Genomic DNA, 53299 nt, shown 5'->3' on the forward strand with positions numbered 1-53299 from the left:
ACGGCCTACCGCCCAGGTGTCTACTGGCTGGCCGTCGCCCTGATCAGCGTCGTCGGCACGCTGATCAGCGACAACCTCACCGACAACATGGGCGTGCCGCTGACCACCAGCACCACGGTGTTCGCGATCGTCCTCGCGGTCGTGTTCGTCGTCTGGTACCGCCGGGAGCGGACCCTGTCCATCCACAGCATCGACAGCCTCGGCCGTGAGTCCTTCTACTGGCTCGCGGTGCTGTTCACCTTCGCGCTCGGTACGGCGGCCGGTGACCTGGTCGCCGAGCGCATGGCCCTCGGGTACTGGGTGTCGGCGCTCCTGTTCGCCCTCGCGATCGCCGCGGTGGGCGTCGTGCACTTCGCGCTGGGCTTCGACGCCGTGTGGAGCTTCTGGATCGCGTACGTCCTCACCCGGCCGCTGGGCGCCTCGGTGGGCGACTACCTGTCCCAGCCGACTGCGGACGGCGGTCTCGGCCTGGGCACGGTGGTCACCAGTGTGCTGTTCCTGGCCGTCATCCTCGGCCTCGTCGTGTTCCTGTCGGTGACGCGGAAGGACGTCGCCGAGCGGGACCGGGTCACCCTGCCGGCAGGCTGACCACGAACCGCGCCCCGGGCGCATGACCGGGGCCGTAGGACACCTCACCACCGACGGAGCGGGCCAGGCGTCGCGCGAGCGGCAGCCCCAGGCCCGCTCCGCCGTGCCCGTCGGCGGGATCGGCGCGCCGGCCCGGCTGGAACAGCTGCTCGGCGAACTGTGGCGGTACGCCGGGACCGTCGTCGGTGACGTCGATGCGTATGCCGTCCGGCTGCCGGGCCGCTATCACGCTGACGCGTGAGCGTGCGTACCGCAGGGCGTTGTCGAGGAGGGGGCTGACGATGCGTTCGAGGAGTGCGGGCGCGACGCCGGCTTCCAGGCCCGGGTCCGTGGCCTCGACGACGACCTCCAGGCTGCCGGATACGTCGAGGCGTTCGGTGAGGCGGCGCAGCGTGGGCAGCACACTCGCGGTGCCGGGTGCGGCGGAGGCACTTCCCCGGGCGTCGTCGAGCAGGGTGTCACAGATGGTGCGCATGGACTGGGCCGCGTCGGCGAGGGCCGCGTGGGTGGTCCGGGTGTCGGCTGCTGAGCGGGGTCGGGCCTGCAGCCAGTCGAGTTCGGCGATGATCCGGCTGAGGGGGGTGCGCAGTTCGTGGGACAGCTCCTGGGTGAGCTGCTGCTCGTGGCGTAGCACCGCGCGGATGCGGTCCAGGAGCGCGTCCAACGACGCACCCAGGCGGGCGAGTTCGGTGGGCTGGTGGTCGGCGCCGAAGCGCTCGGTGGAGGTGACGGCGCTCCACTGGGTGGCCTGCTCCGTCATGGTGCTCACGGGACGCAGCGCCCGGCCGACCGCCAGCCGCGTCAGCACGTAGGTGCAGGTGAGAACGGCGGCGTCGAGGGCGAGGGACGCGAGGAGCAGGGTGTCGGCCGAACTGCGGTAGGGCGACAGGTCGAGGGCGGTGACGACGGCCGCGGTGCCGCCCGTGGCCTGTGCGCACAGCCGGACCGGGCCACCGGCGTGTTGGACGGTGGTGCAGTGCTGCCCGCCGCGCGCGGCGAGTCGGCCGGCGGCGCGGGTGAGGGGGCTGGTGGCGGTGGCGGAGGGCGGCCGTTCGAGCAGGTGTGTGCCGGCGTAGATCCACACGTTCGTGTCGAGGAGTTCGTCGTTCGACGTCTCCCGGACCCGCACTCCCGCCCGGCCGGTGTCGATGGTGGTGGCGACGGCGGCGGCCCGGGTGCGCAGTTCGTCGTCCGCCTGGCGCTGAAGGTGCTGCCGGACGACGGTGTTGAACACAACGGTGAGGATCACCAGCACGAACGCGGCGGTGGTGAGGGCCACCAAGGAGAGTCGGCCACGCAGCGTGCGGGGCGCCAGACGTGACACCGGCCGGGAGATCAGCCCGGAGACCAGCCGGGAGAGGCGCCCGGTCATGACAGGCGGTGGCCGATTCCGCGGGCGGTCGTGACGGTCAGCGCGCTGCCGCTGTCCCGGAGCTTGCGGCGCAGCCGGGTCAGGTACTGGTCGAGGGTGTTGTCACTGACGTGTGCCCCCTCGGGCCAGCCCGCTCTGATCAGCTCACGGCGGCTCACGATGTCGCCGGACGCCGCCATGAGCGCGGCCAGCAGACGGAACTCCGTGGGGGTCAGGCCGACGCGGGCGCCGCGCACGGTGAGGCGGTGCCGGACGGCGTCCAGGACCAGGTCTCCGGTCGCAGCGGCCGGACGGGGCCCGCCGCGTTTGACGGCGGCCCGCAGCCGCGCGGCGAGTTCGGCCAGGTGGAAGGGTTTGGGCAGGTAGTCGTCGCCGCCTGCGGAGAACCCGCTGAGCCGGTCGGTGAGCCGGTGATGGGCAGTCAGGAAGATGACAGGCGAGAGGAATCCGTTCGCCCTCATCGCCTGGCAGACGTCCCGCCCGTCCGCGTCCGGCAGCCCCACATCGAGGACGGCGCCGGCGAAGCCGTCACCGGCCAGGCGCAGAGCGGTCGCGCCGTCCTGCGCGGGCACGGCGTCGAAGTCCTCGTCGCGCAGGCCCCGCAGCAGCACGTCACGCAGGGCGTGATCGTCCTCGACGACCAGGATCTTGGGGCGCATGGTGCTTCACCTGTTCTCGTGGCTGTTCCTGGGGCGGACCGGCAGCGGCGGCGTCCTCCGCTGCCGGTTGTCTCGTACCGGCGAGGACCTGCTCGGGCAGCCACCTGGCCGTGGCGGCGAGGCACAGTCCCAGCCAGCCGAGGCCGAACAGCCAGCCACCGAGGACGTCGGTGAACCAGTGCACGCCGAGGTAGACGCGGGTCAGGCCGACCAGCGTGCCCCAGCAGCAGGCGGTGAGGGCGAGCGGGGTTCTGCCGCGGGAGCCGCGTGCGAACACCGCGATGACGAGCAGACCGGCGGTGAGGGTGGCGGTCGTGGCGTGGCCGGAGGGGAACGACCAGCCGGAGGCGTGCGTCGCCCAGTCCACCCGGGGCGGGCGGGGCCGGGCTGTCAGCTCCATCACTCCGTACCGGACGGCCTGCCCGGCCCCGAGACAGGCCACGCAGAGGGCGACGGTGACCAGACGGCCGCGTAGCGTCCGTGCGGCGACGAGGCCCGCCAGGACGGCCAGTACATACGGAACCGCACCCGTTCCCGTGGCCGTGACACCCCGGGCCACTGCCACCGCGACAGCCGGGCGGTGCGCCAGAGGCCAGGAGTGGAAGTCCTCGTCGCCGAACTGCACGGCGCCGTCGCCGACCACGACCATGAGCAGGACACCGAACGCCGTCAGAGCGCCCAGTCCCGTGCAGCCGGCCAGGTCGGCGACGTCCCTGCGGTTCACGGCGCCACCAGCAGCGGCCGCAGCCGTGTCGCGGTGAGCCGCCGCGCCAGCGCGTCGGGACGCCTGCGCACCGCCGAGGTCAGCAGCAAGCCGACGACAGCCCCGACCGCCAGACCGGCCACCACGTCGTGCGGGTAATGCGCGCCGACCCAGACCCGGGATGCGGCCATCACCACGGCGGCCACCGCCGCGACCGCACCGAGCCGACGGGAGACGAAGAGGAGCGCGACGGCGGCCGCTGCGGCTATCGCCGCGTGGTTGCTGGGGAACGACCAGTCACCCGGCGCCGGACACGCCTCCAGCGTCACCACCCGCAGGCTCTGACACGGACGGTCCTCGCGCACCACCAGCTTCAGCGCGTCGTTCACCGCGTACGCCACCACGACCGTCACCGGCGCGGCCAGCGCCACCACCGCCGCACGAGCGCCCGCGTGCCGCGCCCGCCACCAGCCCACGACCATGAGGACGGCGAACAGGCCCAGGCCGTACGTCGACCAGGCGGACACCAGGCCGTCCAGCCACGCCGGGGAGCGGTGGGCGAGCTCCACCACGTCGGTGTAGGCGGAACCGTCGATCCCGGCCCCGTCGAAGGCGAGCATCACCCCTCGGCTCCCTTCTGCCCGACGGCCGCCCGACGGGAGCGGTACAGCTCGGCCACGAGCGGAACCAGCGACAAGGCGACGATCACTCCGACCATGGGCAGCAGATAGCGGTCCACGTTCGGGACGGACGAGCCGAGGGCGTACCCGGCGAGGATGAGCCCCAGGCTCCAGACGAGCCCGCCGGCCACCTGCCAGACGGTGAACGTCCCTATGGGTACGCGCAGGGCGCCCGCCAGGGGATTGAGCACCGTACGCACCACCGGCACGAACCGGGCCAGCACGATCGCCTTCGCGTGCCCGTACCGCTCCAGCAGCTCCTCCGCGCGCCGGGCTCCTTCCTGGAGGCGGACCGAGCGGCTGCGGGCGAGCAGCGCTCCGCCGGCCTTCCGCCCGATCAGGTAGCCGCACTGCGAACCGGCCAGCGCGCCCACGGCGGCGACGGCCAGCAGCGGCGCCAGGGACAGCCGCAATCCGCCTGGGGCCGTCCCGGTGCACAGCAGACCGGCTGTGAACAGCAGGGAGTCACCGGGCAGGAAAAAGCCGATCAGCAGCCCTGTCTCGGCGAACAGCACCACGCCGACCCCCAGCACGCCGAAGGCGGACAGCAGGGACTGGGTGCTGAGGACGTTCACTGCCAGCTGCGGCGCCGCAGCTGCGGCCCCGGTCGCGAGCCCTGTCATACACGAGCCCTCTCATACTGGACGGACGGGAGCACGCGGACACGGCACCCGGCTGACTACAATCCTATAGACGGTCTACTGCACTGTAGACGAAGACGGGGTGAGGATCGTTCCCATGACCGAAGCGAAGGACGAACGCCGACCGGCGGGCGAGCTCGAGGCAAGCGTCATGGCCGCGCTGTGGGCCGCCGACGGACCGCGCACACCGGGGCAGGTGCAGGCCGACCTCGCCGTCGACCTGGCCCGCACCACCGTGACGACGACCCTGACCCGCCTGCACGACAAGGGCGTCGTCGGCCGCGAGCGGCAGGGCCGCGGCTACGCGTACTATCCCGTCGAGGACGCCCCCGGCCTCACGGCCCGCCGCATGCACAGCGAACTGGAGCGGGACGCCGACCGCGAGACAGTCCTGGCCCGCTTCGTCGCCCGGCTCAGCTCCGACGACGAGCGCGTACTGCGCGAACTCCTGGAATCGGGTGAGCAATGACCGTCCTGCTGCTGGTTCCCCCGCTGCTCCTCCCCTTCGCCGTCCACGGTCTCGCCGGGCGCGCGCTCGACCGTCTCCATCCCGTCGCCGCGCTCCGGGCCCTCACCCTCACCGCGATCGTGCTGGCCGGCGCCTCCGTGTCCGCACTGGGCGCACTGGTCCTGACCGGCCTGCTCGCCCTCCCGCTGTTCGCCCCGCTCGGCGAGCTCGTCCACCCTCTGCACACGCCGCCGAACGCCCTCGTCCTGCCCGTAGCCGCGGTCGCCACCGGAGTGCTCACGGTCAGCGCCTGGACGCTGCTGCGGTCGGCCCTGCGCCAGATCCGCGCCTACCGCACCGCCCGCCGGCAGGCCGAGAGCAGCCCCGCCGCGGGCGATCTGTGCGTCGTCGACTCGCCCCACCCGGACGCGTACGCCCTGCCGGGCCGCCCGCACCGCATCGTCGTCACCACCGGGATGCTGCGCACCCTCGCCCCCGCCGAGCGAGAGGTGCTCCTCGCCCACGAACGTGCCCACAACGCGGGCGGCCACTACCGCTACCTGCTCGCCGCGGAACTCGCGGCCCACTGCCACCCCGGCCTGCGCCGCCTCCGCGACGCCGTCCAACTCGCCGCGGAGCGAGCGGCGGACGAGGCCGCAGCGACCGCCGTCGGCGACCGCAGGCTGACCGCGCAGGCCATCGCGCGCGCGGCCCTCGCCACCCGAGCCGCACCGTCCACCCGGCCGGACTTCGCCTCCGCAGCGACCACCGGCCCCGTCCCCCAGCGGGTCGCGGCCCTCCTCGCAACCCCCGCGGACCGCCCCCGCAGCGCCTCCTGGATCGCGCTGCTCCTCGTCGCCTGCGCGGCCGTCTCGGCCTGTGCCGCGGCGAGCGGCGTGGTCGTGTTCCACCACGAGGTGGAGGTCGCCCAGGGCGAGGCGCAGCGCTGAGCGGTTGCCTGGCCAAGCGTGTTGACCGTGAAACCATCGGCTGTCACCCCGTGACGTCCGAGTCTCACGGTCCGCTGTAGGGGGTGACCCACTCAGTAGTGTCACGGACCGCTCTGTCGGGGAGGTACGCGGGGCCGCTGCGCGGGGGCGGGCTCGTTCCCCCCGCGGGCTCGCCCCTTGCGCGCTACCGGATCTGCCCGCCGCTTACGGCGTCACCGGGCCTTCTTCACGAAGGCGTCGGTGTAGGTCCTGGCCACGTCGACCGTGTGGCCCTTGACGGTCGGGTCGAAGGCGGAGAGGACCTTGAGGACGGTCTGGGGGCCGCCAGCCGGCATCAGGCCGGTGGGTGAGTACATGCCCTTCTCGTTCTGCAGACATCGCCGCGGCGGGCGGCTGGGTGACCTTCGGCCTGGCCGCCGTCACGACCTGTGGGCTCGCGGTCCTCGCCTGGCGCGGCGTCCGGACGGGCTCCGCAGTCGACCGCGCCCTGGACAAGGGGCTCGGCCCCGGCTGGCGCCACGCGATCGACCCTCGCCTGGCTGCCAGGCTGCGCCGCGGGATCCCACTCGGCCGCATCCTCTTCGCGCTGTTCTTCGTCCGGTGACGCGACGTCGAGAGAATCGCGAACATCGCCTACGGCCCTGCGGGCAAGCGCAACCTCCTGGACCTCTACCGCCCGCGCTCGGGAACCCCGACCGGCCCCACGCTGATCCACCTGCACGGCGGCAGATTCGTCGGCGGCAGCAAGGACCACCAGGCACTGCCACTTCTGTACCGGCTGGCCGGCGAGGGCTGGGTGTGCATCAGCGCCAACTACCGCCTGCGCCCGGAGGCCGACTTTCCCGACCACTTGATCGACTACAAGAGAGTGATCGCGTGGATACGGGGGCACGGCCACGAGTACGGCGCCGACTCCACCGAGATATACGCAGCGGGCACTTCGGCCGGCGGACACATGGCCGCGATGGCAGCCCTGACACCCAACGACCCCAGGTTCCAACCCGGCTTCGAACGCGCCGACACGTCCGTCTCCGCTGTCATCTGCCTCAACGCCTTACTACGGATACCTGGGCGCCCGACACAAACTGCCGTCGTCACCCGAGGCATACCTCCGGCCGGACGCCCCACCGTTCTTCATGGCCCACGGCGACAACGACACCGTGGTCCTCGTGGAGGGAGCCCGCCACTTCGCCGACAAGCTGGTGCACGTCTCGTCCCATCCGGTGGTCTACGTGGAACTCCCCGGAGCGCAGCACGCCTTCGACCTGTTCCACTCCCTGCGCTTCGAGACGGTCGTCAACGCCGTGGAAGTCTTCGCCGCCTGGGTGCGCTCCACACAGGCGGGATCTCAAGGAAGGAGCTGAGCAGTTTATCGTTTGGTCATGGTCTTCCAGTCGTTGGTGGAATTCGCCGTCTTCCACGCAGCACTCCGCGATCAGTTCGAGGTCTTCCTCGATGAGCACCGTTCCGCCCTGCACGACAGTCTGAACGGGCTGACCGAAGAGCAGGCGCGCCGGTCGCTGGTGGCCTCCAAGACCACGCTGCTCGGCCTGGTCAAGCACGCCACGTTCGTCGAGAAGGTGTGGTTCGACGAGGCGATCACCTGCCGATCCCGTGCCGAGATCGGCATTCCCGACTCGCCCGACGAGTCGTTCGACCTCCACGACGACGACACGGTCGCCTCAGTCCAGCGCGCCCACCAGCAGGCGTGCGCGGCGTCTCGTCGAGCCACGGCACAGCTGACGCTGGACGACCTCGTACGGGGCAACCGCCGGGGCCCACTGCCGCTGCGCTGGGTCTACCTCCACACGCTACGCGAACTGGCCCAGCACTGCGGCCACGCCGACATCCTCCGCGAACAAATCCTCAGCGGCACCACACGCCACGCCTGATGCGGAGACTGCCCGTGCGACTCCCGCAGCCAGGCACGCACGTCCGAAACGCTGGAGATCCGGGCCCGCGGCTACCGAGGCAGCCGCCAGGTCGTCGGCACACACCTCGCCTCCCTCCGCGCGGGCACCGCCGAGCCGGTCCGGACCGACATCCCCAGCCCTCGCAAGATTACTTCGTGGATCATGCGGTTTCCGCGAGACGCTCACCCAGAGCCAGAACGAGCGACTGCTCCAAGTCCGGCTCGCCTTCCTGGACATCGCCGGGCCTGCTACCTCTCCGAGCCTTCGCTGATCTCGTCCGCCACCAACGCGGGTACCTGCTGCTGGAGTGGATCCGGCAGACCGAGCAGGGCGCACCGAAGCCGATGCAGGGCTTCGCCGGCTTCCTCCGCCAGGACCTCGAGGCCGTCACCGCCGGACTCACCCTCCCGTGGACTTGCGGCGTCGTGGAAGGACACGTGAACCGGGTGAGAACGCTCAAGCGAGCCATGCATGTCCGGGCCTCGTTCGAACTCCTCCGGGCAGCCCGCCTCCTCGCTTGATAAGCGGCCGATGAGACAGTCAGACACAGCTCACCGATCGTCGCCGAGGAGGAGGCTTCATGAGAGCTGTGCCCGTCATCACCGGCCGTGATGAGTTCGATGCCCTTGTCGTCAGGACTGACTACCACGACGACCAGGCTTGGCAGGACGTGGTGGCGGCACTGATGAAACCCTGGGGAGACAGGCAGTACCAGGCGCACGTCCACTTCATCAACGATCCGGCCTGGGCAGGGGCAACCGTTGACGAGGTGCTGACAGCGGTTCGCGCCGACGAGAACCAAGCGGCGGGCGGCCGCTGGGCGCGCCTGGCCGTTGTGTTCCTCGCTGACCGGGTAACCATGCAGAACGACAGCCAGGCGCTGCTGGCGGTTACCACGCTGACACGGGAGGAGTGCCTGGACGATGAGGACTACGAGCAGCTGACCGAATTCGGTCGTGAATTCCGCACCACCCCTGCAGGGGTCCACAATGTCCACGCGAACCTGAGTATCGGCAACTTGGGTTTTGAGGAGTACGCGGCGTGGGCCCACGATGATCCCGAAGGGATCTTTCGTTCCTTCTTCGAACAGTCGACACTTGAGAGTCCATGATCGAGCCGTCCCGCACGAGCACGGCGGGCCTCCGTGGAACGATCTTGCAGTTCCCGACTGAGCCGGGGTCACGGAATGAACTGCGGTCAGAGCCGAGAAGTCGCCGTCGCACTCCTACACCACCTTGTTGTGACATTCAGCGATAGTTGGCCTCACGTTCGACAGACGGGCCAGCCGAGCCATGCGTAGGAGTTGGCTGCCGTCCGTGGCTGCAGGAGCTTGACCGCCCGGCTCCCGAGGGCATCCCGGCCGCCGCAGCAGAAGTCGCACGGCACGGACATCGGGTGCGTGGCCTGGATAGAGTGGGGGCGAGCCGTGACTGGCGTGTCGAGATGGGCGTAACCATCGGGGAGCGGCTTCGTCACATGGACGTGTGCCGCGCGCCTGGGCTTCTTGGGAGCAACCTGGGAGGCAGCGTCGTGGTTCGGCACTTATACCCCTCACCCCTGGGCATCGGTCGGCCTTTATTAGTCGGGATCCTCAACATCACCGCAGACTCGTTCTCGGACGGCGGCAGGTTCCTGGCCGCCGAGGATGCGGTGGCACATGCGCGGCGGCTGTGGTCGGAAGGGGCCGACATCGTCGAACTGGGCCCTGCGGCCAGCCACCCGGGAGCCCAGCAGGTGAGCGCCGCTGAGGAAATACGGCGGTTGACCGTCGTCATCGACCGGCTGGCCGCCGAGGGTGTGCCGGTGTCGTTCTCCGGAGCCGTATGCGCAGGTTCGAATCCTGCCGGGGGCACTCGCCGAGCAGGCAGCGTGAATGAGCCGCTGACCTGGGCGGATGCCGACATGAGAGAGCGGGAGTCAGTCTCACTGACTCCCGCTCTCTGTCGTTGTGTCTCACGGTTCGCGACACACCTCCGACACACTCAACAGGCGAGGCGCCCTCCTCCAGCACCACGCGGCGGTGGCTTCCTCTTGTAGGCGGCGAAGCGACCTTGGACCCCGTCCGCCAACGCCGGAGTGGGCTATCCAGCGCGCCCCGCCCGGCCGGCGAAGGGGGCTGATCAGCTGGAACACTGAGGTGAGCTGAGGCCAATCGAGATGTGCGGGCATGCTCCCTCGACCACTGCTACGCAAAGATCGATATCACCGCAGTAACGAGACTTGCGACGGGCGCCCCGATGTCCCCCACGATACTTGCCGTTTGCGTGAGTACACCGCCAAGCATTCGAGCCGATGAGCTGGCCGGGACCGTGGTAGGTGGCATGTCCGCCCCGGTCCGTCTGCACCAAGGTGATGGGCGAGGCGGCGTCGGGCAGTTGGTCGTTCGGCGTCCGGGCGGTGTAGGTGATCACCGCAGGATGGGTGAGCAGGAACAGCCGGTTGGCCGCGAGGCCCTGTTTGCGCTCCTCAACCCAGCGGACCATGTCCGTCTGCGCCGCAGCGTAGGGTACTTCTCCCAGGTCGATGCGCTCCAACCGGCAGTGTGAAGGTTGTTCCTCCGCAGATTGCGGCAGCCTCACCGCTCGTCTTCTCACTCATGACCACAGTTCAGGCAGCCGCCAGCTGCTGGATGCGCGGATGGTTCTCCAGCGCCCACCGCACGGTCTTCGGCGCACGCCCGAGCAGGGTTTCCAGCTGGTCGGTGGCGCCGCGGTACCCGCCGCCGCCCATCAGCCGGGTCAGGGTCTTCATGTGCTCCGCAGTGTGCGGAAACTCGGCCAGGGCAGGGTCCACGTAGGTCTCGTTCCAGGTTTCGACCTCTTCGGGAACATAGGTGACCCGACGTCCCAGCACGGCCCCGAAGTCCTCCGCGAACCCGTGCATGTCCTTCAGTTCCGGGCCGTTGAGTTCATATGCCTTTGAGATGTGCGGCGCCGGGTCGGCGAGGATCTTCGCGCATGCCTCCGCGACGTCGTAACCCGCGATGGGCGCGAGCCGGTGGTGGCCGAAGGGCAGGCGCAGTTCACCGTTGCTCAGCGGGCCCAGCGCCAGCCAGGTCATCAGGGGGTTCTCGACGAACATGGCCGCCCGGATGTTGACGGTCGGGAGGCCGGACCACTCCAGCACCCGCTCGGCGATCCAGTGGGCGCGCTGCTGCGGCGACCAGTCCGCGACGAGTCCGCCGAGCCATGCACGCCGTTCTTCATCCGGCGCGGTCATCTTCTCGAACGTCATGAACGACTGCTCGAACTCGGACATGTTGACGAAGACCTCGATGTCGCCCTGGGCCCGCGCCGCCGCGGCCATCAGGCTGACGGCGTCGGTGTAGTAGGGCGACAGGCTCATGCTGAAGTAGATGCGCCGGACGCCCTTCAGCGCGGCGGTCACGTCGGCGATGGTGAGCAGGTCACCGACGAAGACCTCGGCTCCGGCCTGGCGGAGCGACTGCGCGCGTTCGTCGTCCTGCCGTACGAACGCACGCACCGGTTGCCCTTGTTCAAGCAGCATGTCGACGATCGTTCGGCTCACACCGCCGATATGGCCGGCGGCTCCGGTGATCAGGATGGGATCGCGCTCCGACATCGATGATTCCTCTGTCTGGTTGGGGTGGGTCAGCCGTACGGAAAGCCAGGGGATGGGGCCGGCGATCGTCTTGGGCTGTTTGGGTCGCCCGGGGCGTCTACGCCGTCGCTCGGCGCGGTGGCAGGCCAGGGTCTCGGTCGGACTCGTGGAGGTGGCCATGCCCGCCGGAGGCGGTCGATGACGAGGAAGCCGTCGAGCTCCGTGGCCGCCTCCACGCCGGCCTTGGGCCCTGCTCCCGCCGAACCGTGCCGGGCAGGCGGATTCTGCGCAGTGTCATCGGGGTGCGGGGCCGTCGATGTGGGCGAGGAAGTCCAGGAGCGCGGCGTTGGTCTCCGCGGGGCGCTCCTGCTGCGTCCAGTGGCCACAGCCCTCAAGCACCACCACGTCGTGCAGTTGCGGGACGGCGCTCAGCGGGTTGCCCGCCCCGCCCTCGCCTCGGAGAATCTCGCTCAGTGAGCTGCCGCCGTCCGGGCCGCGCAGCGAGGTGACCATGTCGCGGTCTCCCACCACGTACAGCGCGGGGACGTCGATCCCGCGCCCCAGGAAAGCAGCGAGCAGTTCGTTGTTGCGCTCGATGTTCCGGTACCAGTTGAAGGCTCCGGTGAACGCCTGCTCGCCGTGCAGGGCGAAGTCCTCGGCGTACGCCTGGATGTCCTCTTCCGTCAGCCAGGCCGGGAGGTCGGGCGAGGCCGGCATGGTGTCCAGGAGGCCGAGACCGTCGGGTATGACCAACGGGCGGGGCTCTTTGCCGAGCGGGTTGTCGCCCGAGGCACCGACCAGGAGGCGGCGGAAGGATTCCGGGATGTCCTTGGCGAACTCGGCGTCGGCGACTCCCGGCTGCTGGAAGTAGACCTGGTAGAAGCCCTCGCCGTACTGGGTGCTGGTGATCGAGGGCGGGACCATCCCGCCGGGCAGGATCGGCGGAATACTGAGCCCGGCCACCGCACGGACCTTGTCCGGGCGCAGCATCGCCGCGGTCCAGGCGACGGGTGCGCCCCAGTCGTGCCCCACGACGACCGCCTGCTCCTCCCCGAGTTCCTCGATCAGGGCGATCACGTCGCCGACGAGGTGAAGCAGGGTGTACGAGGTGACGTCCGGCGGCTGCTCGCTGCGGGCGTAGCCGCGCTGGTCCGGGGCGACGACCCGGTACCCGGCCGCTGCCAGCACCCCGAACTGGTGACGCCAGGAGTACCAGCTCTCCGGCCAGCCGTGCAGCAGCAGGACCAGCGGCCCCTGTCCCTGCTCGGCGATGTGCAGCCTGACTCCGTTCACGTCGACGAAGCGGTGGGTGAGCGAACTTTCCACGAGAATTTCCTTGAAATCAGTAAGTGCGTACTACTTGTTCAACTGCGGGTACAGGGCTTCCAGATCGGCGGACAGCTGCGACTTGACCCAGCGGGTGGTGTCGTCGGCCAGCACCTCGTGGGCGCCCGCCTCGATGCCGTCGAGCGCGGCCACGGCGATGTCGCGGGGGTCGGCCTTGGGTGCGTCGATGCCCGACGTCATGTCCGTGTCCACGTAGGCCATGTGGAGCCCGGCCACCGCGATGCCGCGCGGCTGCAACTCCAGGCGCAGGGAGTTGGTCTGCGACCACAGCGCAGCCTTGGAGGCGCCGTAGGGCGTGCCGTCGGCCAGCCAGGACAGGGCGGAGTGGACGTTGAGAATGTGACCCCCGCCGTTGCGCTCGATGATCGGCACGAAGGCCCGGGTGACCAGCAGCGGCCCGTAGAAGTTGGTCTCCAGGTCCCGGCGCACTTCCTCCATCGGGGAGTCGAGGTACGAGGCACGGACCGAGGCGCCGGCGTTGTTGATCAGGATGGTGACGTCCTGGGCCTGTTCGGCGGCGGCCGTCACGGATGCCGGGTCGGTGACCTCAAGAGCCAGCGGAACGGCATCGGGGTGCGTCACCGTACGCGGGTCACGGGCCGTGGCGTAGACCTTGCCGGCACCGCGCCCGTAGAGCTCCTCGACCAGCATCTTGCCGATACCCCGGCCGCCTCCGGTGACAAGGACGGTGGCGCCTTCGATTGCTGTCACGACTACCTCCAAAAGCTAGGAAACTGATCGGTTTCACCCACCGTAAACCGATCGGTTTGCAAGCGCAAGCCCAGCAGGTGCCGTCAGGCCGGCATCGGGCATGAGGGCAGCATGGGCAGGACGAGCGCACAGGAGAGACGTCAGAGCGCCATCCGCGCGGCCACCGCCGAGTTCGCGCTCAGGGGCTACTACGGCACCTCTACGGAGGCGATCGCCCAGCGCGTCGGCGTCACGCAGAAATACCGCAATACGGCGCGACGGCGCCCCAAAAGACTGCTGATACAGATGCAGGGATACGCCCTCGTAGCAGCCGCCCAGACGCAGGGCGATGACCGGATCGGCGAACTCGTCCGGACCGGCTGGATGAGGTCCGGGAACGGGAAGCCAGGCGGTAAGGCTGTCGAACCTGCTCCGGGCACCGGAGGTGGCGTCAGCACCGAGGGCGCATCGGTCGCCCGGCCCGCTCGAAAAGGTGATGCGTCAGCGCACGCCTGCCGCATCGAGCAGGGTGGCCACCGTGGGGGCGATGAGTCCGGTGAGGCTGTCGGCTCTGATCCCCGCGCGGGCGCTGGCGCCGTCGAAGACCAGGCTGAACTGTCGGGCCAGCAGGTCGGGATCGCCCGCACCACCCTGCTCGGCCTCGGCCCGGAAGAAGGCCGTCAGGTTCCCCTTGACCCGGTGGGCCACCTGGCTCGCGGGGTGGCTCTGATCCTTGAGCTCGATCTGGACAGCCAGTACTGGCAACCTCGGAACTCGGGCGCAGCCGCCCCAGCGAGCACCGCCGGGGCTGCCGGGACGTCGTCGCCCGTCTGACGGCTCATGGTTGCAGCGCTAGCGGTGTACTTCCTGTTGTGGATCGCCGCATCCGTGGGCGCGCGTCCACGGCACCCGGAAGAATGGGACGGCAAGGCCCGCGGCGTCCTCACCGTCGCCGACGCCATCAAGGAGACCGGCGCCGAGGCAGTCGCCGAACTGCGGAAGCTCGGGCTGAAGCCCGTCCTGCTGACCGGCGACAACCGGCTCGTCGCCGAGTCCGTAGCCCGCAGCGTCGGCATCGACGAGGTCATCGCCGAGGTCCTCCCCCAGGACAAGGTGGATGTCGTCGAGCGGCTGCAGGGCGAGGGCCGTTCGGTCGCCATGGTCGGCGACGGCGTCAACGACGCGGCCGCCCTGGCCACCGCCGACCTGGGCCTGGCCATGGGCACCGGCACGGACGCCGCGATCGAGGCGGCCGACCTGACCCTCGTACGCGGCGACCTGCGAGTGGCGGCCGCCGCGATCCGCCTCTCCCGCAGGACGCTGGCCACCATCAAGGGCAACCTCTTCTGGGCGTTCGGCTACAACGTCGCTGCCCTGCCGCTGGCCGCGGCCGGCATGCTCAACCCGATGATCGCGGGCGCGGCGATGGCCTTCTCGTCCGTGTTCGTCGTGACGAACAGCCTGCGCCTGCGGTCCTTCAAGTAGACGTGTAGCCATTGACCAGCGGGTCCTGCCTTCCGGTAGGACCCGCTGGGTTCTGACACGAAGGTCGAAGGGTTCGTCGAGGACGGATACGACACCGTGCGGCAGGTCTTTCAACAATTGGTGGACGAAGGCCGGGAAACAGGGGCGGGACTGTCGGTCTGGCGGGACGGCCGAAGTCGTCCGGCTGGGCGGCGGGTGGGCGGATGCCGGGCGCAGCCGCCCCTGGCGCGGTGACACCCTGGTGATGCCGTACTCGCTGTCGAAGGCGTTCGTCACGCTCGCCGCCCTGGTGGCGGTGCGCGACGGAGCCCTGACACTGGACGAGCCGGTCGCCACGTACTGGCCGGAGTACGGGAGGCGGGGCAAGGAGGCGACCACGCTCCGGCACGTGCTCACCCACCGGGCGGGCCAGCCGCGTTTCCCGGACACGGCGGCGGAGCTCGACCTGCTGGACGACGCCGGGCTGCGGGACAGCCTGGTACAAGCGGCGCCGGAATACGTCCCGGGGACACCTCTCGGGGAGCACGCGCTGACCTACGGCCATCTGGTCGACGGCATCCTGCGCGCTGGTGCCGGGACCACGCTGGGTGAGATGTTCAACGACGTCGTACGGCCCGCGCTCGCTCTCGACGCCTGGTTCGGCGTGCCGGACGACGCACTGGAGCGCGTGGCCGACCTTCAGTACGCGCACCCGCAGTGGCCGCGCCGGCTGCACGCGGCACCGTGGCTGCAGATCCCCGCCGGGATCCTGGACACGGAACGTACGAACTCCCGGGCGTGGCGGCAGTCGGTTTTCGGAGCGGTCAACCTGCACACCACCGCCACGGCCATGGCCAGGTTCTTCGCCGGTCTCACCAGCGAGGACGGACCGGTGCGAGAACTGCTCGGCCAGCAGCTGCACCCTGAGCTTCTCCGCTCCCAAGTCACCGAATATGACGAGGTCTTCGGCACGCGGATCACCTGGACCCTGGGCTTCGTACGCGACAAGGGAAAGATCGCCAAGGGTGGGATCGGCGGCTGTGCCGCCTGGTGTCGCTGCGGCACCACCATGCCTGCGCCTACCTGACGCGACGGCTGGACGACCACTCCCGGGCCGCCGAGATCGCCGCCGCCCTCGGCGACGATCTGACCGTGGTCGGCGAGGACTGAGCCAGAGGGGCGCCCGCTCGCAGTCGGGCGCCGCACGAACGCCTCGGTCACCCTGCGCAGATGGGCGCACAGGCTGGGCGGCGTCGGCAGTCGTAATCGTCGCTCACGCCATGTCATCGGCATGATCCTGCTTCGGCCGCTCCACGGTGCGCTCCGGCACGGGGCCTGCCAGACCGGGGATCCGTCGGCCCACGAGCAGATAGATGACCACACTGGCCAGAGCGAACGAGCCAACGCCGAGGAACATGGTCGTGCCGCCGTGGGCCGCGAGCAGCAGACCACCGGTGTAGGGGCCGATGAAGACGCCGAGTTGGGCGAAGGTCTGCGCGCCGAAGTACGAGCCTCGGCGGTCCTCCGGCGCGATCCGGTCGATGATGGCGAACTCCGCCGGATAGATGAGGATCTCGCCGAGCGAGAACACCACCATCGCGGCGACGAAGTGCCAGGTCTCCTCCGCGAACGCGAAGCCGGCCATGCCGAGGACGGTCAGCAGACCGCCGACGACGATGGACGTCACGGGGTTGCGCTTGTCCGTGTACCGGGAGACGGACAGCTGCAGGACGACCACGGTCACCGCGTTGGTGGTCAGCACGTACCCCAGGGTCGCGGTGCCGTCGGCGAAGCCGTCGGAGAGATGCTGCGCGAGCAGCGAGGAGACCCGGCCGTGCACGGCCTCCAGCAGCAGTCCGGCGAGGATGAGGAACAGCAGCCGCGCGTCAGTCGCCACGACCCGCGCGCTGTCCGCGAGTCCTTGGAGCACGCTGCCGAAGAGTTGCGTCCGCCCCTCGCCGGTGCCCGTCCGGCCGGGCTCGCCGGCCGACGCAGACGACGAGGTCAGCAGCAGGACTACAGCCAGGCCGAGCAGGTAGACGCCGTAGCCGAGCGCGCCGACGAGGAACGCCGACCGGTCACCGGCCAGACCGACCGCCGCCCCGACGACCGGCCCGACGGCGAAGCCCATGTTGGTGGCCACGTACTGGTACGAGAACCACTTCACCCGTCGGCCCGGCGGGAGCAGGTCGCTCAGCAGCGCCTTTCCCACGGGACCGAAGGAGCTGCTGCTGAGCGCCATCGTCGCGTTGAAGACGAACACCGCAAGGACGCCGTGGCTGAAGTAGAGGCCCACGAACGAGCCGATCACTCCCAGCAGGGAGACCAGCAGCAGCCGGGTCCGGCCGAGGAGGTCGGACAGCGAACCTCCGACGAACCCGGCGAAGATCGAGAAGAACACCGACGACCCGATGATGAAGCCGATCATGCCCGGCTGGAGCCCGAGTTCCTTGTGGAGGAACACGGCCAGGAAGGGCACGGTGACCGAGTTGGCGAGACTCATGATGCCGGAGCCGACGACCAGCACCCGGGCAAGCACGGGCGAAGACGCGGTGGTGGTGTTGGTCATCGCACTGACGCGCCCTTGCCCCCTTTCCCCTTCCGCTTCAATGGCCGGACTCGGCGTGCGCGCCGTGGTCGCCGAGCTGGGCTTCGAACCAGTCGTGCAGGGCGTCGACCAGTGCGGAATCCTGCGTGATGTAGGTCAGCGTGGCCCCGTCGGCCGTGTCCTTGTACTCCACCTCGATACGGTCATACCCGTCCCGCAGTTCGGCGAGGCCCGGCATGTCGGCGCCGTGGATCCGGGCGGGGTCGGCGAAGTCTCCCCGGCCGAACGCCGCGGCTTCCTTCCGCAGGTGAGCGCGTATCAGGTCGATCTGCTCGGTATCGCCGCGCTGGTCGGCCACGACATCCTGGGTGCCCCCGGTTGCCGTGGGGGTGAAGCGGTGGGTGGTCTGCTCAAGATCGAAGGGCATCACGGTTCTGCCGCGCTCGGCCACTAACTCCTGCCGCTCGGTCCGGCCGTCGCCCGGCTCCTTCTCCGAGCCGCCGGCCACCAGGGCGACAACCGTCACCGCGCCGGCAATCGTCACGCCCGCGCCCGCCACCAGGGCCCGGCGCTTGCCGCTATTCATCCAGTGCCTCCACCATCACATCGAGGGCGTGGAGTACGCCCGCTCTTTCGTGGGCCGGGATTGCTTCGAGTAGCTGGGAGAAGCGCTCCCGTCGTGCTTGAGCAAGGTTCTGCGCGGCTCGCCGCCCCGAGGGGGTGAGGCGCAGGACGACACCGCGTCCGTCGTCAGGGGCCGGGGCGCGTTCGACCCAGCCACGGGCGGACAGTTGGGTGACCAGGCGGCTCACGGTGCTCTTCTGCAGTCGCAGCCGGCGCGTCAGCTCCACCTGCCGCAGTTCGCCCTCTTGCGCCAACTCGCCCAGGGCATGCGCCTCGGAGACAGAGATCTGCTGGCCGCAGGGGGTGGTTTCCGGCTGGTGCAGCCCGAAGGCGCGGACAAATCCCGCCAGTGCCTCCTGGAGAGCGGCCGGGTCATCGGCCCTGCGATCCCTTGGCATGGTTCGACGGTACAACCAAGAGGTTCGAACGCACAACCAATTTGCCACGGGCACCTGGTCCGGCACGGCGGTCACTCGCCCCGTCCCGGCATGACCCGCTCTGCTTCGGTAGTGTCGGGAGTCGAGGGCCGCGGCGGCCCTCGACAGGTGTGTGGGGAGCGACCGTGAGCCGGTGCGTACGAACAGGAGGCGCCCTCGGGCACCTGCTGGTCGTGGTCGTGCTCGCGTTCGGTGTGTTCGTCATGCACACCGTCGGTCACCCCACCGATTCGCATGCCGCTGAGATGGGCCCGGCCTCCCATGCGTCGGCGCCGACGACCCATGCGGTCTCGGCGGCGCACGAGGCCGCCTCGACTCCGCCCATGGCGGAATCCGAGCACGCGGCCGCCTCCGAGCACGCGCCGTCGACCGACATGCCCGTCATGGCGATGGACATGCTGTCCCTCTGCCTGGCCGTCCTGCTCGCCGCATGGGTGCTCGCCGCGCTCGTCCGGTCGGCGCTCGCCCGCCACCCCGACTGGCTGGCGAGCCTCCTCCGTGCCCAGGTCGCCGCGGTGCTGCACCCCAACCCGCCGCCACGCGGCCCCGATCTCACCCGGCTGTCGGTCCTTCGGCTGTAGGCCGAGACACCCACGCGGGCGCGCAGCACGCGCGATCCCGCTGTCTCGCACGCCCGAAAACAGCCAGAAGAACCAGACAACACCCGAGGTGAAATCGACCATGACTGCCTTCACGCGTGCCCTGCGCCGCACGTCCACTCGTCGTATCGCGGCAGCGAGCATCGCCGCGACGGGAGCCCTGCTGCTGTCCGCCTGCGGTGGCGACGGCGACGACATGAGCGGCATGGACCACGGCAGCAGCTCGTCGTCGGCCACGGCGACCACCGACGCCGGGGACAAGGCCGGGGACTTCGACGACGCGGACGTGATGTTCGCGCAGAAGATGATCCCTCACCACGAGCAGGCCCTGGAGATGGCCCAGCTCGCCGACGGCCGCGCCTCCGATGCGGAGATCAAGGACATCGCGCAGAAGATCGAGCGGGCCCAGGACCCTGAGATCAAGACGATGAAGGGCTGGTTGGAGTCCTGGAAGCAGCCGACCGCGATGGAGTCCATGCCTGGCATGGACCACGGCGCGGCTCACGGTGGCGACGGCATGATGTCCGACGCGGACATGAGGGAACTCCAGACCATGAAGGGCACGGAGTTCGACAAGATGTTCGCCCAGATGATGATCGAGCACCACAACGGCGCGATCACCATGGCCAAGGACGAGCAGAAGAACGGCAAGAACGCCGACGCCAAGAAGATGGCCGGCGACATCGTCAAGGGCCAGTCCGCCGAGGTCAAGCAGCTCCAGAGCATCCTCGACCGGCTCTGAGCCAGGTCGCACAGGGCCGTACGGCTCCGCGGCACGCTCGCCGAGGAGCCGGACGGCCCGGGACCCGGCCCGCGCACATCCCCCTCGACCGCACCCCGGCCTTCCGCGCCGACGCGCGCCCGATGACTCCGAGGAACCATGCACAAGCGCCATGCCGCCGCGACAGCGGCTGCCCTCACTCTCGCCCTGACCGTGGCCGCCTGCTCCGATGACAAAGAGGGAACGGATTCGTCCACCGCCTCCGCGACCACAGTGAGCCACATCCACGGCCTCGGCCTGGACCCCTCCGACCAGCGCCTGTACGTCGCCACCCACGAGGGCGTCTACACCCCCGGCGCAAGCAGCGCGCCCCAGCTCGTCGGCGACAGCAAGGACGACTTCATGGGCTTCACGGTGGCCCAGGACAACACCTTCTACGCCAGCGGCCACCCCGCCTCCGGCGGCAACAAAGGACTGATCAAGAGCACCGACGCCGGAAAGACCTGGACGTCACTGTCCCTGTCCGGCGAGTCGGACTTCCACGCGCTGGACTACGCGCACGGCACGGTCTACGGCTACGACGCCACCAACGCCCTGCTGCGCACCACCAAGGACGGCACCACCTGGAAGAACGGGGCGAGCCTCGAGGCACTCGACATCGCGGTCAGCCCGAACGACCCCGGCCTGATCCTCGCCACCACCCCCGAGGGCGTCGCCCGCAGCACCGACGGCGGCAGGACGTTCGCCAAGGGCAAGGAGCCGGTGCTGGCGTTCCTCTCCTGGAAGGCCGCGGGCGCGCTCTACGGCATCGATCAGGCCGGCGTCCTGAACCGCAGCAGCGACGGCGGCGCCACGTGGAAGACGGTCTCCACCGTGCCGGGCGGTCGGCCACAGGCGCTCACCGCGGTCGGCGCCGAGCACGTCCTGGCTGCCAGCCAGGACGGCGTGTACGAGTCGAAGGACGGCGGCAAGACCTTCCGCATGCGCCTCGCCGTCGAATCGAGCGGCGGACACTGACCCGGCACCCAGTCGCTCGCGCCGGGTGCCAGGACGCGGATTTGACCTCCGCGGCTGTGACCATCGTCGGCATGCCCGGCATCCGGGGCGCCGCGATCGCCACTCGGCGAGGACTTTGGAGCGGGCTCGTCTCTCCGGCTTCTCGTCGCGAGTGGCCTCGCGTTCCTCTGTATTCGCAGGCGTCTGTTCGCGGTTGTCAGCCCTGGGGACGCAAGCCTGCCAGGGTCACGGCGACGAGCCGCCGCACCGCGGCCCTGGACGGCAGGCTTGCGGCTCCGGCGAGGGCGTGCAGGCAATAGCCTGCCAGCTCCTCCGGCGAGACATCGTCCCGGACCTCGCCCGTCTGAACGCCCTCGGTCAGCAACTCCCTGACGAAGTGACGCAGATGCTGCTCGGCGTGCGTGACATGGTCACCGCTGTGCATGAGGGCGGACAGCTCGCCTGCATGGCCATGCCGCTGCTGCTGGATCAGCGCGTAGCGCTCCAGCACCGCCTCCAGCCGCTCGCCCGGGGTGCCGGGGCGGTCACGGAGTTCGGAGAGCTCGGCAAGGTGACCGGCGATCTGCCGCTCATGCCACGCCACCATGATCGTCTCGACGTCCGGAAAGTACTTGTACAGGGTGGCCCGGCCGATGCCGCTCTCCTCGGCGATCCGCGACATCGTCACGCCCCGCAGCCCTTGCTCGGCCACCAGCGCCGCCGTGGTCTCCAGTACCGCCTCCCGTACGGCGCGGCGGTGCTCCTCGATGGTCTCGTTCCACAGCTTCGGCACCACGGCAGTGTACGGGACGACGGCTTGGAAACATCATGACTTGACGTAGACACAGTGTCTCGATAAAGGTGGCCGCATGGAAAACGAGCCCGAGGGCCGCCCCCGCTCGACCGAGGGGACCCGTACGACCGACTCACCGACCGCCCTCTCCGACAGCGGGGCAGCCCCAGGCGCCCCGCGCTGGGTGAAGGTGTCCGGGATCGTGGCGCTCGCCGTGGTGGTGCTGTTCCTCGTGCTGCACCTCACCGGCAGTGGCATGGGACCCGGCATGCACGGCGGCCACTGATGCTGATGCCGCCCGCTCTCCGCAAACTCGCGCTCACCGCGCACGTCGCATCGTCAGTGGGCTGGCTGGGCTCGGTCGCGGTCTTCCTGGTCCTCGCGGTCGTCGGCCTCACCGGCCAGGACACCCAGCGCGTCCGCGGCGTCTATGTCGCCCTGGAGACGACCGGCTGGTACGCGATCGTCCCGCTGGCGTTCGCCTCTCTCCTGACCGGAGTCCTCCAGTCGCTCGGAACAACGTGGGGGCTGCTGCGCCACTACTGGGTGCTGGCCAAGCTCGCATTGACCGTCGTGGCCACGTTCCTTCTCCTGCTGCATATGCAGGTGGCCGACCGCGTGGCGGACATGGCAGCACGAACGAATCTGTCCAGCGGCGACCTCAACGGGATGCGGGTTCAGCTCGTGGCCGACGCCGCGGCAGCCGTGGCCGTCCTGCTCACGGCCACCGCTCTCTCGATCTACAAGCCACGCGGCATCACCCGGTACGGATGGCGGATGCAGCACAAGCAACGAGCCGCGCGGGCCGGTGACGCCGCTACGGAGAGGGCGGTCCCGGCCCGAACTTGATCAGGCCGGGCCGGCTCGCCGCGAGACCCTAGTGGTGCGCCTCGGGGTCGAAACCCTCGGGAGCCCGGCCAAGGAACACGGTGACGGAACTGATCCGACCGTCGCCGTACGCCTGATCCGGCCCGTGGTGGCTGTCCCACGAGGCCGGATCAGGGCGCGCCGAGGGTGCTGTCACGCCCCCTGCGGATGCAGCAGGCGGGCCAGCAGGTCGTCCAGCGTGACCAGGCCGGTGAGCCGCCCGCTGTCGTCGCGGACGACGGCGAGGGAGGCACGGTGCCGGCGCAGCTGCTCGATGGCGTGGCCGACCGTGTCCCGGGCCGCCAGCTCCGGTACGGGGCGGGCGAGTGCCCGCGCGGTGGCGGTGCGGCCCCGGCTGCGGGCGATCAGGGCGTCGCGGGCGTGGACCGAGCCGACGACCAGCGGACCGTCGAACACCGGCAGGCGGCTGCGGTCGTGTTCGGCGGCCGTGGCCAGGATGGTGGCGGGGTCGGCCTCGGCCGGTACCGAGGTGATCTCGGCGACCGGGATCTGCAGGTCGCCCACCGGCGTCTGGGGCTCGGTGAGCGAGTTGGTGATCAGTTCGGAGTCGTCCTTGCTGATCAGGCCGAGCCGCTCGGACTCCTCGACCAGGTGGGTGAGCTGCTCACGGTTGTGGACCGCGGTCAGTTCGTCGCGCGGGGTCACCCGGCACAGGCGGACCAGGCCGTTGCTGATCTTGTTGAGCACCCAGATCAGCGGGCGTACGGCCGCCACCACGCCCCGGAAGGGCGCGGACAGCAGCATCGCCGAGCGCTCGGGGTGGGCGATGGCCCACGATTTCGGTGCCATCTCGCCGACCACCATGTGCAGGAACACCACGACGATCAGCGCCACGGCGAAGGCGATGCCGTAGCTGAGGGCGCTGGGCAGGCCCAGCTTGTGCAGCAGCGGGTCGAGTTCGTGGGAGATCGCCGGCTTGGACACCGATCCCAGGCCCAGCGTGCACACGGTGATACCGAGCTGGGCCCCGGCCAGCATCAGCGACAGCTCGCGCATGCCGGCAAGCGCCGCCTTGGCGCCGCGCTGCCCCTCGGCCGCGGCCTTCTCCATGCGGTGCCGCTTGGCGGCGACGAGCGCGAATTCGGCGGCGACGAAGAAGCCGCTGCCGATCAGCAGCAGGACGGTGACGAAGAGCGCCATCGGGAAACTCACGCCTGCTCCTCCTCACGTTCCGCCACGGCCAACCGCTCCAGACGCACAAGTTCCGGCACGTGCCGGTCGAGGGTGCGTACGTCGATCGCCACACTGCCGCCGTCCGCGAGGTCGACGGTGAGGCTGTCGCCGATGGCGGGGAAGCGGCCCAGCCGGTCCACGATCAGGCCGGCCACGGTTTCGTAGTCCTCCTCCTCGGGCAGCTCGACACCGGTCGCGTCGGCCACCTCGTCCAGGCGTCGCCCCGCGTCCACCAGCCAGCCCTCGCCGTCCGCCACCGCGATCTCGGTGACGGTGTCGGACTCGTCGGCGATGTCGCCGACCAGCTCCTCTGCGATGTCCTCGTACGTCACGATGCCCGCCACACCGCCGTGCTCGTCCAGGACCACGGCGAACTCGTCGTCCCGCTCCCGCATCCGCTCGACGGCGTCCGGCAGCGGCAGCGTGTCCGGCAGCAGCAGCGGGCGGCGGGCCCCCGCCCCGGCCGTGGTGCCGTCGAAACGGTCGGCGGGCAGGTGGGTCAGTTCGCGGACGCCCAGGACGCCGGTGACGTCGTCGGGGTGGTCGCCGAGCACGGGGTAGTTGGAATGGCCGTGCTTGGCGATCAGGTCGACCGCCTCGGCGGCGGTGGCGTCCTTGCGGATGAAGACGGCGTCGGCGCGCGGCACCATCACCTCGTCCAGTGTCCGCTCGGAGAACTCCAGGGCATGGTCGAGCAGTTCGGCGGTCTCACGCGGCAGCTGGCCCTGCTCATGGGACTCGCCGATCAGGTGGCCGAGTTCCTCCAGGGTGGCGCCGTGATGCAGTTCCTCGACCGGCTCGATGCCGATCTTGCGCAGCAGCCTGTTCGCCGCTCCGTCGAAGACGTGCACGACCGGGCCGACGACCTTCAGGTACGCCAGGGTGGAGGCGGCCAGCGCCTTGGCCAGCCGGTCGGGGACGGCGATGGCGAGGTTCTTCGGGGCCAGCTCGCCGAGCACCATCTGCACGACCGTGGCCAGTACGAACGCGAGCACGACCGAGATGCCGCTCACGGCGGCGTCAGGGATGCCGATACCGGTCAGGACGGGCCTGAGCAGCGTGGAGACGGACGGCTCGGCGATGAAGCCGACGACCAGTCCGGTCACGGTGATGCCGAGCTGGGCGCCCGAGAGCATGAACGACAACCGCTCCAGCACCTTCAAGGCGCGGGCGGCCTTCTTGTCGCCCGCTTCGGCTTCCCGCGCGAGGGCGAGCCGGTCGGCGGAGACGTAGGCGAACTCCTGGGCGACGAAGTAGCCGGTGCCGGCGGTCAGCACGAAAACGGCGAGCAGGCCCAGGAGAGCGTTCGCGGCACTCATCGAACACCACCCCGCCGCGTGCCGTGCTCAGGAAATGCCTGGCGGGATGGTCGGGGACTGTGCCCCGGGGGGTCCGTCGATCTGGCGGACAAGATCGGTACTCCTCTGATAGCAGTGGGAACAGAGAAACGATTCTGGCCACATCCTGGTTCCCGGCGCATCCGGGGACCGTGCGACCACGGAGGGTTCCGGACCTGTCCGGCCCGCGGGGTGGTGTCGGCCTCGGGAGGGGGGACCGTGGAGCGGATCGGTTCGGCTTTACTGACCGGCTTCGGCCTGGTGTGGTGGCTGGCGGGCACGAGCGCCGTGGGTGAACCGCTGTGGCCGGTGGCTGCTCTCGCCGGCTGTGCCCTCGCGGCAGGGGTGTGGCGCACCGGACGTGGCCGGGGAAAGCCGGGCACGGCTCCCCCACCCGACGTGCGCCGCCGCTTCGTCTGGGTCAACGCCCTGCAGTGGCTGGCCATCGCCGTCGTCGCCTTCGGCGCGAGCAAGGCCGGCGTGCCCGAGCTGATCCCCGCTCTGGTGGCCGTGGTGGTAGGTGTCCACTTCCTGCCCTTGGCCACCCTCTTCGGGCAGCGGCGGTTCCATCTGACGGGGGCCCTGCTGGTCGTGGCCGGTGTGGCGGGCGCCGCCATCGGACTGGTCGGTGCTCCGGCGAGCGCCGTGCAGATGACCGTGGGATTCGCGGCGGCGATCATCCTCTGGGGCACCGCCTCCCTGGGCCTGCCTGAGATGGGCCAGGACACCGACCGCCCCGAAGCCGAGCCCACCGGAACACCGTGAGCCGGGATCTCACACCCGCGGCGCGCGATCATGCCGTAGCCGGGGCCGGGCCGACCAGCTCGGAGAGGACATCCTCCATGGTCACGAAACCGATCACCTTGCCGCCCTCGCCGAGCACGCCCGCGAGATGGCTGCCCTCGGCGCGCAGGGTGGTGAGGGTGTCGTCGAGCGGGGTGCCGATACGGACCCGGGTCACCGGATGCAGGGCACCGGGCGGAAACGGCTGGTCGCGGTCGGCGACGCCGAGGGTGTCCTTGATGTGCAGGTAGCCGAGGAGGGTGCCGCCCGCGCCGGTGACCGGGAAGCGGGAGTAGCCCGCGTCGGCGGCCATCCGCTCCAGCCGCGCCGGAGTGATCGAGGCCTCCACGGTCCGCATCTTCTGAGCGGGGACGAGGATCTCACCGACCGGGCGGATGCCCAGTTCCAGCGCGTCGCGCAGCCGCTCGCCGTCGGCGGGGGTGAGCAGCCCGGCCTCGCTGGAGTCGACGACCATGCGGGCCAGCTGGTCGTCGGTGAAGACCGCCTCGACCTCGTCCCTCGGCTGGACCCGCAGCAGTTTGAGCAGGGCGTTGGCGAAGGCGTTGATGCCGAAGATCACCGGCTGGAGCGCCCGGGTGAGGGCGACCAGGGGCGGGCCGAGAAGCAGCGCCGTGGGAACCGGGGCGGCAACCGCGATGTTCTTCGGGATCATCTCGCCGATCAGCATGTGCAGATACGTCGCCAGGGTCAGGGCGATGACGAAGGCGATGGGGTGCACCAGGCCGTGCGGGACGTGGGCCGTCTCGAAGGCGGGCTCCAGCAGATGGGCGATGGCCGGTTCGGCGACCGCGCCCAGCACCAGCGAGGAGGCGGTGATACCGAGCTGAGCGGTGGCCATCATCGCGGAGAGGTGCTCCAGGGCCCACAGCGTCATACGGGCCCGCGTGTGGCCCTCCCTCGCGCGGGGCTCGATCTGGCTGCGGCGCACCGAGATCAGGGCGAACTCGGCGCCGACGAAGAAGGCGTTGATCAGCACCATCAGGGCGCCGATGGCGAGCTGCAGCGCGGTCATCGCACCCCCTCCGCGAGCCGGCGCGGCAGCGCCACAGCCGGCTCGGTGATCCGGACCCGGTCGGCACGGTGATGCTCGACCTCCAGCACGTCCAGCCGCCAGCCGTCGAGCTCCAGGACGTCTCCCTTGGCGGGGATACGGGCCAGGCGGGTGGCGATCAGTCCGGCCACGGTCTCGTACGGGCCCTCAGGGGCCGCCAGTCCTGTCCCGGCGAGCTGGTCGATACGGACGCCGCCGTCCGCCTCCCACACCGCGCGCCCGTCCCCCGTCGCCGGGGCGGGCACCAGGTCGGGGGTCTTGAGGGGATCGTGCTCGTCGCGGACCTCGCCGACGACCTCCTCGACGATGTCCTCGACCGTGGCCACGCCCGCCGTACCGCCGTACTCGTCGACGACCACGGCCATGGTGCGACTCGCGCGCAGCCGCTCCAGCAGCCGGTCGGCGGTCAGACTGTCCGGCACCAGCAGGGGCTCGGTGGCCAGGTCCGTGATCGGCGTCACAGCCCGCTTCTCCGGCTCCAGGGCGAGCACATCGCGGATATGGACGGTGCCCACCACCTCGTCCAGGCTGTCGCGGTAGACGGGGAAACGGGACAGGCCGGTGGCGTGGGAGAGGTTCGCGGCATCGGCGGCCGTCGCCTGCACTTCGAGGGCCTTGACGTCCACCCGCGGGGTCATCACGTTCTCCGCGGTCAGCTCGCTCAGGTGCAGGGTCCGTACGAACAACTCGGCGGAGTCCGCCTCCAGGGCGCCCTCGGCGGCCGAGTGTCGGGCCAGCGCGCCCAGCTCCTCGGCGGTGCGGGCCGACGCCAGCTCCTCGGCGGGCTCCAGGCCGAGGCGGCGCACGAAACGGTTCGCGGTGCCGTTCAGGTGCCGGATGAACGGGCCGAAGGCGGCCGTGAAGCCGCGCTGCGGCCCGGCCACCACCTTCGCCACCGCCAGCGGCCGGGAGATCGCCCAGTTCTTAGGCACCAGCTCGCCGACCACCATCAGCACCACGGTCGAGACCACCACGCCCAGCACGGTCGCCACCGACGAGGTGGCACCGCCCAGACCGACCGCCCGCAGCGGGCCCCGCAGCAGCGCCGCGAGGGACGGCTCGGCGAGCATGCCGATCACCAGCGAGGTGACGGTGATGCCGAGCTGAGCGCCGGACAGCTGCAGAGTCAGGCGGCGTACGGCCTTCAGCGCACCGTCCGCGCCACGCTCACCGGCCTCGGCGGCACGCTCCAGTTCACCGCGCTCCACGGTGGTCAGCGAGAACTCGGCCGCGACGAACACCGCGCAGGCCAAGGTGAGGAGAAGGGCCAGCAGAAGCAGCAGGACCTCGGTCACCGCGCCACCCCCGCTCCCTCAGTCACAGGAGTCGGGCGGGGAATGGCACGGCCGGTACTGGGAGGCTCACCCATCGGGAGACCGTCGCTCCTTCTCAAGACGCGTACAAGGACAGCGGGTGGAAGCGGTGGCTTCTACACCCACTGTAAAGGTTGCCCTATGCTTCTACTCGTTTGTAGAAGGCCCGCGTCAGGGCCGGGCGCACGGCACCGCACCCGAACGGAAGACACGCACGCTTAAGGAGTGGACGCCACGATGGTGTTCAAACGACTGCTCGGATCGCTCGGCGTGGGCGGACCCACGGTCGACACGGTCCTTGACCCGGGAGCCGCCCGCCCGGGCAGCGCACTGACCGGCCAGGTCCACCTCAAGGGCGGGGAGGCCGACTTCGAGATCGAGCACATCACCTTGGAGTTGGTCGCGCGGGTCGAGGCCGAGCACGACGAGGGCGAGAGCGAGGGCGTCGTCGCCTTCGAGCGGTTCACGGTCGGCGGTGGCTTCCGGCTCGCCGCGGGTGATCTGCACAGCGTCCCATTCACCGTGGTGCTGCCCTGGGAGACACCGATCACCGAGCTGTACGGGCAGGGCCTGGGCATCGTCCTCGGCGTGCGTACCGAGCTGGCGGTGGCCGGCGCGAAGGACAGGGGCGACCTGGATCAGTTGAACGTCGGTCCGCTGCCCGCGCAGGAGGCGATCCTCGAAGCGCTCGGGCAGCTCGGCTTCGGTTTCAAGTCCGCGGACCTGGAGTACGGCCGTATCGGCGGGACCGGGCTGCAGCTGCCCTTCTACCAGGAGATCGAGCTGACCACGGCGCCGCAGTACGCGCAGCAGGTCAACGAGATCGAGGTGACCTTCCTGGCCGACCCGGGCGGCATGGAGGTCGTCCTGGAGGCGGACCAGCGGGGCGGCTTCTTCTCCTCCGGCCATGACGCGCTGACCCGGTTCACCGTCTCCCACGACGGAGTCGAGCACCAGGACTGGAACAGCATCGTCGACGGCTGGATCCGGCAACTGGTCCAGCACCGGGCCTCGTACGGCCATGTCCACGGCGTCCATTACGGCCACGACGATCACCAGCACCACGACGGCCACCGCTCCGGCCCCGGCATGGGCACGGCCATCGCCGCGGGGGCGGCCGGGCTGGCGGTCGGGGTCGTCGGCGGCATGGTCGCGGCCGAAGTCGTCGACGAGGTCGGCGACTTCTTCGAGGGCGACGAGGAGGAAGAGGAAGGCTGAACGGTAAACGATGCGCCGGCAGGGCGGGCGGAGAGTCTCGATTCTCCGCCCTCGCTGATAACTTCTACATTGACGTAGAAGACCGATGTCCGGAACGGCTCGGTCCGAACTCACCCCTGACACGTACGGAGTTCTCATGGCCCTGTGGGACCGCATCAAGGAGTCCGCATCGACGATGCAGACCCAGCTGATGGCGAAGAAGAACGACCTCAAGAGCGGCGCCTTCCGCGACGCCAGCATGGCGATGTGTGCCCTGGTGGCGGCCGCCGACGGCACCATCGACCCCTCCGAGCGGCGCCGCGTGGCCCAGCTGATCGCCTCCAACGAGGTGCTGCAGAACTTCGACGCCATGGACCTGCAGCGGCGCTTCGAGGACAACCTGAACAAGCTCACCGCCGACTTCGACTTCGGCAAGGTCAGCGTCCTGCAGGAGGTCGCCAAGGCGAAGAAGAAGCCCGCCGAGGCCCGTGCCGTGATCCAGATCGGCATCGTCATCGGCGGCGCCGACGGCGACTTCGACAAGACCGAGCAGGCCGTCGTCCGCGAGGCGTGCCACATCCTCGAACTGCCGCCGCACGAGTTCGACCTCTGATCACCCTGCGACGCTTGTGCCGGGCGGACGCCGGTGACGACGCCGGCCCGGCACCCGTCGCGCTACGGCCGGCCGTTCCGGCGGACCGCGTCCGACCGGCGCCCATCCCCGCTCACAGGGGCGTGGCGGCGTACAGGATGAAGAACATGGTCACCGCGGAGTTCGCGGACGACATCGCGGACACGGCCGTGCCCGCTGCCGCGCCCCACGCCGCCAGGCCCACCGACGTGAACACGGACGGCCAGCTGCGCATCAGGGGAGCCGGACCGAGCAGCGCGGCCACTCGGCGCGGCACCGGCCCCGGCGCCGCCAGGCCCGCGAGCGTGGCCACCGGAGTCCCGCGGGAGACCAGCGCAGCCCTGCCGATCGCGCAGGCCACCGTCCGGCGGCTGCCGACTGCCTGCGCCGCCTCCTCGTCCGCCCACCGCTCGGTCGTGTACGACACGGCCGTCCGTAGCGGCCGCAGGAACGGATTGGCCCGCGCGGCCAGTTGGACGGCGAGCAGGAAGCGGTGGTGCCGCGCGGCCAGATGGGCCCGCTCGTGGGCGAACAGTGCCCGGCGTTCGGCGGGTTCGAGGCAGTCCAGCAGGGCCGTGGTCACCACCACGCGGCCGCGGCGGCCGCCCGGCAGCGCGTACGCGTACGGCACCTCGTCGGGCAGCACCGCCACCTGCGTGCCGGGCAGCCCGGCCAGCGCCCGGTGAGCGCGGCGGCGCACCCGGCCGTGCCGCCACAGCGTCCGGCCGCAGGCCACGACCACCGCGCACAGCGCGGGGATCGCCGCCTTGCCGACGACCTCGTCGTACGGCACGGCCTCGCGCACTTCCGGATCGGACCAGCCGTCCGGCAGCGGGTTGCCCGGCAGTTGGGCGGTGCCGACCACCATCACCAGCCCCAGGCACACGGTGCTGCACATCGCCATCACCCCGGCCACGCCGGTCAGCAGCCGTGTCGCGGTGCGCGGATGCAGGTGCTGCTCGGCCAGACGCGCGATCGGCCACGCCGTTAAGGGCAGCACCAGCGGCAGAAAGACGAACAACCCCATGAGGCTTCAGTCTTCCCCTTCACTCCGCGACTGCTCCAGCAGTTCGCGCAGCAGCCGCTCGTCATCCGGGCCGAGGCCCGTCAGGAAGCTGGCCAGCACCGCTTCCCGGTCGCTCTCGGCGTCCAGCAGCCTGCGCATCTTCCGCGCGGCCAGGCCCGCCTGGTCCGAGGCCGCCGTCCAGGCGAAGGACCGGCCCGCACGCTCCCGGGTGACCGCCCCCTTGGCCAGGAGCCGGGTCAGGATCGTGATCACGGTCGTGTAGGCGAGGTCCCCGCCCAGCCGCTCCTGCACCCAGCCGGCCGTCGCGGGACCGTCCGCTTCCCGCAGCACGGACAGGACCTGCGCCTCCAGCTCGCCCTGTCCCCGCCGCCGGGGACGCTGCCGGTGCTCCGCCATGCCCTGGCTCCCTTCCGCCGCGCGTCCGTTTCCCGACCGGACATCGTATAGACGACCAGGACGCCTCCGTGCCGCCCGACGAGCCTCACCAGGCCACCGCCACATGCATGGCCGCGCCACCCTTCCGTATCTTCTACAGGCATGTAGATTGTTTGTCCGGGCCAGTGCAGCGGGCCCGGACCGCACACGCCAAGGAGGAGTTCGCAGTGGGAGTTTCCCTGTGCGACGCGTCCGGCAAGGTCCTGTCCGACCGGCACTTCGTCTTCCACAACAACCTCACCAGCCCGGACGGTTCGGTGGAGCACACCGGCGACAACCTCACCGGTGAGGGCGAGGGCGACGACGAGGTCGTCAAGGTGAACCTCGCGGCCGTGCCCGCCGAGGTCGACGGGATCGTGTTCCCGGTCTCCATCCACGACGCCGAGGGTCGTGGCCAGAGCTTCGGCCAGGTCCGGTCTTCGGCGAGCTGTACCGGGGAGGCGCCGAGTGGAAGTTCCGCGCGGTCGGGCAGGGCTATGCCTCCGGACTGGCCGGGATCGCCGCCGACTTCGGCGTCAACGTCTGACCTCGCACCGACCGCGCCGTCGGGCCCGCCGCTCGGGGACGGGCCCGACGGTCGCCTTCCGCATGCGACCGCGCGTCGATGCCGGTGTGCACCGCCTTCCGTCCCAGCCAGTCAGGAGAGCGAGATCACGTGACCGGCCCGCCCCGACTGCACCCGGAGGACCGAGCGGACTTCGTAGCGGTGCTGCACCTGGCGCTGAGTACCCCGGACATCCGCGGCGCCCTGTCCGCCGACCCCACCGGCCGGGCGGCCGCACGCCTGCATGCCACGGCACTCGCGGCCGCCGACGAGATCACGGCGGTCGTTGCGGACGACTACCAGGAGTACATCGCCGTGCGCAGGTCCGCTCGGAGCGGCGCGCGCCGCCCGGCCGCTGACGGCACCCTGCTGCCCGCCCTCCTGGTGCTCACACCGCCCGTGTCCGCCACCTCCGCCGCGGTCCTCCTCGTCCTGGGCTACCTGCTCCAACTGGCCGATGTGCAGGGCACACTGCCCGGCTCGCTCGTCACCGCCGGCTGAGTCCTCGCGCTCGTCGCGGCGGTCGGCACACTCGTCGCCCTCACCGCACTGCTGCACACCGCGATACGCAGACGCGGCGGCCCGCCACACGCCGACCGGCTGGAGCAGGCACGCCTGAACTGGCAGCGGGCGCTGCTGGACCGCGGCATGCTGCCCTACTTGCGCCAGTCCATCCGGAAGGACCGCCAGTCCATCCGGAAGGACCCGCTCCTGCGCTCCGCGCCGCCCGAGCAGCCGCCCCCGGGCGCCCCGCCCTCCGACCCCAACGGCGCCTCCACTCACACCCTCTAGCCCGCACCCACAGGCACCGCCGTATCCGACGCCCGGACACCCGAAGGAGAACCACCCCTGATGTCGGTGAACTTGAGCAAGGATCAGCAGATCAGCCTCAGCAAATCCGACGGCAGCACCCTGATCTACGTCCGCATGGGCCTGGGCTGCCAGGCCGCACCCCGCAAGGGCTTCCTCGCCAAGCTCACCGGCGCACGCGAGATCGACCTGGATGCCTCCGCCGTGCTCTGCGCCTCGCGACAGATCGCGGACGTCGTCTTCTTCCAGCACCTGACCAGCGACGACGGCTCCGTCCGGCACACCGGCGACAACCTCACCTCCGGCGCCGAACTCGCCCGCTACACCCTCACCGGCGGCGGTAACCACACCGCACAGATCATGGCGAAGGTCCACCGCACCGGCGACACCTGGCAGATGAAGGCCATCGGCGAACCCGCCACCGGCCGCACCTTCCAGGACCTGCTGCCGTCCATCGCACCCCACCTGTAACCGCCGGCCGAACCCCGGGGTGCAGGCCCGGTCAACAGCGCTCCCCAGGAGGCAGAACCAGCATGTTCGGACTGAGCGAACTCGCGATCATCCTCATCGTTGTCATACTCGTCCTCGGCCCCAAACGCCTCCCCGACCTCGCCCGCTCCGCCGGCAAGTCGGCTCGCATCCTCAAGGCCGAGGCTGAACGGCCCGCGGGGCTGTGACGGTCACTCCTCAGCGTCGATCCAGTGCACGCACTCCAGGTCCTGTCCCCGCAGCTCGTACTTGAGGCAGATCCGGGCCCGGACCACCGGAGGTTTCTCGTCCCGATCACGGAACTCGGTGATGACCCGGTCGCCCTCGGTCCAGGAGACTCCGTACTGCCGGGAGTAGTCGACGTCCAGCTTGTGCTCGACTGCGAGGCTCGCCAGGGCGTACTTCTTGGCGGCTTCGGGGTGCTTCCTGAACACCTCCGTGATGTCGGCGAAGAACGCGGTGTCCGACTTGGTGTCGTAGTCAGCAGCAGTCACGGCCATCTCCTTGAGCGGCAGTGTTGGGAACATCCCCTGTCTCCAGGCTGCTACGTGCCTCACCCGCACGCCAGTCGGGGCCGAGAAGCAGCCTGGTCGCCCACGGTCGTCCGCAGCGGCGAGGAAGGGAGCACAGGCCTGCGACAGGAGCTCGTGCACTCGGCTCGGCCCGGCAGGGGCCCGGGAGCGTACGTGATCTTTGCCGGTTGTTCATTCGGTCGCCCCGTCGGCACGTATCCATGAGTGGGACGATCCGGCGCCTGATGGACCGTACCGGAGGAACGATGTCCCCGAAGAGAACCTACGCCGCGCTCGCGGCCCTGAGCTTGGCCGCCGGCACCCTGGCGGCCGCTGGTGTGGCGAACGCGGATCACAGACCTCAGCGGCCGGTGGCCTTCCAACGCACCGCCACCTACCCGGTCTTCCAGAACCGGCCGGCGGGTGAGGACACGGCCTCCGAGACCGTCGCGGAGATATCGGCTGTGAGCGAGGACGGCAGGACGCTCGTCTACACCGACGCGGCGGCCCGGCGGATCGGATTTCTCGACATCAGGCACGCCGAGCGCCCGCGCGGGCTCGGCACCCTGTCACTGGCGCAGTTGGGCGACGCCGAGGACGAACCCACCTCGGTGTCCGTGGTCGGCCAGTACGTCCTCGTCGTGGTGAACACCAGCGCGAGCCACACCGCCCCCTCCGGGCGACTCGACGTCATCTCCCTGCGCGACCGCAAGCGCGTCGCGAGTTTCGACCTCGGCGGGCAGCCCGACTCCATCGCGATCAGCAAGGACAAGCGGTACGCCGCCATCGCGATCGAGAACGAGCGCGACGAGGAAGCCACCCCGCCCGGTGGCGAGGAGGGTGACCTGCCCCAGCTGCCGGCCGGGTTCGTGCAGATCGTCGACCTCAAGAGCGGCTCCTCGCCTGCCGGTTGGCGCACCCGGGCCGTTCCGCTGACCCATGCCGACGGCACCGCGCTGCCCACCCTGGCCGCCGCCGGAATCACCGAACCGACCGACCCGGAGCCGGAGTACGTCTCCGTCAACAGCCGCAATCAGCTCGCCCTGACGCTGCAGGAGAACAACGGCGTCGTCCTGATCGACCTGCCGACCGGCCGGATCACCAAGGCGTTCAGCGCCGGTACGGCGTCCGTGGGCGGCATCGACACGGTCGAGGACGGCACGATCGACCTGACGGGTTCGATCACCGACGTGCCGCGCGAGCCCGACGCGCTGGGCTGGATCGACGACCGCTACCTCGCGACCGCCAACGAGGGCGACTGGCGCGGCGGCACCCGCGGCTGGTCCGTCTTCGACAGCCGGACGGGGAAGGTCGTCTGGGACGCGGGCAACAGCTTCGAGCGGCTCGCCGTGCGCTACGGGCTGTTCAACGAGGGCCGGTCGGAGAACAAGGGCACCGAACCGGAGGGCCTGGCGATCGCCGAGTACGACGGCGTGCGCTACGCCTTCGTCGGCTCCGAGCGCAGCAACTTCGTCGCCGTCTACGACATCAGCCGGCCCACCCGTCCGGTCTTCCGCCAGGTGCTGCCCACCACCAACGGCCCCGAGGGCCTGCTGCCGATCCCCTCGCGCGGCCTGCTCGCGGTCTCCAGCGAGGAGGACGACGCCGAGGCGGGCGTACGGGCCTCGGTGAGCGTCTTCCGTCTCGGCAAGGGCACCCCGGCGTTCCCGGGGATCGTCTCGGCCCCGGACTCCACCGGCGCGCCGATCGGCTGGGGCGCGCTCGGCGCGCTCTCCGCCGTACCGGGTCGGCCGCACCAGCTGTACACCGTCACCGACGCGGCGTACTCCCCCACCAGGATCCTCACCGTCGACACGGCACGCCGGCCGGCGGTCATCACGCGGGCGCTGACCGTCAAGGACGCCGCGGGACAGCCGGTCGGCTACGACGCCGAGGGCATCTTCGCCCGGCCGCAGGGCGGCTACTGGCTCGCCGTGGAAGGCAAGACCGGGGCGGGCAACCAGCTGGTCCGGCTCGACCGCGACGGGGTGACCCAGCAGGTCGTCTCCCTGCCGGCGGACGTCGCCGCGGGCCTCGGCGGACAGGGCTTCGAGGGGGTCACCGCCACCACCGACCGGCACGGTCGCGAGGTCGTCTGGGCCGCGCTGCAGCGTGAGGTCAAGACCGACCCGGCGGGGATCGTCCGGCTCGGCCGGTACGACGTCCAGGCCGGGACCTGGAGCTGGTACGGCTACCGGCTCGGTACCACCACCACGCCGGGTGACTGGATCGGCCTCTCCGAGATCACCGTGGTCGGTGACAAGCTCGCCGTCATCGAGCGCGACAAGCTGAACGGCCCCGCCGCGAAGGTGAAGCGGATCTACACCGTCGACATGCCGAAGTCGGCGGCCCCATCGGGCTCCCTGCCCGTGCTGCCCAAGAAGCTTGCCCACGACGTCCTGCCCGACCTCCGGGCGACGAACGGCTGGACCCAGGAGAAGCTCGAAGGCCTGACCGTGGCCGGCAACGGTGACGTCTACGCCGTCACCGACAACGACGCGCTGGACGACGCCACCGGGGAGACGGTCTTCCTGGACCTCGGCTCCAGCAAGAGGATCTTCGGACGGCGCGGCTGACCAACCCCACGCCGCTCATCGGGCGGCCACCAGCACTTCGCCGGTGGCCGCCTTGGCGCCGTTGATTGCTCGGCGAAGTTCCGCAGCGACGTTCAGAGGACGTCGTAGGTCAGGTGTGTCGCGGTCGATGTCGAGGTCACGCTCCGCTGCACCAGCGTGCGCGGAGCTCCGCCGGTGAACAGCGGCGTCCCGGCGCCCAGCACGACGGGCGCGAGGTGCAGCGTCAGCACGTCGACCAGCCCGGCGTCGAGCGCCGAGGCGATCGTGGCGCCGCCGCCCATGAGGACGACGTCGAGGTCCTTCCCGCTGTCCGACGACGCCGCCTCGGCGCGCTCGCGCGCGGCGGTGACCGCGTCGGACAGAGCGGTGGTGACGAACGTCCAGTCGAGGTCGGTGAGTCGCACCGACTTCGGCGGCGAGCTCGTCACGACCACGAAAGCGGGCTTGCCGACCTCGCCGGCGCCATAACCGGTCTTGTCGTCCCAGCCGTTCGGCCCGTCGACCACGTCGAAGAGCCGACGGCCCAGGACGACGGCGCCCGAGCGGGCGGTCGCCTCACGCAGGACCCGGCGGTCGTCGGAGTTTTCGGAAAATGCCCAGGTGTGCAGGGCCTCGCCGCCGGTGCCGAGCCCGTTGTCCGGGCCGGGGTCGGGCCCGGTGACGAAGCCGTCGAGGGAGACCGAGATGTCGGCGATGATTCGAGTCATGCCAGGGCAGACCCGATCCGCCGCCCGAAGTCATCGCTCAGTGCCACAGGCCGCGCACGGGAGGATCCCGAGTAGGATAAGTAGCATGAGTGAGCCCACCGGCAAGTACTCGATCACCATGCCGCGCGACATCGCCGAGGCCGCAAAGGCGCGCAGCGGTCCCTCCGGTCTGTCCGCCTACGTGGCCGCCGCGGTCGCCCGCCAGATCGAACGCGACAACCTCAACGAACTCATCGCCGTCGCCGAGGCCGACCACGGCCCCATCACGGACGAGGAGATCCAGGCGCTGCGCGACCAGCTCCATCAGGCCCGCCGCGAGCAGATGCGGGGCGGAGCGGACACCGCGTGACCCGCTCCCCCGCCGTCCCCGGCGGCACCCTCGTTCTCGACAGGGAGGGGCTGGCCAAGGCCGTGCTGCGCGACCGCACGGTCACGGGCTGGCTGGCCCTGGCCCGCGGCGACGACCTGCGCGTGATCACGTCCGCGGCGACTCTGGTCGAGGTGGTCCACCCGCGAATCAACCGCCCGGCCCTGGAGTGGACGCTGTCCCGCCTGGTCGTGGAACCGGTCATCGAGCCGGTCGCCCGTCACGCCGCAGCCCTCCTCGCCGACGCCGGTCTGCACGGCCACAAATACGCCATCGACGCCATGCTCGCCGCCACCGCCCTCGCTTCCCCCGGCCCCGTCACGATCCTCACGTCGGATCCCGAGGACCTGACTGCGCTGTGCGGCGGACGGGCCACCGTGATCAAGGTCTGAGCCCGGCCGCGGTTGCCGCGAGCCGCAGTGGTCAGCCGCGCCGGGCGGAGAACAGACGCGCCGCCACCGCCAGTACCAGCGCGGCCGCGATGAGGTACAGACCAAGACGCTCTTGGGGCACTGCCTGTGACCACACCCGCCAGGCCGAGGGGGTGTAGCCGTCGGCCGCCAGGAAGGCGCCGTAGCTCCTGGGGAGCGCGCTGGTCTGGCCGCGTACCCACAGCAGGGCGCCTATGGCGGCGCAGGTCGCGGATATCGCATACAGGGCCGTGGCGCAGCGCGGGGCCGGTCTGTGCACAGGTTCCCCCCGTCGTCGTTGTCGATGTCGTTGTGGTCTGTCGATTCTCGCTGTCCGTGCCCGTCACGTCCGCGCCGGGTTCACCCCGCGGCCGCCTACGGTAGATGTGTGAGCTACATCGTCGTCTACGAGCTCGGCAAGCCCGTGACCGCACGATCTTCTTCGGGTGCACCGGGTGATGAAGAACGGCCCGTCCGCAGGGTGCACGCCGCGCCCACCGCCCCCGGAGAGCCCTCCGCCACGGGACCGCGGACCCTCTGCGGCAAGGACACCTTCGCCATGGAAACGGCCCGCGGTAAGACCACCGAGCGCCCCGGGGCACCCTGGTACCCCGCGGAGTACGCATCCGTGGTCTGCCCCGACTGCGATGCCGTGATGGAGACCTGACTGCGGCGGGGGGGAGCGCCCACGCTTGCTCGGTCGCCGCTAGTCGATGATCGGGTACCAGTCGCCGCGGCCCTGCGGGGTCAGGTCGAGGAGGTGCCAGACGGGGGCCAGGAGGTCGATGCCGCGCTCGTCGATGTCGTCGGCCATGCGTGGGTGGGTGGAGTAGAAGTGGCGGATCGTGCCGTCGCCGTCGCGGGTGAAGACGGAGACGGTGGAGTCCTGTTCGCCGTCCTTGTCCTCGCTGCCCAGGTCGTACTTGAACGTACTGTCGCCGCAGCTCAGGAGCCGTAGCCGGTGCCAGCCGCGGTTGCGGGCGTGCTGCCGGAGGGTGGGCACGTCGGCGGCTGCGGCGACGGCGAAGTCCGCGTTGCGGGAGATGTGGTGGGCGATGCCGTTGAAGCCGTCGATCCACATGGTGCACATCGGGCAGGGGTCGGTCTGCAGCTTGCCGTACATGAAGTGGTAGACGATCAGCGGGCGGTCCGGGGCGGTGAACAGCTCACTCAGAGTGACCTCGCGGACCGGTGTGTCGCCTGCGTCGAGGTCGGCGGGGCCCTCGATGAAGACGTAGTCGTCGACGGGTGGCCCCTGGGGGAGCGCCCGCCGCTGGGCCGCGACCTTCTCGCGGTGGCGCATAAGGTCGATCTCGGCCAGGCGCAGCGCTTCGCGGGCGTCGAGGTAGTCAGTCGATTCGTCGGCCAGTCTGGTGTGCCGCATCGCGTCCTCCTGGGGTGGCCATCCCCCCGGTCCCCGAGTCTATGGCGGCTCCACAGTCGCCGACAGTTGAGCTGAAGGCGTCCGAGCCGGGCAAGTTTGACCCGGGTTTGAATAACAGGACATGCGTTCGTGTCCAACGGCCCTACAGCGTCCCGCAGCGGGCCGCCACAACGGCCGCCACAACGGCATCGCAACAACAACGGGGGGATCGGCGTGAGACGTCGATGGGTGAAGGTTCTGGCGATCACAGTCGTGGTGCTCGCCGTGCTGTTCACGGCTGCCGACCGGCTCGCCGTGCACTACGCGGACAAGGAGGCCGCCCAGCTCGCGAAGGAGAAGTACGGTTACGGCAACACCACCGACGGCTATCTTGACGTGTCGATCGAGGGCTTTCCGTTCCTGACCCAGGCAGCCGGGCAGGACTTCGGTCATGTGACGCTGACCGCGGGCCGGTTCTCCATCGACACCACGAGCAATACGCAGGGCGGCTATCTGCACATCGACCGTCTCCACTTGAACTTGCGCGATGTGAAGGTGACGTCGCTGACAGCGCGCAGTGCGGAAGCCAACCTCGCCACCGGCACCCTGTCCCTGTCGTACAAGGAGCTGTCCGGCGTGGTGACCCGGCTCGCGGGCAACGGCGGCCCGCTGCAGGTCTCCCAGGCGGCGGGATCGAGCGGCCAGGCGGCACGCGTCAAGGTCTCGGGCACGGTCGGTGGCACGGCGTTGAACACCACGGGGACGCTCCTGGCGCAGGGAACGGAGCTCTCCCTGACCGTTCCTGGTGCCGAAAGGGCCAGTACCGTCTGGCGGGTCGATCTCCCGGCGGGCGTCGGCTTCACAGCGGCGCGGGCCACCGCGGACGGCATCGAGATCAGCCTCGTCGGTCACCAGGTGACGCTTGGCTCGTCGCGCTACGGAGGTTGAGGCGCCGATCGCGAGCGATGACTCGGTGACGGACGGGAGTAGTTGAGGTACAGGGGTGGCCGTTTACGTCCTACCGGCGGCTTCGTACCAGCAGATAGAGGAAGTACGGCGTACCGATCACGGCGGTCACCATCCCGGCGCCGAGCTGGGCCGGCGCGATCACCGTGCGGCCCAGCAGGTCCGCGGTGCACACGAGTGCGGCGCCGAGCAGCACGGCCACCGGGATCACCCGGACGTGCTGACGGCCCACCAGGGCCCGGGCGGCGTGCGGGGCGACGAGTCCCACGAAGCCGATCGTGCCCGCGGCGGCGACGGCGGTGGCGCTCAGCAGGACGCCCAGGACGAGGAAGCCGAGCCGCCCCCGTGCCAGGTCGATGCCCAGCAGGCGCGGGGTGTCCTCGTCGAGCGAGACGAGGTCGAGCTCCGCGCGCCGCAGCACCGCGACGACCAACCCCAGAGCCAGAACGGCCGCGAGCGGCGCGACGTCCGGCATGGTCCGGCCGTAGGTGGAACCGGACAGCCAGGTGAGGGCCTTGACCGCGTTGAAGGGGTCGGTGAGGACGATCAGCAGGCTGATCAGAGCGGTGGCGGCGGTGGCGACGCCGATGCCGACGAGCACGAGCCTGTTCTGCTGGAACCCGCCCCGGGCGGCGAGGCCGAAGACGATGACGGAGCTGACCGCGGCGCCCGCGAACGCCGCGCCCGCAAGTCCCCACGAGTCGGCCAGCGGCGCGGTCGTCACCAGGAGTACGGCGCCCAGCGCGGCCCCGCCGGAGACGCCTAGGACGGCGGGTTCGGCGAGCGGGTTGCGGGTCACGGCCTGGATGAGTGTCCCGGACAGGGCGAGTGCCGCGCCCGCCAGCAGCGCCGCGAGGACCCGGGGCACCCGGGTGTCGAGCACGAAGGACACGGTCTGACCCGCCCTCCCTTGCGCCCAGTTCACGACATCGCCCAGCAGCAGCTTGGCGTCGCCCAGCAGCACGGCGGCGATCGTCACACCGACGAGCACCACCACCAGGACGGCCGTGACGGTGAGGAAGACGGCCCGGCTCCTGATGCGCAGCCGGTCGGGTGCGGCGGAGGCCGCGGTGTCCTTCAGCCGGACGGCCATCACGATCAGGAACACGGCACCGACGAGGCTGGTGACGACGCCCGTCGGCACGGCGACCGCGAGGTCCGATCGCACGAGGGACCTCAACAGCACGTCCGAGCCGAGGACCAGCGCCGCACCGATCAGGGCGGTGACCGGAAGGCTCGCCCGGGACCGGGCGAAGGCCCGGAACCTGCGGGCGAGGGGGCGTACGAGCGCGGGGGCACACAGGCCGACGAAGCCGATCGGTCCGGCCAGGGTGACGGCCGCCGCGGACAGCAGCGCCGCGAGCACGACGGCCGTGATGCGTGTGGCGCGGACCGGCACACCGAGGCCGCGGGCGGCGTCGTCGCCGAGGGCGAGAGCGTCGACCCGGCGGGCGACCAGCAGCAGCCCCAGCAGGCCGACGAGGCCGATGGGTGCCATCCGGACCACGCCGTCGAAGCCGTTCTGGGCGATGCTGCCCTGGTTCCACTGGTAGAGCCCGTGGGTCTCCTCGGGGAACAGCAGGAGCAACCCCTCGGTGACGGCGTTGAGGCCGAGCATGAGGGCGGTGCCGGCGAGTACGAGGCGCACGGTGCCCGTGCCCAGGCCGGACAGTCCGAGCACGACGGCCGCGGCGGCGAGGCTGCCGACGAGTGCGACAGCGGAGGAGGCGAACAGCGGCAGCGAGACGCCGGTGACGGCGACAAGACCGAGGGCAAGGTAGGAACCGGCGTTGACGGCGAGGGTGTCGGGCGAGGCGAGGACGTTGCGGCTGACCGCCTGCAGGGCGGCGCCCGCCATCCCGAGCATGGCCCCGACCAGGATCCCGGCGGTCATCCGTGGCAGCCGGGAGGCGATGACGACGGAGGCGTCGGCCGGGTCGGCCCGGCCGGTGAGTGCCTTCCATATCTCACCGGCGCCGACGGCGGCCGTGCCCTGCGTGATGTCGACGACCGCGAGGGCCGCGACCAGCAGGACCAGAGCGGCCGTCACCGCGGCCGCGCCCGTCCGGGACGTGACCGCCGACGGACGGGTGGCGGGAGTTGTAGCGGTGACGGCCATGGTGCTACTTCGTCAGCTCGGCGACGACGGAGTCGATGTACTGACCCATCGACTCGGGACCGCCGAACATCCAGATGCCGTCCGGCAGCCGGTGGACGTTGCCCTTCTTCACGAACGGCAGCGAGGTCCACACCTTGTCCTTGGCCAGCGCGCCGGTCCATGGAGTGCTGCTCTTGTCCCCGTCGTTGCCGATGTAGGCGAACTGCACGTCGTCGCTGAGCTTGGTGAGCCCCTCGACGTCGGTGGTGCCGAGCCCGTAGTCCTTGTCGCCCTCGACCGACCAGTCGTTCTTCAGGCCGAGCTGCTCGTTGACCGCGCCGATGAGCGAGCCGCTGGTGAACGGCCGGATCGAGACCTGGTTGGAGATGTCGTAGCCGTCGGCGAAGGCGTACTTGGCGCCGCCGAGACCTGCGTCCGCGAGGGCCTTCTTGCCCTCGGCGATCTTCGCGTCGAAGTCCTTCTTGAGCTTCTCGGCCTGCTCGGTTGTGCCGGTGGCCTGGGCCAGGAGGTCGAGGTTCTTGTTCATCTGCCCGATGGGGTCGGAGGCGTTGGCGGACTTCACCTCCACGACCGGGGCGACGTTGCGCAGCTGCTTCACGGCGGCCGGCGGCAGGTCGGTGCTGGCGACGATGAGGTCGGGCTTCAGGGCGGCGATGGTGTCCATGCTGGGCTCGCCGCGGGTGCCGATGTCCTTGGGCTCGTTCTTCAGCGGCACCGCCTGGTCCCAGGTCTTGTAGCCCTTGACGTCTGCGACGCCCACCGGGTCGACACCCAGCGATACCAGCAGCTCGACCTCGTGCCACTCGGTGCCGACGACCTTCTTGGCCGGCCCGTCGAGTTCGACCTTCGTGCCCGAGGCGTCGGTGAGGGTGATGGCCTCGTTCGTCTTCTTCGCGTCGTCGCTGTCGGCGGCGGGCTCGGTCGTACCGCAGGCGGTCAGGGTGAGCGCCGCGGCGGTGGCGACCGCCGCGGTCATCATCAGGCGTCTCATGAGGGTGTGCTGAGCCTTTCGCTTCGCGAGTGGTGTCGGCCGATCGCGCGGGTACGCAGCCGGCCCGTCAGGGGGTCGGTGCCGACTTCGATGCGGATGCCGTAGGTGTCGGTCAGCCGCTGAGCTGTGAGTACGTCTTCGGGGAGGCCGTCCGCGACGATCCGCCCCTCGTGCAGCAGCACGATCCGGTCGGCGAGGGCCGCGGCCTGGTCCAGGTCGTGCAGGACGGCGCCGACGGCGATCCGGTGGTCGTCGGCCAAGTCGCGGACGAGATCGAGGAGTTCGATCTGGTAGCGCAGGTCGAGGTACGTCGTCGGCTCGTCCAGAAGCAGTACGCCGGTCTCCTGGGCGAGGCAGCTCGCGAGCCACACGCGCTGAAGCTGTCCCCCGGACAGGTGCTCGGCGCCGCGCTCGGCGAGTTCCGCGACGCCCGTCATGGCCAGCGCGCGGTCCACCGCGGCCCGGCCGTCCGGGTCGGCCCTGCCCCAGCGGCCCCGGTACGGGTAGCGGCCGAACTCGACGACGTCCCGCACGGTCAGCCCGCTGGGCGTGGGACGGCCCTGCGTCAACAGCGCGACATGGCGCGAGAACTCACGAGAAGTCAGCGCGAGGCCGTCCGTGCCGTCGATGGCGAGTGTGGCGGTCCTGGGCCGCTGCAGCCGCGCGATCGTCCGCAGCAGCGTCGACTTCCCGCTGCCGTTCGGACCCACCAGCACGGTCACTTCGCCCGGCCGCAACGTCACCGACGCGTCGTGTACGACGTCGACGCCGTCGTAGGCCACGGTGACACCCGTGGCCGACAGTTCATGACCGCGGGTGCGCGCCGCCGCAGAGGTCTCTTCGCCTGATTGCACGCGGCACAGGTTAGCCTAACCTAAGCAGAACCGGTGAGGGGTGGGAACGGCCGGGGCAAGAAGAAGTTCAGCCAAAGATCGGCAGCCCAGCTCCACCCATGGCGACAGGTGCCGCTTCCTTGCGGCGGGTGGCGCGCTCGCCCTCGGCCCTGTCCTCGCCGCGTGCGGCGGCGACGACAAGGACACAGCCGACTCCTCGGCAGCCGAGGCGAGCAAGAGCGGCGGCCCCTGGTCCTTCGAGGACGACCGCGGCCGCACGGTCAAGACCGACAAGAAGCCTCAGACCATCGTCGCGTTCGTCAGCACCGCCGCCGCGCTGTACGACTACGGCATCGAATGCAAGGGGGTCTTCGGCCCCAGCGAGCCGGTGAACGGCAAGCCCAACCCGCAGGCCGGCGACATGAACGTATCCAAGCTGACCAGTCTGGGCACCGCCTGGGGCCAGTTCAACATCGAGAAGTACGCCGCCCTGAAGCCCGACCTGCTGGTCAGCAACATGTTCCCGGCGCCGGAGCTGTGGTACGTGCCCGAGGAGAGCAAGGACAAGGTCGAGGCCCTGGCGCCGACGGCCGGCATCAGCGTCGCCCGCACCTCGCTGCTCAACCCGCTGCGGCGCACCGCCGAACTCGCCGAGTCGCTCGGCGCCGACCTGGGCGCGAAGAAGGTCACCGACGCCAAGGCCCGCTTCGAGAAGGCCGTCGAGACGCTGCGTACGGCAGCGCAGGGCAACGGCGGGTTGAAGGTGATGGCGGTCACCGGCGACAAGGACAACTTCTACGTCGCCGTCCCGGACTCCTACTGCGACCTGAACTACTTCAAGGACTTGGGCGTGGAGTTCGTCGAGGGCAAGAAGGTCGACGAGTGGGGCTTCTGGGAGTTCCTCAGCTGGGAGAACGCCGACAAGTACCACGCCGACCTCATCATGGTCGACAACCGCTCCACCTCCATGTCCGTGGAGCAACTGAACGAGAAGGCCACCTGGCGGCAACTGCCCGCGGTCAAGGCCGATCAGATCACCCCCTGGTCGATGGAGGAGCGCTTCAGCTACGCGGGGTGGGCCCCGGTCCTCGAACGCCTCGCAGCGGCTGTGGGGAAGTCGAAGAGGCTCGAGGCATAGCGGCACCGCTTCTCTACGGACCCCAAAAACCCTTCGCACCTGCTCGCCTCCCCCGGTACGGTCTCGAGCGTGTTGTCCTGCGGGCTGAGAGTAGGTTTCGTCAATGGCATGTCGTATCAGTGAGCTCGTGCTCGGTTGCCGCGACCCCGAGGTGCTGGCGCGGTTCTGGTGCGAGGTCCTGGACTTCGTGGTGCTCGATCGCGAAGGGAACGACTGCATCGAGATCGGGCCGCGCGAAGGGTTCGGCGGCCCGCAGCCGACGATCATCCTCAGCCGCAGGGACGAGCCGGAGCCGGGGAAGTCCCGGTTGCACATCGACGTCAACGCCACCGACCGCGATCAGGACGCCGAGCTGGAACGCCTCCTGAAGCTCGGGGCGCGCCCGGCCGATATCGGTCAGACCGGCGAGGAGCAGTGGCACGTCCTCTCGGACCCCGAGGGCAATGAGTTCTGCCTGCTCAAGGCCCGCCTCAACCCGCTCTGACGGCTCTGTGTCCCCGGTGCCTCGCGTTACCGGGCGGCGGGGTTCGGTCAGTCGCTCTCCCGGTAGTTCATGAACCAGTGGGTGTCGAAGTAGCAGGCCATCGTGAACGGGTGGTGCGGGTCGGTGAGGATGCGGCAGACGAACTCCGCGGTCCGGCAGTCGAAGGGGACGTCCTCGCCATCGAAGGACCGGACCACGACGGGCCAGCGGTCGGGGTCGTCGCCGTCGGCCCGCCAGCAGTACAGGTCCTCGTGTTCCGTGCTCGCCCAGATGAGCAGGCCGTCCTCCCTGCGAGCCGTCCACGGTTCCTGGTTCAGGTCCAGGAACCCGTCGAAGGCGCCCTCGCCGAACGTCTCCACCATGCGCTTGTAGTCGCTCGGCAGCGCGGTGCCCAGGCGCGACTCCACCTCCGGCCAGTCCACGTCGGGCCGCTGGGCGGGGGATGTCCAGCCGGTGATCCGTATGAGCCGCTGCATCCAGTCGACGTCCTCGTCCGCAGCGACCGCCAAGGGTTCGGGCACCTCCCTGTGAGCGACCACCAGCACCGGCCGCTCGATCCCCTCGGCGTCCCGCGCTGTACCCGTGCCGACCCACTGATCCCCGTACGCCCACGCCCGTATCGTCACGCCCCGGTCCTCGAAGGGGGCGAGGATAGCCGCGCCCCTGGACTCGTCGACCGTCGGATCGGTGAAGCCGTCGAGGACGAGGGTGCGCGGGGCGCCGTACCTGCTGCCGAGCAGGTCGGTCAGGTGCTGCGGGTCCAGGTCGCTGGGCAGGTACATGTAGCCGTCCCCCGGGCCGAGTCGGTCCAGCAGGTCGTTGACGGTGGCTTGCGTGAGCTCCATGGCGGACAGTGAAGCGCACCGCACTGACAATTCGACGCCACCGGTCCGCGTCACCCGCTCGCAGAAGCCCCTCGGCGGCGGAGTGCCACGACGATGCCGCCGCCGGTGATGACCAGCGCGGCGGCGGCGCCGGCGATCGCGGTGGTACCGGCGCTTGCTCCGGTTTCGGCGAGGGCGGTGCCGCCGCCCGCGGGCGATGGGCCACTGCTCGCGTCCGGTACGGCCGCTTCGGTGCTGGTCCGGGCCGGGTTCGGCTGCGTGACGGGGGCCGTTGAGGACGTCGTCGTGGGATGGGCGGACGGGGTGGTGGGTGCCGGGGAGGTGGGCTCGCAGGTTTCGTCCGGTACGACGACCAGGGGCCGGATGTCGTCGTCGACCTGGTCGCCCGCCTTGACGTGGACCCGGAAGGTCGCCCCGGCAGACCAGTCCAGGGGGACGAGATCGACAGTGGCGCCCTGCGCTGTCGGATGCTCGATCGTCCTGGTGTCGACGTGCCGTTCGCCCCCGGGCATGCTCAGCTGCGCGTACAGGCTGACGGTGGCCGGGGTGCCGGAGGCGTCCTTGTCGGTGACGCGGATGACGCCATGGCCGCCCGCGTCGCACACGGCCGCTGCCGAGAAGTCGCCGATGCTGCAGGCGAATGCGGTCTGGGCGGCACCGACCGCGAGCGCGGCCGCGGCGACCGACGTTCCTACGACGCGCGCCGCTCTGGCGGTGTGACGGGAAAGAGACATGTGTGTCCTTCGTCGGGTGAATGAGGATGAGGGGAGGGTGGTCGGGCGGCCGTCATGGGTGCCGTGAAGTGCCGTACGCACGCGGGCCCCCAGGGCCTCGGGCGATCAGCCCTGGTCGCTCGTGTCGCTCTTGCCCTTCAGCGCGGTCACGACATGCTCCGCCAGCTTCTTCGCGCTCGCGGCCCCGTTGTCGGCGCCGTCCGTGGACAGCACGCTGACGACCGCCGTACCCGTACGAGCGGCGATCAGCGTGGTGCCGGTTTCCCAGGCGCTGTCGGTGAGCGTGATGGTGTACGCCTCGTCCCCGAGGCCTGCTGTGGGCGCGCCGGTGACCTTCACGGTGCTGTGGGTGTCGGAGTCCGGGTAGCTCGGGCAGGCGGCGACGACTTTGGTGACGTCCTTCATCACGTCCGCGCCGGTGGTGCCGCGGTAGACGTCGATTTCCTGGGCGAGTTCCGCGGACGTGTCCTTGTTGACATAGGAGTTCTGCGCGAAGGACACACCCTCCACCCCGGTGAGGCTGATCCAGCTCGTGGCACCGAGGTCGGCGCAACGGGGAGTGCCGGCGTTCTTGGTGGCCGGTGCCTGGTAGGTGTCGCCGGTGTCCCGGGCGACGCTGGGGTCGGCGGCGAAGCCGGACGGGAAGTACGACGCGGGGGCCAGGGCCTGCTTCAGCTGTATTCCCGTCAGCAGACCGGCGTTGGGGTCCTGGGGCTTGGCCGGTGCGGTGGTCGCGGACGTTCCGGTGGAGGACTCGGAGGAGGAACAGGCGGCCAGGGCCAACGGGAGTGCCGCAGCGGCGAGCAGCGTGACGGCACGGGACGACAGACGCATGGGAGTCCTTGAAAAGACGTGCAGAGTGCGCCGCGCCGGGTGGGGGTCAGGACCGCATGAGCCCAGGGAAGGGAGTGCGTGCGTCCGGGAGCCGGTCGGGCGGGACCGCGAGATCGGCGGCCCGGCCAGACTTTAGGGGGCCCACGGCCATGAACAGATGTGCGACTTCTCAAGGATCGGTCAAGACATCCGCCCACATCTGAGGCTTTGCTGCGCCTTGAGGCAATCTTGCGACGTTCGAGGAACGGGGTTTCCCGATCACGATGCCGGTCTCGGATACGGTGCGATCCGCTCCGCCGCCCGTCACACGGCACAGCAGGTCGGAGCACACACATCGACCTCGGCCGACGCGCGGGTGCGCGCCCCGTGCCGTACTCACGAATGGGGTGAGGATGTCCCGTCATCGGCCGTCCAGTCATCGGCTCTCCAGAAAGTCGCGTTACATCGCCTGGGCGACAGCGGGCGCCGCCGTCGTCGCGGGCGCCGGGATCGCGGCGCAGACCTCGATGGCCGCCACGGCCTGGCCCGCGCAGAAGACGTACACCGGCCGGGCGTTCGACACCTGCACGGCACCCTCGCTCGCCGCGATGAAGGCGTGGCACACCGGCTTCTACGGCGCCGCCGCGGTCTACGTCGGCGGCCGGAACCGCGGCTGCGCCCAGCCCAACCTCACCGCGTCCTGGGTGAAGTCGGTCAACTCGGTCGGCTGGAAGCTCATCCCGATCTACGTCGGCGCCCAGCCGCCCTGCCAGAAGAGCGCCAGCCCGGAGAAACTCACCGCCTCCACCGCCGCCTCCCTCGGTGCGAGCGACGCCAAGGACGCGGTCGCCAAGGCGTCGGCGCTCGGCATGAAGCCCGGCAGCCCGGTCTACCTCGACATGGAGCCGTACGACATCACGAACAAGGCGTGCAACGACGCCGTGCTGACGTATGTGCGCTCCTTCACCAAGACGCTGCGCGCCAAGACCTACCGCGCCGGCTTCTACGGCTTCAGCAGCTCCAGCGCCAAGGCGATCGCCACCGCCGCCAACAAGACCGACCTGCCGGGCAACCTCTGGTACGCCCTGTGGGACAAGCAGTACACAACGACCAAGGACTGGCCGTGGGGTTCCACCCAGTTCGCCAACCACAGCCGCGGCCACCAGTACCTGGTCAACAGCAAGGAGACCCGCGGCGGGTACACGATCACCGTCGACCGGGACACGTGGGACGCGCCCGTCGCGATCGTCGGCTGAACCAACCCCCGGCGCGGTTGGGCGAGTGGTGCACGCGACGGAGTGTCAGTGGTGGGCCGTAGGGTCCGGAAACATGAGCATCCCGACCGTTGAAGAGTCCTGGGCTCGTATCGACGACTGGCTGGCCCGCCACGCCCCCGTCAGCCACGCCCGGCTGCGCCCACCGACACCCGATACGGACATCGAGGCCGCCCAGCGCGCGCTCGGGGTGTCGTTCCCCGACGACCTGGTGGCGTCGCTGCGCTGCCATGACGGGGTGGAACTCCAGGACGGCGCGCCGGTGCTGGCCTACTACGGGCCGCCGTCCGGCGTCGCGGACATCGTGAAGAGTACGACGTTCCTGCGCGAGGTCGCTGCGGACCTGGACGAGGAGGAGGACGAGGACGAGGGCGAGAGCCACGAGCTGGCGGCCTTCTGGCGGCCGGAGTGGCTGCTGATCACGCTGGGCATCGGCTGGCAGTCCTCCGACGGCCTGTTCCTGTCCTGCCGCCCCGGCCCCAACTTCGGCCGACTGGGCCGCTACTTCGACGAGGACGCGCCCTCCTTCACCCAGTGGCCCTCGCTCCGCCACTTGCTGGCCGACTTCGCGGACGCCCTGGAGAACGGCCGGCAATTCAACAACCGCATATCCCTGGCCGTGGACGGCGTCCTGCTGTGGGAGGACGAGAAGACCGTCGTCCCGGACCCGGTCTCCCCGCTGGCGCTGGCCGAGGCGACCACCGAACCGGAGCCGACCACCCCACCCGCCCCCACCGAGACGGCCACCGCGCCCACCGGAGCACCGGGGGACGGCCGCAGCGCCGTGCTCGCCTTCGTCCGTATCGCCCGCCCCCGCCCGGAACCGCTGCCGGACCAGCCGGACATCGTCTTCGCGCAGGGCCTGACCCCGGACGAACTGCTCCACCGACTGGGCGCGATCCCCACCACGTTCCGGCCACGCACCCGGGAGCGGACACGTCAGGCCGGGGCCTCCCTGTGGGCGGCGCACCGCCCGCTGGTCCGAGCAGGCACGGCGGGTGGGTGGGCGTATGCCGCGCAGGAGGCCGGTGCCGCGCAGTTCGGCAGGCCCGAGGTGCTGCGTGCCGTGTCCGCGGGCACTCGGGCGGTGGCCCTGACCAAGCAGGGTCCCGAGGTGCGTGTCACCCTCACCGAGGACGGCATGGCGCGTCCGGAGGCCGCCACGCATGTCCAGTCGCCGCGCGAGGGCCACGTTCAGCTGCCCGAAGGGCAACGCCCCCGGTACGTCGGCGCGGACCCCTGGCCGGGATCCACCGCCGCGTACTCCCGCATCCTGTCCGGTCTGGCGGAGGACTACGGGATCGTCCACGTCCCGGACGACGACGCGAAGGTGGAGCTGACCAGCGCCCTGCTGCTCCCCGTTCTGGACGACTTCCCCGAGCACGCTCGCCGACCCGTGCCCGAGGTACGGCACTTCGACCTGGCCGGACTCGTCGAGCGGACACCGCCGCAGCGGCTGCGCACCGCCGTCGCGGCCCAACTGGCGCGGCTGGCGGCGGAAACCCGTATCGACACCTACGAAGAGGTGGCCGACGCCCTGGAACGCATCCGCCTCGGCGAGAGCCTCCAGCTCAACACCGGTGATCCGCTCGATCTGCGCATGCGCACCCTGGCCGCGGAGAGCTGGGCGGCCCGCCGGATGGTGCAGCCCGCCTGGCGCGCCGAGCCGGGTCCCGTCGCCCAGGAAGACTTCAGCGCCTGGGTGGTGCGGGACCAGGCCACCCGGGCGCTGCGGGCGTTCATACAGCTCCCGGTCCCCGTCGCGGCGGCAGGGATCCTCCACCAGCGGATGTCCGTCCACTGGCGGACCGAACTCGCCGCCGATCTACAGGAGTCATGAGGCTGTCAGGGGGCGCCTTGGCGACCTCAGGAGTGGGTGACCTCGATCGATGAGATGCGGACCTCGCCGTAGTTCTTCTTGGCGCAGGGGTCGGAGTTGTCGCAGTTGGCCTGGGTGTAGGCGCCTGCCTTGAAGTAGTTGGTGTCGCCGTCGTGGGAGATGGTGGTCTGCAGCTCGCCGTTGTAGTACACGTCGATCTCCCCGTCCTCCGCCACGAACTTGGCCTCGAACTCGGTGCCCAGCTCGTAGTCATCGGTGACGAGATGGTGGCGGCTGTCGTCGCCGTCGGTGATGTAGAGCTTGCTGCCGTCGAGGCGGAAGACCGTGACGTCGTCGTCCCCGCCGTGCACCTGCGCGCCGACCACCTGCGGCTTGTCCTTGGGCAGGGCCGTGAACGCCTCGGTGACCACGAGGGTGTGGGTGCCCTCCGTGGTGGACCACTCGGCCTCGTCCTCGCCGTCCGCGGTCATCTCCCGCAGTTCGGCACGCGGGTAGCTGGAACCTCCCGTCGTCACGCCGTTGACGGCGGCCCGGAACCGGACGGCGTCGCAGTCGGCCTCGGCCCGGAACCACGGCTTGGCGGAGAAGGTCGCCAGCTCGGGCTGTGTGATCTCGGTGGGGTCCTCGTCCTCGCCGGTGGGCAGGGTCAGCTTCCAGCCGGTCAGGTCGAGGACCTCGGACGGGTACGCGCACCGGGCGGTCGCCCGCTCGGTCGGGGCCGGGGTGCCGGCCTGGGCGGGCAGCGTGAGCGCGGCGGTCGAGGCAGCCGCGAGGACGCCCGCCAGCACACAGGTCCGAGTGCTGGGCATGGAGGGGTTCCTCCCTGTGGAGTGGGGTGGAATGGGGTGTGGGGGTCGGGCCCTCGCGCACCGTAGTGGCCCTTGCCGGGACCCGTCCCGTAACCCGTTCCCTTCCCCTCCCCCCCACCTCCTCCGGCCCCCGTCGCGTCAGGCGGACGGCGCGCCGGTGAGGACCTCCACCCGTCCGGTGTCGAGGGAGTAGTAGGCGCTGACCACGGCCAGGTCGCCCTTCCGCACGAGCGGGGCGAGGGCCTTGTTGGACCGCAGGTCGGCGGAGGTCTGCTTGGCGTGGATACGGACCATGGCGTCGACCGGGTCGGCGTGCTTGTCCTTGACGGTCGCCTCGTACGCCGGGCGCATGGCGTCGGCGATCGACTGGAGGTTGCCGGGCAGCGTCTTGCCGTCGCGCAACGCCTCGTACGCCGCCTTGATGGCGCCGCAGCGCTGGTGTCCGAGGACGACGATCAGCGGGGAGCCCGACGTCAGCGGCCCGTACTCGACCGAGCCGGTGACCACGGGGGAGACCACCTGGCCGCCGGTGCGCAGGACGAACAGGTCGCCGAGGCCGGTGTCGAAGACGAGCTCCGGCGGAACGCGGGAGTCGATGCAGGAGACGATCACGCCGTAGGGTTCCTGCTTCTCGGCGACGAACTCGCGCCGCCGCGGGTCCTGGTCGGGGTGCTGGAGCTTTCCGGCCACCCAGCGCCTGTTGCCCTCCATCAGCCGCGCGAAGGCCGACCAGGCCGAGTCCGGTCGGTTTGCCGCGGCGGGCGAGGGCGAGGAGGCCTTCGCCGCGCCCGCCGCCGTCGCGTCCGTGCCCGTGCTGTTCGGCTTCGACGAACAGGCGCTGAGCAGAGCCGCGGTCGTCGCCGCCAGCCCTCCGGTCAGAATGGCCCTGCGGTGCGGTATTCCGGCGCTGCCCATGAGGTCTGTCCCCTTCCCGTCGTGTGCGGAGTTCGCCCCTCACCGGATCGGGTCTCTTCCGGGCCGGGGGGTTGACGCAACTCTCGCGAGGGACCGGTTAGGGGCCGTGCAGCGCTGATCAAGCGGAGGAGCAGCACTCGTCCAAATCGCCGGCTGTCACGGGACGGTGA

62 protein-coding genes, 5 pseudogenes and 1 riboswitch are annotated in these 53299 nt (G+C 70.4%); of the genes and pseudogenes, 34 read left to right on the forward strand and 33 right to left on the reverse strand.

Annotation, left to right across the window (positions count from 1 at the left end):
* Positions 1-588 (forward strand): COG4705 family protein (locus SSP24_RS31075; RefSeq protein ID WP_141313306.1); only part of this gene is annotated, 588 nt, incomplete at its 5' end.
* Here the strand turns inward: SSP24_RS31075 and SSP24_RS31080 are convergent.
* Genes SSP24_RS31080 through SSP24_RS31100 form a run of 5 tightly spaced genes read right to left on the reverse strand, consistent with a single transcriptional unit; the run spans position 569 to position 4625 of the window.
* Positions 569-1960, reverse strand: coding sequence for a sensor histidine kinase (locus SSP24_RS31080; protein WP_141313307.1), 1392 nt, complete (start codon positions 1958-1960; stop codon positions 569-571). The two genes, SSP24_RS31075 and SSP24_RS31080, sit on opposite strands and share 20 nt — an antisense overlap.
* Positions 1957-2619, reverse strand: coding sequence for a response regulator transcription factor (locus tag SSP24_RS31085; RefSeq protein WP_141313308.1), 663 nt, complete (start codon positions 2617-2619; stop codon positions 1957-1959). The genes SSP24_RS31080 and SSP24_RS31085 overlap by 4 nt, the downstream gene beginning before the upstream one ends.
* Entirely contained in the window at positions 2573-3343 is a 771-nt protein-coding gene (locus tag SSP24_RS31090) for a phosphatase PAP2 family protein (protein ID WP_141313309.1), read from the reverse strand. Before SSP24_RS31090 ends, SSP24_RS31085 begins: the two co-directional genes overlap by 47 nt.
* On the reverse strand, positions 3340-3945 hold the full coding sequence (locus SSP24_RS31095; protein ID WP_141313310.1) for a phosphatase PAP2 family protein: 606 nt from the start codon (positions 3943-3945) through the stop codon (positions 3340-3342). The genes SSP24_RS31090 and SSP24_RS31095 overlap by 4 nt, the downstream gene beginning before the upstream one ends.
* Complete coding sequence (locus SSP24_RS31100; protein WP_141313311.1) at positions 3942-4625, reverse strand: DedA family protein; 684 nt, start codon at positions 4623-4625, stop codon at positions 3942-3944. Before SSP24_RS31100 ends, SSP24_RS31095 begins: the two co-directional genes overlap by 4 nt.
* 115 nt (positions 4626-4740) lie before the next feature.
* Here SSP24_RS31100 and SSP24_RS31105 point away from each other — a divergent pair, with 115 nt between their 5' ends.
* On the forward strand, positions 4741-5112 hold the full coding sequence (locus tag SSP24_RS31105; RefSeq protein ID WP_141313312.1) for a BlaI/MecI/CopY family transcriptional regulator: 372 nt from the start codon (positions 4741-4743) through the stop codon (positions 5110-5112).
* The gene (locus SSP24_RS31110) at positions 5109-6041 is read left to right on the forward strand and encodes a M48 family metalloprotease (RefSeq protein WP_141313313.1); all 933 of its coding nucleotides are present in this window, start codon (positions 5109-5111) and stop codon (positions 6039-6041) included. Before SSP24_RS31105 ends, SSP24_RS31110 begins: the two co-directional genes overlap by 4 nt.
* Positions 6042-6253: 212 nt before the next feature.
* On the opposite strand, the gene SSP24_RS31115 is transcribed toward SSP24_RS31110, so the two are convergent.
* Positions 6254-6397, reverse strand: a complete 144-nt coding sequence (locus tag SSP24_RS31115; protein ID WP_229865231.1) for a hypothetical protein — start codon at positions 6395-6397, stop codon at positions 6254-6256.
* Between the two features lie 41 nt (positions 6398-6438).
* Between SSP24_RS31115 and SSP24_RS31120 the strand changes: the two genes are divergently transcribed.
* From SSP24_RS31120 to SSP24_RS31140, 6 genes and pseudogenes are all read left to right on the forward strand, one after another.
* Positions 6439-6645 (forward strand): hypothetical protein, encoded by a 207-nt coding sequence (locus SSP24_RS31120; protein WP_141313314.1) that lies wholly within the window; start codon positions 6439-6441, stop codon positions 6643-6645.
* Positions 6646-6702: 57 nt separating this feature from the next.
* Positions 6703-7041, forward strand: a pseudogene (locus tag SSP24_RS45350) (alpha/beta hydrolase); the annotation flags it as partial.
* A 136-nt stretch (positions 7042-7177) separates the two neighbouring features.
* A complete protein-coding gene (locus tag SSP24_RS44440; protein WP_229865229.1) occupies positions 7178-7405 on the forward strand; it encodes an alpha/beta hydrolase family protein in 228 nt (75 codons plus the stop codon).
* Positions 7406-7423: 18 nt separating this feature from the next.
* Positions 7424-7933, forward strand: a complete 510-nt coding sequence (locus SSP24_RS31130) for a DinB family protein (RefSeq protein ID WP_141313315.1) — start codon at positions 7424-7426, stop codon at positions 7931-7933.
* A gap of 601 nt (positions 7934-8534) precedes the next feature.
* Positions 8535-9065, forward strand: coding sequence for a DUF6924 domain-containing protein (locus tag SSP24_RS31135; protein WP_141313316.1), 531 nt, complete (start codon positions 8535-8537; stop codon positions 9063-9065).
* Between the two features lie 305 nt (positions 9066-9370).
* Positions 9371-9462: riboswitch (ZMP/ZTP riboswitch) on the forward strand.
* Positions 9431-9991, forward strand: coding sequence for a dihydropteroate synthase (locus SSP24_RS31140; RefSeq protein WP_141313363.1), 561 nt, complete (start codon positions 9431-9433; stop codon positions 9989-9991). It overlaps the preceding riboswitch by 32 nt.
* 83 nt (positions 9992-10074) lie before the next feature.
* Here SSP24_RS31140 and SSP24_RS43390 read toward each other — a convergent pair whose 3' ends face one another.
* The 4 genes from SSP24_RS43390 to SSP24_RS31160 all read right to left on the reverse strand — a co-directional run bounded on the left by SSP24_RS43390 (position 10075) and on the right by SSP24_RS31160 (position 13573).
* Positions 10075-10488, reverse strand: coding sequence for a lipoyl protein ligase domain-containing protein (locus SSP24_RS43390; RefSeq protein WP_174864749.1), 414 nt, complete (start codon positions 10486-10488; stop codon positions 10075-10077).
* Positions 10489-10561: 73 nt separating this feature from the next.
* On the reverse strand, positions 10562-11536 hold the full coding sequence (locus tag SSP24_RS31150) for an NmrA family NAD(P)-binding protein (protein ID WP_174864750.1): 975 nt from the start codon (positions 11534-11536) through the stop codon (positions 10562-10564).
* A gap of 273 nt (positions 11537-11809) precedes the next feature.
* Positions 11810-12841, reverse strand: coding sequence for an alpha/beta fold hydrolase (locus tag SSP24_RS31155; RefSeq protein WP_141313317.1), 1032 nt, complete (start codon positions 12839-12841; stop codon positions 11810-11812).
* Between the two features lie 30 nt (positions 12842-12871).
* Positions 12872-13573 carry an SDR family oxidoreductase gene (locus SSP24_RS31160; RefSeq protein WP_141313318.1) on the reverse strand — a complete coding sequence of 234 codons (702 nt, stop codon included), beginning with the start codon at positions 13571-13573 and terminating at the stop codon, positions 12872-12874.
* Between the two features lie 111 nt (positions 13574-13684).
* Here SSP24_RS31160 and SSP24_RS45355 point away from each other — a divergent pair.
* Positions 13685-13816: pseudogene (locus tag SSP24_RS45355) on the forward strand (TetR family transcriptional regulator); the annotation flags it as partial.
* Positions 13817-14053: 237 nt separating this feature from the next.
* Here the strand turns inward: SSP24_RS45355 and SSP24_RS31170 are convergent.
* Positions 14054-14340 (reverse strand): annotated as a pseudogene (locus SSP24_RS31170) (TetR/AcrR family transcriptional regulator); the annotation flags it as partial.
* Between the two features lie 52 nt (positions 14341-14392).
* Here SSP24_RS31170 and SSP24_RS31175 point away from each other — a divergent pair.
* Both SSP24_RS31175 and SSP24_RS31180 read left to right on the forward strand, forming a co-directional pair.
* Complete coding sequence (locus SSP24_RS31175; RefSeq protein WP_373306698.1) at positions 14393-15037, forward strand: HAD-IC family P-type ATPase; 645 nt, start codon at positions 14393-14395, stop codon at positions 15035-15037.
* Positions 15038-15221: 184 nt separating this feature from the next.
* Positions 15222-16103, forward strand: coding sequence for a serine hydrolase domain-containing protein (locus tag SSP24_RS31180; RefSeq protein ID WP_229865271.1), 882 nt, complete (start codon positions 15222-15224; stop codon positions 16101-16103).
* Between the two features lie 186 nt (positions 16104-16289).
* Here the strand turns inward: SSP24_RS31180 and SSP24_RS31185 are convergent, their stop codons facing one another.
* The 3 genes from SSP24_RS31185 to SSP24_RS31195 are packed head-to-tail and all read right to left on the reverse strand — an operon-like array spanning position 16290 to position 18586.
* Positions 16290-17585 carry an MDR family MFS transporter gene (locus SSP24_RS31185; protein WP_229865227.1) on the reverse strand — a complete coding sequence of 432 codons (1296 nt, stop codon included), beginning with the start codon at positions 17583-17585 and terminating at the stop codon, positions 16290-16292.
* Between the two features lie 37 nt (positions 17586-17622).
* On the reverse strand, positions 17623-18150 hold the full coding sequence (locus SSP24_RS31190) for an aspartate carbamoyltransferase (protein ID WP_229865208.1): 528 nt from the start codon (positions 18148-18150) through the stop codon (positions 17623-17625).
* Entirely contained in the window at positions 18143-18586 is a 444-nt protein-coding gene (locus SSP24_RS31195; RefSeq protein WP_141313319.1) for a MarR family winged helix-turn-helix transcriptional regulator, read from the reverse strand. The genes SSP24_RS31190 and SSP24_RS31195 overlap by 8 nt, the downstream gene beginning before the upstream one ends.
* 164 nt (positions 18587-18750) lie before the next feature.
* Here SSP24_RS31195 and SSP24_RS31200 point away from each other — a divergent pair, with 164 nt between their 5' ends.
* The 3 genes from SSP24_RS31200 to SSP24_RS31210 all read left to right on the forward strand — a co-directional run bounded on the left by SSP24_RS31200 (position 18751) and on the right by SSP24_RS31210 (position 20962).
* The gene (locus SSP24_RS31200) at positions 18751-19206 is read left to right on the forward strand and encodes a hypothetical protein (RefSeq protein WP_141313320.1); all 456 of its coding nucleotides are present in this window, start codon (positions 18751-18753) and stop codon (positions 19204-19206) included.
* Between the two features lie 100 nt (positions 19207-19306).
* Positions 19307-19966 carry a DUF305 domain-containing protein gene (locus SSP24_RS31205; protein ID WP_141313321.1) on the forward strand — a complete coding sequence of 220 codons (660 nt, stop codon included), beginning with the start codon at positions 19307-19309 and terminating at the stop codon, positions 19964-19966.
* 138 nt (positions 19967-20104) lie between these two features.
* Positions 20105-20962, forward strand: a complete 858-nt coding sequence (locus tag SSP24_RS31210) for a F510_1955 family glycosylhydrolase (protein WP_141313322.1) — start codon at positions 20105-20107, stop codon at positions 20960-20962.
* Between the two features lie 196 nt (positions 20963-21158).
* Here the strand turns inward: SSP24_RS31210 and SSP24_RS31215 are convergent, their stop codons facing one another.
* On the reverse strand, positions 21159-21734 hold the full coding sequence (locus SSP24_RS31215; RefSeq protein ID WP_141313323.1) for a TetR/AcrR family transcriptional regulator: 576 nt from the start codon (positions 21732-21734) through the stop codon (positions 21159-21161).
* A 76-nt stretch (positions 21735-21810) separates the two neighbouring features.
* Here SSP24_RS31215 and SSP24_RS31220 point away from each other — a divergent pair, with 76 nt between their 5' ends.
* The gene (locus tag SSP24_RS31220; protein ID WP_141313324.1) at positions 21811-22020 is read left to right on the forward strand and encodes a hypothetical protein; all 210 of its coding nucleotides are present in this window, start codon (positions 21811-21813) and stop codon (positions 22018-22020) included.
* A 5-nt stretch (positions 22021-22025) separates the two neighbouring features.
* The gene (locus tag SSP24_RS31225) at positions 22026-22583 is read left to right on the forward strand and encodes a hypothetical protein (RefSeq protein ID WP_229865207.1); all 558 of its coding nucleotides are present in this window, start codon (positions 22026-22028) and stop codon (positions 22581-22583) included.
* A 171-nt stretch (positions 22584-22754) separates the two neighbouring features.
* Here SSP24_RS31225 and SSP24_RS31230 read toward each other — a convergent pair whose 3' ends face one another.
* Complete coding sequence (locus SSP24_RS31230) at positions 22755-23774, reverse strand: hemolysin family protein (protein ID WP_141313326.1); 1020 nt, start codon at positions 23772-23774, stop codon at positions 22755-22757.
* The gene (locus SSP24_RS31235) at positions 23771-25114 is read right to left on the reverse strand and encodes a hemolysin family protein (protein WP_141313327.1); all 1344 of its coding nucleotides are present in this window, start codon (positions 25112-25114) and stop codon (positions 23771-23773) included. The genes SSP24_RS31230 and SSP24_RS31235 overlap by 4 nt, the downstream gene beginning before the upstream one ends.
* A 237-nt stretch (positions 25115-25351) precedes the next feature.
* On the opposite strand from SSP24_RS31235, the gene SSP24_RS43395 reads away from it, so the two are divergent.
* Positions 25352-25897: a hypothetical protein gene (locus SSP24_RS43395; RefSeq protein WP_174864751.1), complete on the forward strand. Its 546-nt coding sequence runs from the start codon at positions 25352-25354 to the stop codon at positions 25895-25897.
* Between the two features lie 28 nt (positions 25898-25925).
* Here SSP24_RS43395 and SSP24_RS31245 read toward each other — a convergent pair whose 3' ends face one another.
* On the reverse strand, positions 25926-26948 hold the full coding sequence (locus SSP24_RS31245; RefSeq protein ID WP_141313328.1) for a hemolysin family protein: 1023 nt from the start codon (positions 26946-26948) through the stop codon (positions 25926-25928).
* The gene (locus SSP24_RS31250; protein ID WP_141313329.1) at positions 26945-28282 is read right to left on the reverse strand and encodes a hemolysin family protein; all 1338 of its coding nucleotides are present in this window, start codon (positions 28280-28282) and stop codon (positions 26945-26947) included. Before SSP24_RS31250 ends, SSP24_RS31245 begins: the two co-directional genes overlap by 4 nt.
* Positions 28283-28537: 255 nt before the next feature.
* Here SSP24_RS31250 and SSP24_RS31255 point away from each other — a divergent pair, with 255 nt between their 5' ends.
* A complete protein-coding gene (locus SSP24_RS31255; RefSeq protein ID WP_141313330.1) occupies positions 28538-29518 on the forward strand; it encodes a sporulation protein in 981 nt (326 codons plus the stop codon).
* A gap of 136 nt (positions 29519-29654) precedes the next feature.
* Entirely contained in the window at positions 29655-30110 is a 456-nt protein-coding gene (locus SSP24_RS31260; protein WP_141313331.1) for a tellurite resistance TerB family protein, read from the forward strand.
* A gap of 112 nt (positions 30111-30222) precedes the next feature.
* Here SSP24_RS31260 and SSP24_RS31265 read toward each other — a convergent pair whose 3' ends face one another.
* Together SSP24_RS31265 and SSP24_RS31270 are read right to left on the reverse strand one after the other, a co-directional pair.
* Positions 30223-31155 carry a M56 family metallopeptidase gene (locus SSP24_RS31265; RefSeq protein ID WP_141313332.1) on the reverse strand — a complete coding sequence of 311 codons (933 nt, stop codon included), beginning with the start codon at positions 31153-31155 and terminating at the stop codon, positions 30223-30225.
* 6 nt (positions 31156-31161) lie between these two features.
* Positions 31162-31551, reverse strand: coding sequence for a BlaI/MecI/CopY family transcriptional regulator (locus SSP24_RS31270; protein ID WP_141313333.1), 390 nt, complete (start codon positions 31549-31551; stop codon positions 31162-31164).
* 230 nt (positions 31552-31781) lie between these two features.
* Between SSP24_RS31270 and SSP24_RS31275 the strand changes: the two are divergent.
* From SSP24_RS31275 to SSP24_RS31290, 5 genes and pseudogenes are all read left to right on the forward strand, one after another.
* A pseudogene (locus SSP24_RS31275) lies at positions 31782-32116 on the forward strand (TerD family protein); the annotation flags it as partial.
* Between the two features lie 129 nt (positions 32117-32245).
* Positions 32246-32635 carry a hypothetical protein gene (locus tag SSP24_RS31280; protein WP_174864752.1) on the forward strand — a complete coding sequence of 130 codons (390 nt, stop codon included), beginning with the start codon at positions 32246-32248 and terminating at the stop codon, positions 32633-32635.
* Positions 32636-32782: 147 nt separating this feature from the next.
* Positions 32783-32926 carry a hypothetical protein gene (locus SSP24_RS43400; protein WP_174864753.1) on the forward strand — a complete coding sequence of 48 codons (144 nt, stop codon included), beginning with the start codon at positions 32783-32785 and terminating at the stop codon, positions 32924-32926.
* Positions 32927-32986: 60 nt separating this feature from the next.
* Positions 32987-33415: a TerD family protein gene (locus SSP24_RS31285; RefSeq protein WP_141313334.1), complete on the forward strand. Its 429-nt coding sequence runs from the start codon at positions 32987-32989 to the stop codon at positions 33413-33415.
* 62 nt (positions 33416-33477) lie between these two features.
* A pseudogene (locus SSP24_RS31290) lies at positions 33478-33600 on the forward strand (twin-arginine translocase TatA/TatE family subunit); the annotation flags it as partial.
* A gap of 24 nt (positions 33601-33624) precedes the next feature.
* On the opposite strand, the gene SSP24_RS31295 reads toward SSP24_RS31290, so the two are convergent.
* On the reverse strand, positions 33625-33933 hold the full coding sequence (locus SSP24_RS31295) for a hypothetical protein (RefSeq protein WP_141313367.1): 309 nt from the start codon (positions 33931-33933) through the stop codon (positions 33625-33627).
* A 278-nt stretch (positions 33934-34211) separates the two neighbouring features.
* Between SSP24_RS31295 and SSP24_RS31300 the strand changes: the two genes are divergently transcribed.
* A complete protein-coding gene (locus SSP24_RS31300; RefSeq protein WP_141313336.1) occupies positions 34212-36521 on the forward strand; it encodes an esterase-like activity of phytase family protein in 2310 nt (769 codons plus the stop codon).
* A 92-nt stretch (positions 36522-36613) separates the two neighbouring features.
* On the opposite strand, the gene SSP24_RS31305 is transcribed toward SSP24_RS31300, so the two are convergent.
* Positions 36614-37228 (reverse strand): dihydrofolate reductase family protein, encoded by a 615-nt coding sequence (locus SSP24_RS31305; RefSeq protein ID WP_141313337.1) that lies wholly within the window; start codon positions 37226-37228, stop codon positions 36614-36616.
* Between the two features lie 85 nt (positions 37229-37313).
* Here SSP24_RS31305 and SSP24_RS31310 point away from each other — a divergent pair, with 85 nt between their 5' ends.
* Both SSP24_RS31310 and SSP24_RS31315 read left to right on the forward strand, forming a co-directional pair.
* The gene (locus SSP24_RS31310; protein ID WP_141313338.1) at positions 37314-37577 is read left to right on the forward strand and encodes a CopG family transcriptional regulator; all 264 of its coding nucleotides are present in this window, start codon (positions 37314-37316) and stop codon (positions 37575-37577) included.
* Positions 37574-37987, forward strand: coding sequence for a PIN domain-containing protein (locus SSP24_RS31315; RefSeq protein ID WP_141313339.1), 414 nt, complete (start codon positions 37574-37576; stop codon positions 37985-37987). The genes SSP24_RS31310 and SSP24_RS31315 overlap by 4 nt, the downstream gene beginning before the upstream one ends.
* 31 nt (positions 37988-38018) lie before the next feature.
* Here SSP24_RS31315 and SSP24_RS31320 read toward each other — a convergent pair whose 3' ends face one another.
* The gene (locus SSP24_RS31320) at positions 38019-38285 is read right to left on the reverse strand and encodes a hypothetical protein (protein ID WP_141313340.1); all 267 of its coding nucleotides are present in this window, start codon (positions 38283-38285) and stop codon (positions 38019-38021) included.
* Positions 38286-38393: 108 nt separating this feature from the next.
* Here SSP24_RS31320 and SSP24_RS31325 point away from each other — a divergent pair, with 108 nt between their 5' ends.
* On the forward strand, positions 38394-38672 hold the full coding sequence (locus SSP24_RS31325) for a hypothetical protein (RefSeq protein WP_141313341.1): 279 nt from the start codon (positions 38394-38396) through the stop codon (positions 38670-38672).
* Positions 38673-38711: 39 nt separating this feature from the next.
* Here the strand turns inward: SSP24_RS31325 and SSP24_RS31330 are convergent, their stop codons facing one another.
* On the reverse strand, positions 38712-39389 hold the full coding sequence (locus SSP24_RS31330) for a DUF899 family protein (RefSeq protein WP_141313342.1): 678 nt from the start codon (positions 39387-39389) through the stop codon (positions 38712-38714).
* A 213-nt stretch (positions 39390-39602) separates the two neighbouring features.
* Between SSP24_RS31330 and SSP24_RS31335 the strand changes: the two genes are divergently transcribed.
* On the forward strand, positions 39603-40316 hold the full coding sequence (locus SSP24_RS31335) for an LmeA family phospholipid-binding protein (RefSeq protein WP_229865197.1): 714 nt from the start codon (positions 39603-39605) through the stop codon (positions 40314-40316).
* Positions 40317-40386: 70 nt separating this feature from the next.
* Here the strand turns inward: SSP24_RS31335 and SSP24_RS31340 are convergent, their stop codons facing one another.
* From SSP24_RS31340 to SSP24_RS31350, 3 genes are read right to left on the reverse strand one after another with little or no spacing between them, the layout of a single operon-like run.
* Positions 40387-42453 (reverse strand): iron ABC transporter permease, encoded by a 2067-nt coding sequence (locus SSP24_RS31340; RefSeq protein WP_141313343.1) that lies wholly within the window; start codon positions 42451-42453, stop codon positions 40387-40389.
* 4 nt (positions 42454-42457) lie between these two features.
* Positions 42458-43444: an iron-siderophore ABC transporter substrate-binding protein gene (locus tag SSP24_RS31345; protein ID WP_141313344.1), complete on the reverse strand. Its 987-nt coding sequence runs from the start codon at positions 43442-43444 to the stop codon at positions 42458-42460.
* On the reverse strand, positions 43441-44298 hold the full coding sequence (locus SSP24_RS31350) for an ABC transporter ATP-binding protein (RefSeq protein WP_141313345.1): 858 nt from the start codon (positions 44296-44298) through the stop codon (positions 43441-43443). Before SSP24_RS31350 ends, SSP24_RS31345 begins: the two co-directional genes overlap by 4 nt.
* 40 nt (positions 44299-44338) lie before the next feature.
* Here SSP24_RS31350 and SSP24_RS31355 point away from each other — a divergent pair, with 40 nt between their 5' ends.
* Both SSP24_RS31355 and SSP24_RS31360 read left to right on the forward strand, forming a co-directional pair.
* Positions 44339-45415: an ABC transporter substrate-binding protein gene (locus SSP24_RS31355; protein ID WP_141313346.1), complete on the forward strand. Its 1077-nt coding sequence runs from the start codon at positions 44339-44341 to the stop codon at positions 45413-45415.
* A 103-nt stretch (positions 45416-45518) separates the two neighbouring features.
* Entirely contained in the window at positions 45519-45899 is a 381-nt protein-coding gene (locus SSP24_RS31360) for a VOC family protein (RefSeq protein WP_141313347.1), read from the forward strand.
* 47 nt (positions 45900-45946) lie between these two features.
* Here SSP24_RS31360 and SSP24_RS31365 read toward each other — a convergent pair whose 3' ends face one another.
* The 3 genes from SSP24_RS31365 to SSP24_RS31375 form a co-directional block, all read right to left on the reverse strand.
* A complete protein-coding gene (locus SSP24_RS31365) occupies positions 45947-46744 on the reverse strand; it encodes a hypothetical protein (RefSeq protein ID WP_141313348.1) in 798 nt (265 codons plus the stop codon).
* Positions 46745-46794: 50 nt separating this feature from the next.
* Positions 46795-47478, reverse strand: coding sequence for an LAETG motif-containing sortase-dependent surface protein (locus tag SSP24_RS31370; protein WP_141313349.1), 684 nt, complete (start codon positions 47476-47478; stop codon positions 46795-46797).
* Between the two features lie 105 nt (positions 47479-47583).
* Complete coding sequence (locus tag SSP24_RS31375) at positions 47584-48312, reverse strand: hypothetical protein (RefSeq protein WP_141313350.1); 729 nt, start codon at positions 48310-48312, stop codon at positions 47584-47586.
* 392 nt (positions 48313-48704) lie between these two features.
* Here SSP24_RS31375 and SSP24_RS31380 point away from each other — a divergent pair, with 392 nt between their 5' ends.
* Both SSP24_RS31380 and SSP24_RS31385 read left to right on the forward strand, forming a co-directional pair.
* On the forward strand, positions 48705-49547 hold the full coding sequence (locus SSP24_RS31380) for a glycoside hydrolase domain-containing protein (RefSeq protein WP_141313351.1): 843 nt from the start codon (positions 48705-48707) through the stop codon (positions 49545-49547).
* A 73-nt stretch (positions 49548-49620) separates the two neighbouring features.
* A complete protein-coding gene (locus SSP24_RS31385; protein WP_141313352.1) occupies positions 49621-51405 on the forward strand; it encodes an SMI1/KNR4 family protein in 1785 nt (594 codons plus the stop codon).
* Positions 51406-51431: 26 nt separating this feature from the next.
* On the opposite strand, the gene SSP24_RS31390 is transcribed toward SSP24_RS31385, so the two are convergent.
* Complete coding sequence (locus SSP24_RS31390) at positions 51432-52214, reverse strand: polysaccharide lyase family 7 protein (protein ID WP_141313353.1); 783 nt, start codon at positions 52212-52214, stop codon at positions 51432-51434.
* Positions 52215-52352: 138 nt separating this feature from the next.
* Positions 52353-53129, reverse strand: a complete 777-nt coding sequence (locus SSP24_RS31395) for a carbonic anhydrase (RefSeq protein ID WP_174864754.1) — start codon at positions 53127-53129, stop codon at positions 52353-52355.
* Positions 53130-53299 lie beyond the last annotated feature (170 nt).

Origin of the sequence: Streptomyces spinoverrucosus, assembly GCF_006539505.1 — a bacterium.
Taxonomy (GTDB): domain Bacteria; phylum Actinomycetota; class Actinomycetes; order Streptomycetales; family Streptomycetaceae; genus Streptomyces; species Streptomyces spinoverrucosus.

Bases quoted from the DNA above. Each gene is read 5' to 3' on its own strand.
- SSP24_RS31150 (WP_174864750.1), bottom strand. From the start codon at position 11,536: ATGTCGGAGCGCGATCCCATCCTGATCACCGGAGCCGCCGGCCATATC.
- SSP24_RS31390 (WP_141313353.1), bottom strand. From the start codon at position 52,214: ATGCCCAGCACTCGGACCTGTGTGCTGGCGGGCGTCCTCGCGGCTGCC.
- SSP24_RS31220 (WP_141313324.1), top strand. From the start codon at position 21,811: ATGGAAAACGAGCCCGAGGGCCGCCCCCGCTCGACCGAGGGGACCCGT.
- SSP24_RS31190 (WP_229865208.1), bottom strand. From the start codon at position 18,150: ATGAATAGCGGCAAGCGCCGGGCCCTGGTGGCGGGCGCGGGCGTGACG.
- SSP24_RS31380 (WP_141313351.1), top strand. From the start codon at position 48,705: ATGTCCCGTCATCGGCCGTCCAGTCATCGGCTCTCCAGAAAGTCGCGT.
- SSP24_RS31225 (WP_229865207.1), top strand. From the start codon at position 22,026: ATGCCGCCCGCTCTCCGCAAACTCGCGCTCACCGCGCACGTCGCATCG.
- SSP24_RS31345 (WP_141313344.1), bottom strand. From the start codon at position 43,444: ATGAGACGCCTGATGATGACCGCGGCGGTCGCCACCGCCGCGGCGCTC.
- SSP24_RS31340 (WP_141313343.1), bottom strand. From the start codon at position 42,453: ATGGCCGTCACCGCTACAACTCCCGCCACCCGTCCGTCGGCGGTCACG.
- SSP24_RS31365 (WP_141313348.1), bottom strand. From the start codon at position 46,744: ATGGAGCTCACGCAAGCCACCGTCAACGACCTGCTGGACCGACTCGGC.
- SSP24_RS31110 (WP_141313313.1), top strand. From the start codon at position 5,109: ATGACCGTCCTGCTGCTGGTTCCCCCGCTGCTCCTCCCCTTCGCCGTC.
- SSP24_RS44440 (WP_229865229.1), top strand. From the start codon at position 7,178: ATGGCCCACGGCGACAACGACACCGTGGTCCTCGTGGAGGGAGCCCGC.
- SSP24_RS31385 (WP_141313352.1), top strand. From the start codon at position 49,621: ATGAGCATCCCGACCGTTGAAGAGTCCTGGGCTCGTATCGACGACTGG.
- SSP24_RS31310 (WP_141313338.1), top strand. From the start codon at position 37,314: ATGAGTGAGCCCACCGGCAAGTACTCGATCACCATGCCGCGCGACATC.
- SSP24_RS31100 (WP_141313311.1), bottom strand. From the start codon at position 4,625: ATGACAGGGCTCGCGACCGGGGCCGCAGCTGCGGCGCCGCAGCTGGCA.
- SSP24_RS31195 (WP_141313319.1), bottom strand. From the start codon at position 18,586: ATGCCAAGGGATCGCAGGGCCGATGACCCGGCCGCTCTCCAGGAGGCA.
- SSP24_RS31185 (WP_229865227.1), bottom strand. From the start codon at position 17,585: ATGACCAACACCACCACCGCGTCTTCGCCCGTGCTTGCCCGGGTGCTG.
- SSP24_RS31300 (WP_141313336.1), top strand. From the start codon at position 34,212: ATGTCCCCGAAGAGAACCTACGCCGCGCTCGCGGCCCTGAGCTTGGCC.
- SSP24_RS31245 (WP_141313328.1), bottom strand. From the start codon at position 26,948: ATGACCGCGCTGCAGCTCGCCATCGGCGCCCTGATGGTGCTGATCAAC.
- SSP24_RS31115 (WP_229865231.1), bottom strand. From the start codon at position 6,397: ATGTACTCACCCACCGGCCTGATGCCGGCTGGCGGCCCCCAGACCGTC.
- SSP24_RS31255 (WP_141313330.1), top strand. From the start codon at position 28,538: ATGGTGTTCAAACGACTGCTCGGATCGCTCGGCGTGGGCGGACCCACG.
- SSP24_RS31130 (WP_141313315.1), top strand. From the start codon at position 7,424: ATGGTCTTCCAGTCGTTGGTGGAATTCGCCGTCTTCCACGCAGCACTC.
- SSP24_RS31210 (WP_141313322.1), top strand. From the start codon at position 20,105: ATGCACAAGCGCCATGCCGCCGCGACAGCGGCTGCCCTCACTCTCGCC.
- SSP24_RS31370 (WP_141313349.1), bottom strand. From the start codon at position 47,478: ATGTCTCTTTCCCGTCACACCGCCAGAGCGGCGCGCGTCGTAGGAACG.
- SSP24_RS43400 (WP_174864753.1), top strand. From the start codon at position 32,783: ATGCTGCCCTACTTGCGCCAGTCCATCCGGAAGGACCGCCAGTCCATC.
- SSP24_RS31375 (WP_141313350.1), bottom strand. From the start codon at position 48,312: ATGCGTCTGTCGTCCCGTGCCGTCACGCTGCTCGCCGCTGCGGCACTC.
- SSP24_RS31305 (WP_141313337.1), bottom strand. From the start codon at position 37,228: ATGACTCGAATCATCGCCGACATCTCGGTCTCCCTCGACGGCTTCGTC.
- SSP24_RS31140 (WP_141313363.1), top strand. From the start codon at position 9,431: ATGGACGTGTGCCGCGCGCCTGGGCTTCTTGGGAGCAACCTGGGAGGC.
- SSP24_RS31080 (WP_141313307.1), bottom strand. From the start codon at position 1,960: ATGACCGGGCGCCTCTCCCGGCTGGTCTCCGGGCTGATCTCCCGGCCG.
- SSP24_RS31270 (WP_141313333.1), bottom strand. From the start codon at position 31,551: ATGGCGGAGCACCGGCAGCGTCCCCGGCGGCGGGGACAGGGCGAGCTG.
- SSP24_RS31085 (WP_141313308.1), bottom strand. From the start codon at position 2,619: ATGCGCCCCAAGATCCTGGTCGTCGAGGACGATCACGCCCTGCGTGAC.
- SSP24_RS31135 (WP_141313316.1), top strand. From the start codon at position 8,535: ATGAGAGCTGTGCCCGTCATCACCGGCCGTGATGAGTTCGATGCCCTT.
- SSP24_RS31265 (WP_141313332.1), bottom strand. From the start codon at position 31,155: ATGGGGTTGTTCGTCTTTCTGCCGCTGGTGCTGCCCTTAACGGCGTGG.
- SSP24_RS31105 (WP_141313312.1), top strand. From the start codon at position 4,741: ATGACCGAAGCGAAGGACGAACGCCGACCGGCGGGCGAGCTCGAGGCA.
- SSP24_RS31295 (WP_141313367.1), bottom strand. From the start codon at position 33,933: ATGGCCGTGACTGCTGCTGACTACGACACCAAGTCGGACACCGCGTTC.
- SSP24_RS31360 (WP_141313347.1), top strand. From the start codon at position 45,519: ATGGCATGTCGTATCAGTGAGCTCGTGCTCGGTTGCCGCGACCCCGAG.
- SSP24_RS31260 (WP_141313331.1), top strand. From the start codon at position 29,655: ATGGCCCTGTGGGACCGCATCAAGGAGTCCGCATCGACGATGCAGACC.
- SSP24_RS31205 (WP_141313321.1), top strand. From the start codon at position 19,307: ATGACTGCCTTCACGCGTGCCCTGCGCCGCACGTCCACTCGTCGTATC.
- SSP24_RS31330 (WP_141313342.1), bottom strand. From the start codon at position 39,389: ATGCGGCACACCAGACTGGCCGACGAATCGACTGACTACCTCGACGCC.
- SSP24_RS31395 (WP_174864754.1), bottom strand. From the start codon at position 53,129: ATGGGCAGCGCCGGAATACCGCACCGCAGGGCCATTCTGACCGGAGGG.
- SSP24_RS31285 (WP_141313334.1), top strand. From the start codon at position 32,987: ATGTCGGTGAACTTGAGCAAGGATCAGCAGATCAGCCTCAGCAAATCC.
- SSP24_RS31235 (WP_141313327.1), bottom strand. From the start codon at position 25,114: ATGAGTGCCGCGAACGCTCTCCTGGGCCTGCTCGCCGTTTTCGTGCTG.
- SSP24_RS31175 (WP_373306698.1), top strand. From the start codon at position 14,393: ATGGTTGCAGCGCTAGCGGTGTACTTCCTGTTGTGGATCGCCGCATCC.